49 protein-coding genes and 1 tRNA gene (2 of these 50 running past the window's edge) are annotated in these 57538 nt (G+C 66.6%); 23 read left to right on the plus strand and 27 right to left on the minus strand.

Annotated elements, in window-relative coordinates; genetic code table 11:
• The 5 genes in view from EYS42_RS00525 to EYS42_RS00545 are tightly spaced (at most 46 nt apart) and all read right to left on the minus strand, a layout consistent with a single transcriptional unit that may run on beyond the window.
• On the minus strand, positions 1-1379 hold the 5' portion of the coding sequence (locus EYS42_RS00525; RefSeq protein ID WP_130965925.1) for an ABC transporter ATP-binding protein. It extends 520 nt beyond the left edge of the window; 1379 of the gene's 1899 nt are visible here — the first part of the coding sequence; its start codon is at positions 1377-1379; the stop codon falls past the left edge of the window.
• Positions 1372-2847 (minus strand): ABC transporter permease, encoded by a 1476-nt coding sequence (locus EYS42_RS00530; RefSeq protein ID WP_425358849.1) that lies wholly within the window; start codon positions 2845-2847, stop codon positions 1372-1374. Before EYS42_RS00530 ends, EYS42_RS00525 begins: the two co-directional genes overlap by 8 nt.
• A 5-nt stretch (positions 2848-2852) precedes the next feature.
• Positions 2853-3836: an ABC transporter permease gene (locus EYS42_RS00535; protein WP_130965927.1), complete on the minus strand. Its 984-nt coding sequence runs from the start codon at positions 3834-3836 to the stop codon at positions 2853-2855.
• A 27-nt stretch (positions 3837-3863) separates the two neighbouring features.
• Entirely contained in the window at positions 3864-6101 is a 2238-nt protein-coding gene (locus tag EYS42_RS00540) for an ABC transporter substrate-binding protein (RefSeq protein ID WP_130965928.1), read from the minus strand.
• Positions 6102-6147: 46 nt separating this feature from the next.
• Entirely contained in the window at positions 6148-7134 is a 987-nt protein-coding gene (locus EYS42_RS00545; RefSeq protein ID WP_425358856.1) for an LD-carboxypeptidase, read from the minus strand.
• Between the two features lie 162 nt (positions 7135-7296).
• Here EYS42_RS00545 and EYS42_RS00550 point away from each other — a divergent pair, with 162 nt between their 5' ends.
• Positions 7297-8241, plus strand: coding sequence for a CysB family HTH-type transcriptional regulator (locus EYS42_RS00550; RefSeq protein ID WP_130965930.1), 945 nt, complete (start codon positions 7297-7299; stop codon positions 8239-8241).
• Positions 8242-8243: 2 nt separating this feature from the next.
• On the opposite strand, the gene EYS42_RS00555 is transcribed toward EYS42_RS00550, so the two are convergent.
• The 5 genes from EYS42_RS00555 to EYS42_RS00575 all read right to left on the minus strand — a co-directional run bounded on the left by EYS42_RS00555 (position 8244) and on the right by EYS42_RS00575 (position 12964).
• Positions 8244-8969 (minus strand): TetR/AcrR family transcriptional regulator, encoded by a 726-nt coding sequence (locus EYS42_RS00555; protein ID WP_130965931.1) that lies wholly within the window; start codon positions 8967-8969, stop codon positions 8244-8246.
• Positions 8970-9104: 135 nt separating this feature from the next.
• A complete protein-coding gene (locus EYS42_RS00560) occupies positions 9105-10151 on the minus strand; it encodes a sulfate/molybdate ABC transporter ATP-binding protein (RefSeq protein WP_130965932.1) in 1047 nt (348 codons plus the stop codon).
• Positions 10152-10183: 32 nt separating this feature from the next.
• Positions 10184-11062 (minus strand): sulfate ABC transporter permease subunit CysW, encoded by an 879-nt coding sequence (gene cysW, locus EYS42_RS00565; protein ID WP_130965933.1) that lies wholly within the window; start codon positions 11060-11062, stop codon positions 10184-10186.
• A 26-nt stretch (positions 11063-11088) separates the two neighbouring features.
• Positions 11089-11931 (minus strand): sulfate ABC transporter permease subunit CysT, encoded by an 843-nt coding sequence (gene cysT / locus EYS42_RS00570; RefSeq protein ID WP_130965934.1) that lies wholly within the window; start codon positions 11929-11931, stop codon positions 11089-11091.
• A 13-nt stretch (positions 11932-11944) separates the two neighbouring features.
• Entirely contained in the window at positions 11945-12964 is a 1020-nt protein-coding gene (locus EYS42_RS00575) for a sulfate ABC transporter substrate-binding protein (RefSeq protein WP_130965935.1), read from the minus strand.
• A 299-nt stretch (positions 12965-13263) separates the two neighbouring features.
• On the opposite strand from EYS42_RS00575, the gene EYS42_RS00580 reads away from it, so the two are divergent.
• The gene (locus EYS42_RS00580; RefSeq protein WP_207301078.1) at positions 13264-16389 is read left to right on the plus strand and encodes a YncE family protein; all 3126 of its coding nucleotides are present in this window, start codon (positions 13264-13266) and stop codon (positions 16387-16389) included.
• A gap of 184 nt (positions 16390-16573) precedes the next feature.
• On the opposite strand, the gene EYS42_RS00585 is transcribed toward EYS42_RS00580, so the two are convergent.
• The gene (locus EYS42_RS00585) at positions 16574-17647 is read right to left on the minus strand and encodes a helix-turn-helix domain-containing protein (RefSeq protein ID WP_130965936.1); all 1074 of its coding nucleotides are present in this window, start codon (positions 17645-17647) and stop codon (positions 16574-16576) included.
• A 223-nt stretch (positions 17648-17870) separates the two neighbouring features.
• On the opposite strand from EYS42_RS00585, the gene EYS42_RS00590 reads away from it, so the two are divergent.
• From EYS42_RS00590 to EYS42_RS00610, 5 genes are all read left to right on the plus strand, one after another.
• Positions 17871-18191, plus strand: a complete 321-nt coding sequence (locus EYS42_RS00590; RefSeq protein WP_130965937.1) for a metal-sensitive transcriptional regulator — start codon at positions 17871-17873, stop codon at positions 18189-18191.
• Positions 18192-18281: 90 nt separating this feature from the next.
• Positions 18282-19616 (plus strand): DUF3422 family protein, encoded by a 1335-nt coding sequence (locus EYS42_RS00595; RefSeq protein ID WP_130965938.1) that lies wholly within the window; start codon positions 18282-18284, stop codon positions 19614-19616.
• 91 nt (positions 19617-19707) lie between these two features.
• Entirely contained in the window at positions 19708-20745 is a 1038-nt protein-coding gene (locus EYS42_RS00600) for an RNA methyltransferase (RefSeq protein ID WP_130965939.1), read from the plus strand.
• Between the two features lie 36 nt (positions 20746-20781).
• Positions 20782-21831, plus strand: coding sequence for an NADP(H)-dependent aldo-keto reductase (locus EYS42_RS00605; protein ID WP_130965940.1), 1050 nt, complete (start codon positions 20782-20784; stop codon positions 21829-21831).
• On the plus strand, positions 21828-22637 hold the full coding sequence (locus EYS42_RS00610; protein WP_130965941.1) for a dienelactone hydrolase family protein: 810 nt from the start codon (positions 21828-21830) through the stop codon (positions 22635-22637). The genes EYS42_RS00605 and EYS42_RS00610 overlap by 4 nt, the downstream gene beginning before the upstream one ends.
• On the opposite strand, the gene EYS42_RS00615 is transcribed toward EYS42_RS00610, so the two are convergent.
• Together EYS42_RS00615 and EYS42_RS17405 are read right to left on the minus strand one after the other, a co-directional pair.
• Positions 22616-23377, minus strand: coding sequence for a class II glutamine amidotransferase (locus EYS42_RS00615; RefSeq protein ID WP_130965942.1), 762 nt, complete (start codon positions 23375-23377; stop codon positions 22616-22618). The two genes, EYS42_RS00610 and EYS42_RS00615, sit on opposite strands and share 22 nt — an antisense overlap.
• Positions 23378-23441: 64 nt before the next feature.
• Positions 23442-23564, minus strand: coding sequence for a hypothetical protein (locus tag EYS42_RS17405; protein ID WP_280960169.1), 123 nt, complete (start codon positions 23562-23564; stop codon positions 23442-23444).
• Positions 23565-23728: 164 nt separating this feature from the next.
• On the opposite strand from EYS42_RS17405, the gene EYS42_RS00620 reads away from it, so the two are divergent.
• A complete protein-coding gene (locus tag EYS42_RS00620) occupies positions 23729-24751 on the plus strand; it encodes a M14 family zinc carboxypeptidase (RefSeq protein ID WP_245503446.1) in 1023 nt (340 codons plus the stop codon).
• A gap of 19 nt (positions 24752-24770) precedes the next feature.
• On the plus strand, positions 24771-25601 hold the full coding sequence (locus EYS42_RS00625) for an alpha/beta fold hydrolase (RefSeq protein ID WP_130965944.1): 831 nt from the start codon (positions 24771-24773) through the stop codon (positions 25599-25601).
• Here the strand turns inward: EYS42_RS00625 and EYS42_RS00630 are convergent.
• Complete coding sequence (locus EYS42_RS00630; protein WP_130965945.1) at positions 25510-26469, minus strand: LysR family transcriptional regulator; 960 nt, start codon at positions 26467-26469, stop codon at positions 25510-25512. The two genes, EYS42_RS00625 and EYS42_RS00630, sit on opposite strands and share 92 nt — an antisense overlap.
• Before the next feature lie 85 nt (positions 26470-26554).
• Between EYS42_RS00630 and EYS42_RS00635 the strand changes: the two genes are divergently transcribed.
• On the plus strand, positions 26555-27367 hold the full coding sequence (locus EYS42_RS00635; protein WP_245503447.1) for a sulfite exporter TauE/SafE family protein: 813 nt from the start codon (positions 26555-26557) through the stop codon (positions 27365-27367).
• 51 nt (positions 27368-27418) lie between these two features.
• A complete protein-coding gene (locus EYS42_RS00640) occupies positions 27419-28093 on the plus strand; it encodes an alpha/beta hydrolase (protein WP_130965946.1) in 675 nt (224 codons plus the stop codon).
• 14 nt (positions 28094-28107) lie between these two features.
• On the opposite strand, the gene EYS42_RS00645 is transcribed toward EYS42_RS00640, so the two are convergent.
• The 4 genes from EYS42_RS00645 to hrpA all read right to left on the minus strand — a co-directional run bounded on the left by EYS42_RS00645 (position 28108) and on the right by hrpA (position 33952).
• Positions 28108-29142 carry a recombination-associated protein RdgC gene (locus EYS42_RS00645; protein WP_130965947.1) on the minus strand — a complete coding sequence of 345 codons (1035 nt, stop codon included), beginning with the start codon at positions 29140-29142 and terminating at the stop codon, positions 28108-28110.
• 34 nt (positions 29143-29176) lie between these two features.
• Entirely contained in the window at positions 29177-29794 is a 618-nt protein-coding gene (gene yfbR, locus EYS42_RS00650; protein ID WP_130965948.1) for a 5'-deoxynucleotidase, read from the minus strand.
• A gap of 97 nt (positions 29795-29891) precedes the next feature.
• Positions 29892-29968, minus strand: a tRNA-Pro gene (locus EYS42_RS00655).
• A 51-nt stretch (positions 29969-30019) separates the two neighbouring features.
• Complete coding sequence (gene hrpA, locus EYS42_RS00660) at positions 30020-33952, minus strand: ATP-dependent RNA helicase HrpA (protein WP_130965949.1); 3933 nt, start codon at positions 33950-33952, stop codon at positions 30020-30022.
• 124 nt (positions 33953-34076) lie between these two features.
• Between hrpA and EYS42_RS00665 the strand changes: the two genes are divergently transcribed.
• On the plus strand, positions 34077-35195 hold the full coding sequence (locus EYS42_RS00665) for a GGDEF domain-containing protein (protein WP_165456590.1): 1119 nt from the start codon (positions 34077-34079) through the stop codon (positions 35193-35195).
• A gap of 48 nt (positions 35196-35243) precedes the next feature.
• Positions 35244-36728, plus strand: coding sequence for an amidase (locus EYS42_RS00670; RefSeq protein ID WP_130965951.1), 1485 nt, complete (start codon positions 35244-35246; stop codon positions 36726-36728).
• Here the strand turns inward: EYS42_RS00670 and EYS42_RS00675 are convergent.
• On the minus strand, positions 36706-37728 hold the full coding sequence (locus tag EYS42_RS00675; protein ID WP_130965952.1) for a hypothetical protein: 1023 nt from the start codon (positions 37726-37728) through the stop codon (positions 36706-36708). The genes EYS42_RS00670 and EYS42_RS00675 overlap by 23 nt on opposite strands.
• Between EYS42_RS00675 and EYS42_RS17015 the strand changes: the two genes are divergently transcribed.
• The 4 genes from EYS42_RS17015 (at position 37727) to EYS42_RS00685 (ending at position 39966) form a co-directional block, all read left to right on the plus strand.
• A complete protein-coding gene (locus EYS42_RS17015; RefSeq protein ID WP_165456591.1) occupies positions 37727-37888 on the plus strand; it encodes a hypothetical protein in 162 nt (53 codons plus the stop codon). The two genes, EYS42_RS00675 and EYS42_RS17015, sit on opposite strands and share 2 nt — an antisense overlap.
• A 2-nt stretch (positions 37889-37890) precedes the next feature.
• Entirely contained in the window at positions 37891-38055 is a 165-nt protein-coding gene (locus EYS42_RS17020; protein WP_165456592.1) for a hypothetical protein, read from the plus strand.
• A 203-nt stretch (positions 38056-38258) separates the two neighbouring features.
• Positions 38259-39641 (plus strand): amino-acid N-acetyltransferase, encoded by a 1383-nt coding sequence (gene argA / locus EYS42_RS00680; RefSeq protein WP_130965953.1) that lies wholly within the window; start codon positions 38259-38261, stop codon positions 39639-39641.
• Between the two features lie 49 nt (positions 39642-39690).
• Complete coding sequence (locus tag EYS42_RS00685) at positions 39691-39966, plus strand: oxidative damage protection protein (RefSeq protein WP_130965954.1); 276 nt, start codon at positions 39691-39693, stop codon at positions 39964-39966.
• A gap of 90 nt (positions 39967-40056) precedes the next feature.
• Here EYS42_RS00685 and EYS42_RS00690 read toward each other — a convergent pair whose 3' ends face one another.
• Complete coding sequence (locus EYS42_RS00690; RefSeq protein WP_130965955.1) at positions 40057-40506, minus strand: OsmC family protein; 450 nt, start codon at positions 40504-40506, stop codon at positions 40057-40059.
• Positions 40507-40600: 94 nt separating this feature from the next.
• Between EYS42_RS00690 and EYS42_RS00695 the strand changes: the two genes are divergently transcribed.
• From EYS42_RS00695 to EYS42_RS00705, 3 genes are read left to right on the plus strand one after another with little or no spacing between them, the layout of a single operon-like run.
• Positions 40601-40918, plus strand: a complete 318-nt coding sequence (locus tag EYS42_RS00695) for an ArsR/SmtB family transcription factor (RefSeq protein ID WP_130965956.1) — start codon at positions 40601-40603, stop codon at positions 40916-40918.
• 3 nt (positions 40919-40921) lie between these two features.
• Positions 40922-41359 (plus strand): YeeE/YedE family protein, encoded by a 438-nt coding sequence (locus tag EYS42_RS00700; RefSeq protein ID WP_130965957.1) that lies wholly within the window; start codon positions 40922-40924, stop codon positions 41357-41359.
• 32 nt (positions 41360-41391) lie between these two features.
• Positions 41392-41862: a YeeE/YedE family protein gene (locus EYS42_RS00705; RefSeq protein WP_130965958.1), complete on the plus strand. Its 471-nt coding sequence runs from the start codon at positions 41392-41394 to the stop codon at positions 41860-41862.
• Here the strand turns inward: EYS42_RS00705 and EYS42_RS00710 are convergent.
• The 7 genes from EYS42_RS00710 to EYS42_RS00740 all read right to left on the minus strand — a co-directional run bounded on the left by EYS42_RS00710 (position 41850) and on the right by EYS42_RS00740 (position 55919).
• Positions 41850-43001 (minus strand): hypothetical protein, encoded by a 1152-nt coding sequence (locus EYS42_RS00710; protein WP_130965959.1) that lies wholly within the window; start codon positions 42999-43001, stop codon positions 41850-41852. The genes EYS42_RS00705 and EYS42_RS00710 overlap by 13 nt on opposite strands.
• A 118-nt stretch (positions 43002-43119) precedes the next feature.
• Complete coding sequence (locus EYS42_RS00715) at positions 43120-44076, minus strand: alpha-E domain-containing protein (protein ID WP_130965960.1); 957 nt, start codon at positions 44074-44076, stop codon at positions 43120-43122.
• 154 nt (positions 44077-44230) lie between these two features.
• Entirely contained in the window at positions 44231-45664 is a 1434-nt protein-coding gene (locus EYS42_RS00720; RefSeq protein WP_130965961.1) for a circularly permuted type 2 ATP-grasp protein, read from the minus strand.
• A gap of 213 nt (positions 45665-45877) precedes the next feature.
• A complete protein-coding gene (locus EYS42_RS00725; RefSeq protein ID WP_130965962.1) occupies positions 45878-46837 on the minus strand; it encodes a transglutaminase family protein in 960 nt (319 codons plus the stop codon).
• Between the two features lie 23 nt (positions 46838-46860).
• Positions 46861-49461, minus strand: coding sequence for a circularly permuted type 2 ATP-grasp protein (locus tag EYS42_RS00730; RefSeq protein ID WP_130965963.1), 2601 nt, complete (start codon positions 49459-49461; stop codon positions 46861-46863).
• Positions 49462-49576: 115 nt separating this feature from the next.
• Positions 49577-53119 carry a transglutaminase family protein gene (locus EYS42_RS00735; RefSeq protein WP_130965964.1) on the minus strand — a complete coding sequence of 1181 codons (3543 nt, stop codon included), beginning with the start codon at positions 53117-53119 and terminating at the stop codon, positions 49577-49579.
• Between the two features lie 91 nt (positions 53120-53210).
• A complete protein-coding gene (locus tag EYS42_RS00740) occupies positions 53211-55919 on the minus strand; it encodes a DNA internalization-related competence protein ComEC/Rec2 (RefSeq protein WP_165456593.1) in 2709 nt (902 codons plus the stop codon).
• Between the two features lie 191 nt (positions 55920-56110).
• Here EYS42_RS00740 and EYS42_RS00750 point away from each other — a divergent pair, with 191 nt between their 5' ends.
• The 3 genes in view from EYS42_RS00750 to EYS42_RS00760 are tightly spaced (at most 8 nt apart) and all read left to right on the plus strand, a layout consistent with a single transcriptional unit that may run on beyond the window.
• Positions 56111-56566: a RidA family protein gene (locus tag EYS42_RS00750; protein ID WP_130965966.1), complete on the plus strand. Its 456-nt coding sequence runs from the start codon at positions 56111-56113 to the stop codon at positions 56564-56566.
• 8 nt (positions 56567-56574) lie between these two features.
• Positions 56575-57060, plus strand: coding sequence for a disulfide bond formation protein B (locus EYS42_RS00755; RefSeq protein ID WP_130965967.1), 486 nt, complete (start codon positions 56575-56577; stop codon positions 57058-57060).
• A 5-nt stretch (positions 57061-57065) separates the two neighbouring features.
• Positions 57066-57538, plus strand: partial view of a chorismate-binding protein gene (locus tag EYS42_RS00760; RefSeq protein WP_130965968.1) — the beginning only. It continues 1492 nt past the right edge of the window; only the first 473 of its 1965 coding nucleotides appear in the window; it begins with the start codon at positions 57066-57068; its stop codon lies beyond the right edge, outside the window.

The following is a 57538-nucleotide window of genomic DNA, read 5'->3' on the forward strand; positions in this document are numbered from 1 at the left end:
TGTCGGGCGCGGTGCAAGGCAGGCCCCTGGAGGCTGAACAGGTCTTGCCGCTGGCCCGCATGGTGCCACCAGGCCTGGCCCGACACCTCGATCTGGGGCTGCCCTCGCAGCAACTGCATGATGGCGCGGCCCGTGGTGGTCTTGCCGCAGCCCGACTCGCCCACCAGGGCCAGGGTCTCGCCCGCATGCAAGGCAAAGCCCACGTCGCGCACGGCCTGCATGCGGTGCGGCGGCCTGAACCAGGCACCACCCGACAAAAAGGTGACACTCAGCGCTTCGACCTGCAGCACGGGTGTGCGCTCGGGCGAAGCGGGGTCGCGCACCACGGGCTGATGCACGGGCTGATGCACGGGCTGATGCACGAGCTGATGCACAGGCTGGGCCGGCTGGCCTTCCAGCCGAAAGCCCGTGTCGGCCGTGAGCGGGTGGAAACAACGCACCTTGTGACCGCTGCCCTGCAGCTGCGGCACCTGCTGGTGGCACCCGGGTTGGGCCTGTGCACAGCGAGGCGCAAAGCGACAGCCGTCAAAGCGCTGCCACAAGGGCGGCACCGTACCGCCGATGGCCACCAGCGGCTGCCCTTTGCGGGCTGCATCGGGCAATGCCTGCAGCAGCAGGCTGGCGTAGGGGTGGCGCGGCGCGGCGAAGAACGCGTCGGCCGGGGCCTCTTCCACGATCTGCCCGGCGTACATCAGGGCCACGCGGTGCGCCATGTGGGCCACCACGCCCAGGTCGTGGGTGATGAGCAGCAGGCCCAGCTGACGCTCCTGCTGCAGCGCGCGCAACAGATCGAGCACCTGCTTCTGGATGGTCACGTCCAGCGCGGTGGTGGGTTCGTCGGCAATGAGGTAGTCGGGCTCGGCCGCCAAGGTCATGGCGATCATGACGCGCTGCTTCTGCCCCCCGCTCATTTCAAAAGGGTAGCTGTCGATGCGGCGCTCAGGCTCGGGGATGCCCACGCGCTGCAACCATTCGATGGCTTTTCGACGGGCGGCTTCGCCGCGCAGTGCCGTGTGCGTTTCGATGGCCTCGACGATCTGGTCGCCCACCCGCATGACCGGGTTCAGGCTGGTGGCCGGCTCCTGGAAGATGATGCCCACCCGCCCGCCACGCACGCGGCGCATGCCGGACTCGGGCAGGTCGAGCAGCGACTCGGCCGAGCCACCGGGCGCCTGCAAGGTGACGCGCCCCGCCACCACGGCACCGTTGTCGGGCAGCAGGCGCATCAGGGCCAGGGCCGTCATGCTCTTGCCGCAACCTGATTCGCCCACCAGGGCATAGGTTTCGCCCCGCGCAAGCGTCAGGCTGAGGCCATCGAGGGCGCGCACCACCCCGGCATCGGCGTCGAGCGCCACTCGCACATCGTCAAGCTCAAGCATGTTGCCTCCGGCTGGAACGGACACGGTAGGTGCGGTGCACGCGGGCACGGGGGTCGAAGGCATCGCGCACGGCATCGGCCAGCAGGTTGGCGGCCAGGACGATGGCCACCATGAACACGAAAGCTGCCGCGAACGACCACCACACCACCGGGTCGCGCGACATCTCGCCCCGGGCCTGGTTGATCAGGCCACCAAAGCTGTTCATGGACGGGTCAACGCCCACGCCCACATACGACAGCACCGCCTCGTAGAGAATGAGGCTGGAGAACTCGAGCACGGTGGTGATGAGCACCAAGTGCATCACATTGGGCAAGATGTGCTGGCGCATGATGCGCCACGGCCCTGCCCCGAAGGCACGCGCCGCCTGCACATAGTCCAGCTCGCGCAGCTTCAGGGTTTCGGCGCGCAGCAGACGGCACAGGCCGGCCCAGCCGGTCACGCCCAGGATCACGCACAGCATGAAGATCTTGAGGTCGGCGCGCTCCAACCCGGTCTCGAACAGCTCGGGGTGCTTGTCCAGGAACACCTGCATCATCAGCACGCAGGCAGCGATCAGCAGGATGTTGGGCACCGAACTCAGCGCGGTGTAGACGTACTGGATCACGTCATCGACCCAGCCCTTGAAGTAGCCGGCGGCAATGCCGAAGACCAGGGCCAGCGGCAGGGTGGCCACGGTGGCCAGCGAGCCGATCACGAAGGCGGTGCGGATGCTCTTGAGCACCTGGTAAAGCACGTCATTGCCGGTGCGGTCGGTGCCCAGCACGTGGTAGCCGGCCGACAGGCTGATGCCTGCGCCCACCAGCACGCCCAGGGCCAGCACCGTCCACGCGGCCGCTCGCCAGGCAGGCGGGTTCGGGTGTGCGGCCGCTTCAGGCAGTGTGGCCAGGGCCTGTCGGTGGGCCTGGGCGCGGCGCAGCAACCAGGCGGCCATCAGGCCGGCCGGCAAGGCCCCGAGCAAGGCGCCCACAGCCAGGCGCTTGAGCACGTCAGGACCCCATTGCGCGGCCGGGTCGGCCAGGTGCGCACCGCCATGCTTGAGCCGCGGGAACTCGCGCGGGGGCAGCATGGGCACGCCGTGCGCGTCCAACCGGGGCTTCTCGCCAGCCTTGGGCGGGATGGTCTCCTTCACGAAACCATGCGTGGCCAGCGGCGCCGAGTAGCTCTTTTCGCGGCTGTCGATCAAAGGCTTGAGGGCCACGTCGAGCAGCGATTCGGTCCGGGTGTCGTAGGCCACGCCCGTGTCGCCCGGCGTGGGCGGCAAGGCCCGCCTGAAGTGGAGGCTGTCAACCAGCGTGATGAGCAGAAAGGCCACCAGCAGCACGCTGGACGCCATGGCCGCCGGGCTGGCAAACACCTTGGCCCAGGTGGCGCGCAAGGCGGTGTCACGGCGCACATGGCGCACGTACCAGGCCAGGCTGAGCAGCATCAGCCACATGACCACATCGGTCCACAAGATGACAGGTTTCATGGCGATCATTGCAGGCGCACCCGTGGGTCGGCCCAGGTGTAGGCCACGTCGATCAGGATGTTCGACAGGATGTAGAGCACCGAGCCCAGGAAGACCATGGTGCGCACGATGGCGAAATCCTGGCTGCCGATGGCCTCGATCATGTAGGCCCCCAGCCCCGGGATGCCGAAGAAGCTTTCGGTGATCAGGCCGCCCATGAACAGATACGGCAGCGTGCCGCCCGCGCTGGTGATGATGGGCAGCATGGCGTTGCGCAGCACATGCCGGCCGAGTACCACCGATTCACTCAGGCCTTTGGCACGGGCCGTGCGCACGTAGTCCTTGCCGGCTTCTTCCAGGAACAGGGTGCGGTAAAAGCGCGCCTGCCCGGCCAGGCTGGCCACCAGCATCAGGCCGACGGGCAGCACCAGAAAACGCAGGGCATCGAAGCCCGGCGCATAACCCGAGATGGGCGCCAGGTGCGCCTGCCGCGAGAACAGGAACTGCCCCACGATGATGTAGAACAGGCTGCTGATCGACATCATGACCACGCACACCACCACGCCCCAGAAGTCCATGGGGGTGCCTCTGAACATGACCAGCCACAGCGCCAGCGTGACGCTGGCCAGCAGCCCCAGCAGGAAGATGGGCACCGTCAGCTGCAGGCTGATGCCCATGCGGCGCTTGACCTGGTGACCGATGTCGCCCCCGCTGTCATTGTCGGCCCGACCGAAATCGAAGGCGAACAGCGAGACCGAGCGGTCCCAGAAGACGGTGTCGGTGAGCTTGTCGGTGCCCGGCGCCTCGGCGTTGTAAAGCAGAGGCTTGTCGTAGCCCCGCTCGACCTTCCACTTCTCGATCTGCTCGGGCGTGACGCGTTTGCCGCCAATGTTCAGGCGGGCCATGTCGTCGGGCGTGTTCACGGCGAAGAACAGCACGAAGGTGATGAGGTTGACGCCCAGCAGGATCAGGAATCCGTAGCCCAGGCGCCGCAGGATGTAGGCAAACATGGTGTGTGAACCCTTCGGCGGTGCGCGTCAGTCGGCCAGGCCCCGCTGGCGGGCCTGGTCTCGGGCGGTGTGCTGCTCGCGGCCGCGGAACACCTTGCGGGCGCCCCAGGCCATGGCCAGCAGCACCACGGCCAGCACGGCCAGCGGCCAGTACACGGGGCGGTTCCAATCGGCCAGGCTGCGCACGCGGTCGGCGGTGTCGAGGCGGTAATACTGGGCCTGGTCACGCACCATGATGCTGGGCTTGCCGTTGTGCACCCAGCGGTGGTAGGCCCCCGAGGCATACGGGAAGTAGCCCCAGGACCAGGGTGCGTCTTCCTGCAGGATGGCCACCATGCGGTCGATCACGGCCTGCTTCTCGGGGCCATCGCCCATGAAGCGCAACTGGCTGTACAGGCGGTCGTATTCGGCGTTCTGGTAGTTGGCCGCGTTTTCGCCGTCGTGCACCGACTTGGCCCCGGGGCCGTACAGCAGGAACAGGAAGTTCTCGGCATCGGGGTAGTCGGCCAGCCAGCCCCAGGTGAAGATCTGGTGCTTGCCGCGCCGCACCTTGTCCTGGAACTGGTTGTAGTCGGTGGCCCGAATCTCAAGCTGGATGCCCAGCTTGGCGAACTGCTTGGTCATCCAGTCGAGGTTGGCCTTCGATTCGGGCGTGGCCGGGCTGCCCACGTCGTAGTTCAGCACCAGGGGCTTGCCGCTGCGGGCATCACGCCCATTGGGGTAGCCCGCCTCGGCCAGCAGGCGTTGGGCATCGTCGATGGGTCGGCGCTGGGCGCGGCCATCGACCCAGCGGTGCGTGGTGGGGTTCAAGCCTTCTTTGGTGCCGTGGCGCGAGCCGAACACGCCGCCCGGCAGAGGGCCCTGAGCGACTTCACCCGCGGCCTTGGGGAAGATGCGGTTGAACTCGTCCCAGTCGATGGCAATGGACAAGGCCTGGCGCAGCTTGCGGTTGCGCACCCGCTGCTCGGGCGTGTCGCCCTTGCCAACCACCGGGTCCAGCCAGTTGAAGCCCATGTAGCTGCTGGACAGATCGACCGTGCGGGGCAGCAGGATGCCCTTGCGGGTGAACTCGGCGTTCACGCGGGCCGAGTCTTCCATCTGGATGCGGTAGGCATTGCCGTAGCTCATCTGGTCGAACTCGGGCACATCGAGGTAGCCCTGGCGGAACTTGGCGTCCTGCGGCACGGCTTCCTTCTCGATGTTGAACACCAGCTGGTCTATGAACGGTGTGGGCTTGCCGCAATCGGCGAGACGACCTTCGGCCTTGTCCTGCGGCATGCCTTCACAGGGGTAAGGCTCGCCACGGTAGTTCGGGTTGCGACTGAGCACATGACGGCGGTCCTGAACGTACTCGGTCATCATGTAGGGGCCCGTGCCGACCGGCCAGGTGTTGAGCGACAGCCCGTTGGCGGCCATGCCGGGTTGGGCATAGAAGGCATCGGCCTCCCAGGGCACCGGGGCCAGGAAGGTCATGGCCATCCAGTACGACCACTGCGGGTACTTGCCCTTGATGCGCAGCTTCAGGGTGTATTTGCCTTCGGCCTGCGCCCCTGCCAAGGGCCAGCGGCGGAAATCGAGGAAGGGCTTGTCGCGCACGGTAGGCGGCAGGCCCTCGCGCAGCTTCTTGTCTTCGGCCCGAACGAGCTTGCCATAGTCGGCCAGGCCCACCACGTATTCGGCAAACAGGCCGAACACCGGGGCGGCCGTGCGGGTGGTGGCCTGGCGCTTGATGGCGTACACGTAGTCGTCGGCCACCAGTTCGCGCGTGCCGGTGTGCTCGAACTGCCAGGGTGAGCGGCGCTCTCCCAGCTCACCCGGCTTCATGGCGTGGTAGAGGTACTGCCCCAGGTCATTGCGCGCAAACGCCGGGTGCGGGGCATACCGGATGCCCGGCTTGAGCTGCAGCACGTAATGGCTTTCGGCGATCTGATCGGCCGGCGCGTCAGGCGGCAGCGGGCGCCCGGCCTTGTCCACGTACTGCGGCTGCACCACGGCCTGGGCCGTTTTGGGCACCAGGGTGTAGGGGCGCTTGAGGTAGTGGTAGCCATACAGCGGCTCGTACACCTGGTAGGTGTACGGCGTTTCATTGCTGCTGTACGACGAGGTCGGGTCGAGGTAACGCGGCGAACGACTGTTGAAGGCCGTGTACAGCGTGTTCTCGGCGGCGGCGCCGTCCGGGTAGGGGCTGTTGTTGCAGGCGCTCAGCAGCAGGCTGGCCACTGACACCAGGGCCAGCAGAAGGAGGCGAGGAAGCGTGGCGTGCATGCCCTGATTGTGGGGGCGAAGCAGGCCGACTTCTGCAAGCCCTTGCTCACCAGAGGACCAAGGCGTCGCGTCCTTGCACCACCAGCTGGGCGCGGCGGCCCACGGGCAGGCACACCTTGGTGGGCACGTGCCCGAACGGCAGGCCAGTCAGGATGGGCACAGGGCACACCGAGCGCAGGTGCTCGATGGCGGCTTTCAGGGTGTACCCACGGTCCAGTGGTGATTTCTTGTAAGCCGTGAAGGCGCCCAGCACGACAGCCTTCTGCTGAGCCAGCACGCCGGCCTGATGCAACTGCAGCAAGGTGCGTTCGATGCGGTAGGGGTGCTCGTTGACATCTTCCAGGTACAGGATGCCGCCCTTGACCTTGGGGAAATGCGGCGTGCCCAGCAGGGCCTGCACCACGGCCAGGTTGCCACCCCACAGGCGGCCCTGAACTTCCAGACCATCGAAAGCCGCTTCGGTGCGAAAGCCCACGGCTTCCAGCAGGCCGGTCATGGCCTCCACGAAGATCTCCTGGGTGACATCGTCACCGCCTTCGGGGCTGTCGTCTCGGCCGAAATCGTCACAGGCCATGGGGCCAGCCCAGAAGCCGGCACGCACACCCTCGCCCACCTTGTCGGGGCCTGCGGCCTTGTGCGCCAGCGCGCCCAGATGCAGCGCCGTCACGTCGCTGTAGCCCACCCAGGCGGTGCCCTGCTCGACGCTGCGGGCCATCACGGGCCAGTCGATGCGGTCGAGCAGGCGGCTCAGGCCGTAGCCTCCCCGGGTGGCCAGGGCCACACCAGGCGCCAGCTGCGCAACGCGATGCAGAGCGGCCAGGCGGGTGTCGTCGTCACCGGCAAAACGCTGGTGCTTGGCCAGGGCCGATTCGTCAATGGCGACATCGGCAAAACCCAGGGCCTTCAGGCGCCTGGCCGCCCGCCGGACCGGGGCAGCCTTCAACACCACCCCCGCAGGGCTGTGAATCAGCAGGCTGGGCATGGTCGGATGATCGCTCGGCGCGATGGAGAGAGCGTCGGGTGTGTGTGGCATGTTCTTGGCGGGCATGGGCGTGATTCTGGCCGATGCAGTGCCCCACCTCGGTCCGTTTGACCACTGCCCTCACGCGATTTCCTCAGAAGCTCATCTCAATAAATTTGTTTATCAAATAAAGAGTCGCATTCAAAATGCAGCAATAACATAAAGAGACCTGCCATGAACTTCCAGCAATTGCGCTCTGTGCGAGAGGCCGTGCGCCGCGGCTTCAACCTGACCGAGGTGGCCAACGCCCTCCACACCTCACAACCCGGGGTGAGCCGCCAGATCAGAGAGCTGGAAGACGAACTGGGCATCGAACTGTTTGTGCGGGCCGGCAAACGGCTGACCGGCATGACCGAGCCCGGAGTGCAGGTATTGCCCATCATCGAACGGTTGCTGGCCGACGCCGACAACCTGCGCAATGCAGCCAAGGATTTCTCGGAACATGGCGCGGGCCCCCTGTCGATCGCTGCCACCCACTCGCAAGCCCGGTACGCGCTGCCTTCGGCCGTGCGCGACTTCCGGCAGTTGTACCCCCAGGTCACGCTGAGCCTGCACCAGGGCTCGCCACGGCAGGTGGCCGACATGCTGCTCAAGGGCGAAGCCGATGTGGGCATTGCCACCGAGGCCCTGGCGCAGTACGACCAGCTGGTCACCCTGCCCTGCTACCGCTGGACCCACTCGGTGGTGGTGCCGTCCGACCACCCGCTGCTCGACGGTGAACCGCTGACCCTGCAGCGCCTGGCACGCTTCCCGCTGATCACCTATGAAACCGGCTACACCGGTCGCTCGCACATCGACGAAGCGTTCGCGCGCGAAGGTCTGGCGCCGTCCATCGTGCTCAGCGCCATGGACGCCGACGTGATCAAGACCTATGTGGAACTGGGAATGGGTGTGGGCATCGTGGCGTCGATCGCTTACGACGAAGACCGAGACCGCCACCTGCGCGCGCTCGACGCCGGCCACCTGTTCGAGGTGAACATGACCCGTCTGGCCTTCCGCCGTGGCGCCTTCCTGCGCAGCTATGTGTACGCGTTCATCGAAACCTTCGCGCCACCGCTGACCCGCAAAGTGGTCGAAATGGCTGCCAATTCGGACCCGGGCGACCACTTCGACATCTGACCTCAGGCTGGCAGCGCCGCCAGGCTGGCCGCCGCACCCGGCGCTCCCTCCGGCCGGATCAGACCCACGCGGTCGTACATGTCGTGGACGATCCAGGCGGTGCTTTCTGCCACCTCCTGTGCCTGCAGGCTGCTGTCGTCGAACAGCATTTCGATCATGGCGTAAACCAGTTCGGTCGACATGCGCACCATGGTGCGCACTGCCTCCGACTGCGCGTCGGGGTAGAGGTGCATGAGCGCCTGGTGCACCTCCCGCGTGACGGTGGCATGCGAATCGATGCGCACCGACTGCAACGTGGGCACGGCGCGCAAAGCGCGCATGATCCACACCCCGCCGGGCATCTTCCGGGTCACATCGAAGGTGGCCATGAACAACTTGACCATGGCCGGCTGCAAGTGCTGCGCAGGTTGCGTGAAGGCTTCAGGGGGCAAGCATTCCTCCACCAGCACGTTCTGAGCGTTCATCAGGCGAATGCCCAGTTCATGCAACAAGGCGTACTTGTTGGGGAAATAGCGGTAGAGCGCCGTGGGCGCAAGCCCGGCTTTCTGGCACACCAGGTTGGTGGACAGCCGCTCCACCCCTTCGTCGGCGAGTACCTGCGCGGTCACGCGCAAGATGCGCTCATAGGTCTCCTGCGACCGCTTCTGCTCAGGCGCTCGCTTGATGCCCAGATCCGGCACACGCAGGGAGTTCGGATCCAACAACCGATCGGAACGTGAAAAAGTCATGAAATTCAGTCTAGCAGGCGCCCCCGCCGAGACTGAGAAAGTCGGACACCGGGCTTACCCAGTGCCCCCCTTGGTCGATGGGTGCTGAAAATACCACCCTCGCCATGAAAGGTGCGCGAAGCGCACCACCCAGCGTCAAGCCGGGTTGCTGCCAGCCGCGAAACTGCGGACGCGTCGGGGTTTGAGGTGCACCTGTGCACCGTGCGCCAGAACGCCACTGTCCCGCAGGGCGGCGTATTCGGCGCGTGGCAACTCGACGTCGATTTCACCCTGGCCATCGGTGCGCTTGAATTCCAGGCGCGTGTTGGGCCCAACGGTGAGCACCTGCACCAGCTGCACGGGCAAGCTGCCCGCTTCGCCATGCGCGAGCACCTGGATCTCGTGCGGCCGCACATAACTGACAGCCGCATCACCGCCTGAACCCACCGAGCCCGGCGCGTGGTCACGGCCGTGGAAAAGGTTCACATCGCCCAGAAACTGCAAAACGAAAGGCGTGGCCGGATGGTCGTAAACCTCGTCGGGCGTACCCTCCTGCTCGATGCGCCCCTGGTTCATCACCACGATGCGGTCGGCCACTTCCATGGCTTCTTCCTGGTCATGGGTCACGAACACGCTGGTGATGTGCATCTCGTCATGCAGGCGGCGCAGCCAGCGACGCAGCTCCTTGCGCACCTTGGCGTCGAGGGCGCCAAAAGGTTCGTCGAGCAGCAACACCTTGGGCTCGACCGCCAGGGCGCGGGCCAGGGCGATCCGCTGACGCTGCCCCCCGGAGAGCTGGTGGGGGTAGCGGTCTGCAATCCAGTCCAGCTGCACCAGCTTGAGCAGCTCGGTCACCTTGGCCTTGATCTCGGCCTCGGAGGGGCGCGTCTCTTTGGGTCGCACGCGCAAGCCAAAGGCCACGTTCTCGAAGATGGTCATGTGCCCGAACAGTGCGTAATGCTGGAACACGAAGCCCACGTTGCGCTCGCGCACAGCCACATGGGTGGTGTCTTCGCCGTTGAACAGCACGGTGCCACTGTCGGGCTGCTCCAGCCCTGCAATGATGCGCAGCAAACTGGTTTTGCCCGAACCGGAGGGGCCCAGCAAGGCCACCAGCTCCCCCGAGGGAATGTCGAGGTTGAGGTGGTCACAGACGGTGGTCTGGCCGAAGCGTTTGACGAGGTTTCTGACTTCAATGCTCATGGTTCTGATCTCAAACAGACTTCAGACGGGGTTCATGCCGATGTCGCAGCAGAGGCCTGGGCCAGTTGTTGCTGCACGCGGCGCTCGACGATGTATTTCAGGACCAGGGTGACCAGGGCCAGGCTGGCCAGCAGCGAGGCCACGGCAAAGGACGCCGCAAACTGGTACTCGTTGTACAGGATCTCGATGTGCAGCGGCAGAGTGTTGGTCTGCCCGCGGATGTGCCCGGACACCACCGACACGGCGCCAAACTCACCCATGGCGCGAGCGTTGCAGAGGATCACACCGTACAACAGGGCCCACTTGACATTGGGCAGCGTGACCTTGAAGAACACCTGCCAGCCCGACGCGCCCAGCACGCGAGCGGCCTCCTCCTGCTCGGTGCCCTGAGCCTGCATCAGCGGGATCAACTCGCGGGCCACGAAAGGAAAGGTCACGAAGATGGTGGCCAGCACAATGCCGGGCACCGCAAAGATCACCTTCAGGTCGTGGTCGCGCAGCCATTCGCCGAACCAGCCCTGCAGGCCGAACACCAGCACATAGATCAGGCCTGCGATCACGGGGGAGACAGAAAACGGCAGGTCGATCAACGTGAGCAGGACGCTCTTGCCACGGAAGTCGAACTTGGCAATGGCCCACGCTGCAGCCACGCCGAACACCAGATTCAGGGGTACCGCAATGGCGGCCGCTGTCAACGTGAGGATGACCGCTGACAACGCATCAGGCTCGGTCACCGCAGCCAGGTACACGTCCCAGCCCTTCTTGAAAGCCTCGATGAACACCGTCAACAGAGGCACGAACAAAAACAGCGAAAGGAAAGTCAGGGCCACGCCGATCAGCGTGTAACGCACCCAGGCCGGCTCTTGCGTGGCCTGGCTTTGGTTGGGGGGGGCAATGCCGGAAGCACTCATGGTGTCATCGCACAGTCAAAAAGGGTTCACTTGCCCTGGCGCTTGCGCGTCCAGGCCTGCAAGGCGTTGATGGCCAGCAACAAAACGAATGACATCACCAGCATCACCACGGCAATGGCGGTGGCACCTGCGTAGTCGTATTGCTCCAGCTTGGTGATGATCAGCAAAGGCGTGATCTCGGAGATCATGGGCATGTTGCCGGCGATGAAGATGATCGAACCGTATTCACCCAGTGCACGGGCGAAGGCCAGCGCGAAGCCTGTCAGCAAAGCGGGCGTGACGATGGGCAAGATCACCTTCCAGAAGGTCTGCCAGCGGCTGGCACCCAGGGTGGCGGAGGCTTCTTCGAGTTCACTGGCCAGGTCTTCGAGCACCGGCTGCACCGTGCGCACCACAAAGGGCAGACCGATGAAGGTCATGGCAACGAAGACACCCGGTGGCGCGAATGCCACCTTCAGGCCCAGAGGCTCCAGAAACTGGCCGTACCAGCCGTTGCCGGCATACAGACCCGTGAGCGTGATGCCAGCCACCGCGGTGGGCAAGGCAAAAGGCAGATCGACCAGGGCATCGACCACACGACGACCGAAAAAGTCATAGCGCACGAGCACCCAGGCCACCAGGAGACCGAACACTGCGTTGACCGCAGCGGCCAGCAAGGACGAGCCGAAGGTCAGCTTGTAGGACGCCACCACGCGCGGAGAAGTGACCGTGTCCACAAAGGCGGGCCAGGTCATGGTGGCTGTTTTCATGAGCGTGGCGCTCAAGGGAATGAGCACGATCAGGGACAGGTACAGCAGCGTCAGGCCCAAGGCCAGATCGAAGCCGGGCAGCACGGTGTGCTGCCGCAGCAGGGTGCGAGAGAAAATCATGGGCACCTTCAGGTCAACGGCGGGTGTAGATCTGGTCGAACACGCCCCCGTCTGCAAAGTGCGTTTTCTGCGCCTGCGCCCAGCTCCCGAACACGTCATTGAGCCTGAACAGGCTCAGCTTGGGGAACTGTGCCGCATGCCTGGCAGCCACCTGAGGGTCGCTGGGACGGTAGTGGTTCTGCGCTGCAATGTCTTGCCCAACGGGTGAGTACAGATACTGCAGATAAGCCTGCGCCACATCACGCGTGCCGCGCTTGTCCACCACTTTGTCGACCACCGACACCGGCGGTTCGGCCACGATGCTGACCGAAGGCGCCACGATGTCGAACTTGTCCGGGCCCAGTTCCTTGACCGCCAGCAAGGCTTCGTTTTCCCAGGCCAGCAGCACATCGCCGATGCCGCGCTCGACAAATGTGGTGGTGGCCCCGCGGGCCCCGGAATCGAGCACCGGCACATTGGCCAGAAGCTTGCCGACGAACTCCTTGGCTTTGACAGGCGAGCCACTTCGTTTGAGCTCATAACCCCAGGCCGCCAGGTAGTTCCACCGCGCACCGCCGGAAGTCTTGGGGTTCGGCGTGATCACCTGCACACCGGCACGTACCAGATCAGGCCAGTCTTTGATGCCCTTGGGATTGCCCTTGCGCACCAGGAACACGATGGTCGAGGTGTACGGTGACGCGTTGTTCGGCAAGCGCTTCTGCCAGTCGGCCGGCAGCAGCCCGGCCTTGTGGCCGATCTCGTCGATGTCGTAGGCCAGCGCCAGGGTCACCACATCGGCTTCCAGGCCATCGATCACCGAACGGGCCTGCTTGCCCGAGCCCCCATGTGAGGTGCGGATCGTCACGTTGTCACCCGTCTTGCCCTTCCAGTGCTGGGCAAAGGCCTTGTTGAAGTCCTGGTAGAGCTCACGGGTTGGGTCATAGGACACATTGAGCAAGGTGATGTCTCTGGCGTGGGCGGCCACAGGCGCCAGAAGCAGCACGGAAGAGATCAGCGTGAACAGTTGACGGCGAGCGATCGGATGCAGGTTCATGATCGGATGAGGTACAGAAGGAAGATGGGCTCATCGTAGGAAGCCCGCCGTGCGCCGTGAACGAAGCATCTCGCCTGTGCTCATGCGGGAGGCGCATGTACACCGCGTCTGGCGTTAACCCTCGGCTCATCTGTCATGCAAGCACTGCAGATAACCCTGAGTTGTCGGCAAATGACAGACCGCTGTCCAGAACGCACCTCGCCACTTGAACACGCACTTTCCATACTTGGGACAGAACGTGAAAAAGCGTGAAGAACACTTCGCGCGCGATCTCATTTTTTGAACCGAGGAGACATGCAATGACCCCGAGACTTCGAGCGGCTGTGCCGCTGGTCGCCTTGGCGTGCTGGATGACCGTGACCGGTGCCAGCGCCCAAAGCGCCATCTTCCAGCAGAGCTTCAACACCGGCCTGGGCAGCTTCACCGCCACGGGCCCGGTCAAGACTGGCAGCACCGGTGCGGTGCTGACGGCCGCTGCCTTTTCAGCCGACGGTGCCGTGCGTTCGAAAGCCATCAGCACGGCGGGTTACAGCAACATCGCCGTGTCGTACGACCGCGTGACCGCCGGCCTGTACACCAACGTCGGTGACTCGGGCGTGTTCGAGTACTCGACCAATGGCGGCACCACCTTCACCCGCCTGGAAGCCACCTCCAACACCACCAGCAGCCGCGCCAGCTTCAACCTGCCGGCAGCCGCGGCCAACAGCAGCGTGGTGCTGCGCTTTCGCATCATCGGCATCAGCAGCAAGGAAACCTACACGGTCAACAACGTGACCGTGACCGGCACACCCACCTCGGGCGGCGGCACAGGTGGTGGCACCGGCGGCACCACGGGCCAGGCCCCGGCCATGGGCGAGTACGTGACCTTCGAATCGGGCCATGTGCGCCCCATGGCCCTCTCGGCCGATGGCACGCGCCTGTACGTGGCCAACACGCCCGACGCCCGCGTGGAGGTCTATGACGTGACCGGCGCCACCCCGGTGCTCAAGGATTCGATCGCCGTGGGCCTGGAGCCTGTGGCCATGGCCTTTGCGCCCAACGGCCAGTTGTGGGTGGTCAACCATCTGTCTGACAGCGTGAGCGTGATCGACGTCAGCACCTCGCCCGGCAAGGTCGTCAACACGCTGTACGTGGGCGACGAGCCCCGCGACATCGTGTTCGGTGGCCCGGGCAACAAGTGGGCCTTCATCACCGCCGCCCACCGCGGCCAGAACGCCAAGCTCGACCCGCAGTTCGCCACACCCGGCGTTGGCCGGGCCGACGTGTGGGTGTTCGATGCGGCCAACCCTGGCACGGTGGCGGGCGGCAAGCCCAGCACCGTGCTGAACATGTTCGGTGACACCCTGCGCGCCCTGGCCCGCAGCGCCGATGGCAGCAAGGTGTACGCGGCGGTGTTCAACTCGGGCAACCGCACCACCATTGCGCAAGGTGGCCCTGGTGGCGAACTGGCCAAGACCGGCCCCACGGCCAATGTGTCGGGCGTCAAGCAACCGGCCACCGGCCTGATCGTGCAGAAGAATCCGGCCACCGGCAACTGGGAAGACGGCGGCGACCCGGCTCGCGGCATCGCCCCCAAGACCTGGAACGCCAACATCAAGCTGGACCTGCCCGACTACGACGTGTTCACCATTGACACCAGCGGCAGCGTGCCGGTGGTCGTCAAGGACAAGACCGCCCGCTATGTGGGCACCACCTTGTTCAACATGACCGTCAACCCGGTCAACGGCAAGGTGTACGTGAGCAACCAGGAGGCGCGCAACGTGGTGCGCTTTGAAGGCTCGGGCAAGACCAGCACCACGGTCAACGGCCGCTTTGTCGATGCACGCATCACGGTGGTCGATGGCGCCGATGCCCAGCCTCGCCAGCTGAACAAGCACATCACCAGCTACGGCAGTGGCCTGGGCACAGCGGCCGAGAAAGCCGCTGCGGTGTCGACCCCGCTGGAAATGGCGATCACGCCCGACGGCAAGACCCTGTACATGGCCTCGATGGGCACCAACGAACTGGTGCGCTACAACACCGCCGCCCTGGAGGCCAACACCTTCACGCCCAACACGGGTGACCAGCTGCAGCTGACCGGTGGCCTGCCCACCGGCGTGGTGCTGGACGCCAACCGCGGCCGCGCCTACGTCACCACCCGCAACGACAACGGCGTGTCGGTGGTCGACACGGCGCAGTTCCGCGAAGTGGCCCACGTGAAGATGCCCAACCCGGAACCGGCCGACGTGGTCAACGGCCGCAAGTTCCTGTACGACTCGACCTTCTCGTCGAGCCGCGGTGACATGTCGTGTGCGGGCTGCCACATCTTCGGTGACATGGACCACCTGTCGTGGGACCTGGGCAACCCGGACGAAGAGGAAACGCGCAACACCAACCCGTACAACCGGAACGTGCCCGCGATCCTGCGCACCACCACCAACTTCCACCCGATGAAGGGGCCCATGAACACCCAGACCCTGCGTGGCATGGCCGGCAACGGCCCGCTGCACTGGCGTGGTGACAAGATGGGTGCTTCCAGCGGTGCCAGCCTGGAAGAGCGTGCGTTCAAGGACTTCAATGGCGCCTTCGTCAGCCTGCTGGGCCGCGATGGGCAACTGTCGGACGCCGAGATGACCTCGTTCGCCCGCTTCGCCCTGAAGCTGTGGATGCCGCCCAACCCGGTGAAGAACCTGGACAACACGTACACCGCTGCCCAGCAGGCCGGCTTCGACTTCTACATGAACAAGAACGCCGACACGCTGACCACCTGCAACGGTTGCCATGCGCTCGACCCGGCCAAGAACCAGTACGGCACCGACGGCACCATGTCGTTCGAAGGCCCGACCATTGCGGAAGACTTCAAGATCCCGCAACTGCGCAACATGTACCAGAAGGTGGGCAGCTTCGCGCGCAACAGCACGCGCAACACCCCGCCGGCACCCTACCTGGGTGAGCAGGTGCGCGGCTACGGCTACTCGGTCGATGGCGGCCTGGGCAGCGTCAACGAGTTCCTCAATGCCCTGGTGTTCAACGCCCAGGTGAGCGCCGACACCCGCGCCAAGCTGCAGGAGTTCGTGCTGGCCTTCCCGTCGAACCTCGACCCCGTCGTGGGCCAGCAAATCACCGTGACCCCCACGAATGCCACCCAGGCAGACGTGACCGATCGGCTGAACCTGCTGGTGTCGCGCGCCAAGGTGACCACGCCGCGCCCCGAATGCGAACTCGTGGTCAAGGGCGTGATCGGTGGGGCCGCACGTGGCTGGGTGCATGCCCGCGGCAGCGACAGCTTCGTGTCCGACCGCGGCGACAGCAGCAGCCTGACCTCGCTGCTGTCACAGGCTCGCTCGGCCAACGCGCCCCTGACCTTCACCTGCGCGCCTCCCGGCAACGGCACCCGCATGGGCATCGACCGCAACGCCGACGGCAAGCCCGACGGGGCCGTCTGACCCCAGGGGCCCACTCGTCCCTCCGACAAGGCCGGTGCCATGCACCGGCCTTTTTCTTGGGCGTTCGGAACATGCGAGGCGCAGCACCCGCCAGGCAAAAAAAGAGCGCCCACGGCGCTCAAAACGAGAATCAGGAATCGAGGAGCACCGGCCTGCCTGGCAACAGCCAGGTCACACCCGGGGTTCAGCGCAGCATCTCTCGCTGCTGCTGGCGGTAGATGGACGGCGCACAGCCAGCCCAGCGGCGGAAGGCGCGCGTGAAGTTCGCCGGGTCGTTGTAGCCCAGGCGGGCAGCCACCTCGTCGACGGGCAACAGTGTGGTCTTGAGCAGGTTGCACGCTTCCTGGAATCGATGCTGATCCAGCACCTGACGGAAGGTCAGGCCGTGGCGCTCCAGGTGGCGCGCCAGGGTGCGCGGTGTGATCGAAAGACGCCGAGCCACTTCGGCCATGGTGGGGTAACCCTCGGAAGACAAGGCCAGGGCGTCACCCACCTGCTGGATGAAGTCGGCGCGCCGATCGGCCAATCGGTCTTGTTCGGCATCGCAGGCAGCGCGGGCCTGCCGGGCGGCCTCAGGGTGCCCGAGCGGCAGAGAGTGATCCAGATCGCGCAGTTGAATGATGATCTGGTTGGCCGAACACCCGAATCGTGCCGCCGGCAAGCGCGGTGCATAACGTTCGAAAGCTGGCAGGTAGGGCGCCGTGAAGCAAAGCACCGTGCCAGAACGCCGTTGCTGCCCACCGATCAGCTGTCGGGCTGAATGAACCCATCCCGCCATCATGCTGTCGAACGCAAAGCGCTGCAGAGGCCCAAGGGGTACGCGCTCGCGCACCGTGATGACCGCTTCGGCCTCGGTCTGGCGCATCTGCAGGTCCATGAAGCGGCCCATCAGGCCCCAGTAGGTGACCGCCAGCTCCAGCGCATCGGCCAGGCTGCCGGCCGTGAGCAAGGCTTGCCCCAAGGCCCCGTGCATGGTGGTGGGCATGTTCAGGCCCATCTCGAGGCCCAGGCATGGGTCACGCGTGAGCTGCAAGGCTGCGTGGGTGAGCGCCGCGTATTCGGTGGCATACACCTCTCCCTGCTCACGGTCCACCAGTTGGGGCGACAGACCCGCCAAGGCCAGCAAGCGCTCGGGCTCCACCCCACGCTGTTGACACACGTGCATCAGCAACCGTGCGTGGCCCAGCGGCACTGTGGGCACAGCCAGGACACCGCTCAGACCGCGGGAGGCAAGTGAGGGGCGAACAGGCGTCGACATGGTGGCGTTTTCAAGGTACTCGCGATGTTAAATGCCCCCCACCCACCCCGCCTCAGGCAAAACGCTGATGGCGGAAATCGGACAAATGCCACAGTTTCCTGACGCGAAGCTGAACAAAGTGGGCATGTCTGCTCGGTCACGGGGGCGTCTTCTTTGAGCCAGCTCAGAAACTGCCTCGCCTGTTTCTGGCAGCCTCGGCCTCACACCACGCCCTCACTCAGCCATGCCACCACCGCTCGAAAAGGCCCGAAAACCAGCCGCGGCCGACGCACCTCAGAACCCTGCACGCCAACAGATCCTCAATCGACTCAAACGTGCGGAAGGGCAATTGCGAGGCTTGCAGCGCATGGTGGAAGAAGGCGCAGACTGTCTGGCCATCGTCACCCAGCTGGCGGCAGTGCGCCGCGCACTGGAAAGCACCCAGCTGCGCATGACACGATGCCACTTGCACGAGCGCATGCGCGACGACTCCATGGCCGCGCCCCCCGAAGCCATCGACCGCATACTCGACGAGATGGAAACCCTGCTGGGCAGGGTGCGCTGACACCCCGAGGCGACACCGCATCAAAACGTGACAATGCGACGCCACACGGTTGCGGCATGATGTGCACTCAGCATTTGCCCCGCCTGCCTCGTGTCTGCCTCTCTCCCGCCCCGCTTCGCCCTGCCCCCTGACGACGACCTGCGCGAGGTGCTGCACAACGAAGTGCATGCCCGGCCCTCGGCCCGCATCCGTCTGCCGGCGCTGGTGGTGTTCATCGCCGTGATGAACGATGGTGTGAGCCGCGCTGATGAGTGCGCCCACCTGCAGCAACTGCCAGGGCAATCGGCCCTTCGCCCTGACGACCTCAAGGACAACTTCGTGCGCCTGCGTCTGGAGGGCTGCACGCTGAAGTGGGAGCGCCACAGTGAGTTCACCCGCTATGTGCTGGTGCAGCCCTTGCCCGAGGGCATGGGCCTTGGCGCCGCCGAGCCCGACCTGCTGCGTGGCCTGAAAGTGCCTGCCGAGTGGCTCGCGGGCATCCCGGGCCGCACGGTGGCTGGCGTGCTGCTGGCCATGGTGCACCACGACCTCCAGGACACCACCGAAGCCCTGGCCCAGGCCCAGCGCTGGATGGGGGGCCGCAATGTGGTGGCCTCGCTGCTGGGACATGGGCACTCGCTGGCCGTGACCAACTTCCGGCTCAAGCCCGATGGCTTCGAGCGCATGCTGGTGCTGGCGCCGGAACACACCAGCGAAACCCGGGCCGGCCGGATCTCGCAGCGTCTGCTGGAACTGGAGACCTACCGCCTGATGGCGCTGAGGGGCTTGCCCGTGGCCAAGCAACTGGGCGCCCTGCTGGCCGAGTCCGAGCGCGACCTGGCCGAAGTGACGGCGCAGCTGGAGGCCAAGCTGGTGTCCGAGGGCGACCTGCTCGACCGCCTGGTGCATGTGGCAGCCCGTGTGGAGAAGGCCACGGCCCAGCACATGTACCGCTTCTCGGCCACACAAGCCTATGACGCCATCGTGCGCCAGCGCATCATCGAGCTGCGCGAAAAGGCCGTGCCCGGCACCCAGACCTTGGGCGAGTTCATGCAGCGCCGCCTGTCGCCGGCCATTGCCACAGTGGCAGCCACCTCGCAGCGCCTGAGTTCGCTGTCACAGCGCATCGAGCGGGCCAGTGCCCTGCTGCGCACCCGGGTCGACATCACCACCGAAACACAAAACCAGCAGCTGCTGGCCAAACTCACCCAAGGCCAGGACCTGCAGCTCACCCTGCAGAGCACCGTGGAAGGCCTGTCGATCGCGGGCATCTCGTACTACATGATCAGCCTGCTGCTGTATGGCGCCAAGGCCTTGAAGGCCATGGGCCTGCCCGTGCACCCTGAACTGGCGGCCGGGGCGGTCACTCCCCTGGTGCTGCTGGGCGTGTGGATGTTCACCCGCCGCATTCACAAGCACCTGGCGCAGCATCAGTCGGCGGCCTGAGCCCCGGCGCCCGCCCCGGCAGAACCTCAGGCAGAACCGTCGGCCATTACACTGCGCGCTTTCTGCCTGAGCACCGCACGCCGCTTTCACCATGCGCATCGCCGAACTTCGCGACCAGCTTCGCCAGTTGGGCGCCAACCCTGCCCACGAAGACCGCGTGCTGCGCCACTGGGTGCAGGCCAAGCCGCAGGACGCCACCAAGCGCAAGCCGGTCGACTTCCTGCCCAGGCCCCTGTACGAGGCCCTGCCGCGAATCAGCGAGGCGCTGGCTGGCCTGGTGAGCCTGCGCTCGGTGCACCCGGCCGACGATGGCTCCGAGCGCCTGCTGCTGGCCCTGCGCGACGGTCAGACCGTGGAAAGCGTGCTGCTGCCGCGTGACGGCGTGTGCGTGTCGAGCCAGGTGGGTTGCGCGGTGGGCTGCGTGTTCTGCATGACCGGTCAGGCTGGCTTGCTGCGCCAGGTCAGCAGCGCCGAGATCGTGGCGCAGGTGGCCTTCGCGCGCACCCGCCGGCCGGTCAAGAAGGTCGTGTTCATGGGCATGGGCGAGCCCTCGCACAACCTGGACAACGTGCTCGAAGCCATCGACCTGCTGGGCACGCAGGGCAACATCGGGCACAAGAACCTGGTGTTCTCGACCGTGGGCGACGAGCGCGCCTTCGAGCAGCTGCCATTGGGTCGCGTCAAGCCCGCCCTGGCGCTGTCGCTGCACAGCACCCTGGCCGAGCGCCGCGCCGAACTGCTGCCCCGGGCGCCCCGCATCAGCCCGGAGGAACTGGTCGAGCGCGGCGAGGCCTATGCACGCCAGACGGGCTACCCCATCCAGTACCAGTGGACCCTGATCGAAGGCCTGAACGACAGCGAAGAAGAGCTGGAAGGCATCGTGCGGCTGCTCAAGGGCAAGTACGCACTGATGAACATGATCCCGTACAACACGGTCGACGCCCTGCCCTACCAGCGCCCGACCTGGGAGCGTGCCGCCGAGATCGCCCGCTGGCTGCACCGTCGCGGCGTGCTGACCAAGCTGCGCCAGTCGGCGGGGCAAGAGGTTGATGGCGGCTGCGGCCAGTTGCGCGCGCGCACGCTGGAAGGCGAAAAGGTGGTGCGGGTGACGAGGGCTTCGGCCCGGTGATAGGCTGGGGGCTTGTTGGATGACACGACACCCCCGATGCAACGACGTCCCCTGGGCCAGACCGGCCTGAACGTGAGCGTGATCGCCCTGGGCACCATGACCTGGGGGGAACAGAACACCGAAGCCGAAGCACACGACCAGCTGGATGCGGCACTGGCCGCCGGCATCAACCTGATCGACACGGCCGAGATGTACCCGGTGCCACCCAAGGCCGACACGGCCGGCCTGACCGAACAGTACATCGGCACCTGGCTGAAAAAGAGCGGGCGCCGCGATGACATCGTGCTGGCCACCAAGGCCGCAGGGCCCACGCGGCAAGCCGGGCGGCCCTCGCACATTCGCGGTGGGCGCCTGAACTTCAACCTCACCAACCTGCGCGAAGCCCTGCACGACAGCCTGCGCCGCCTGCAGACCGACCATGTCGACCTGTACCAGCTGCACTGGCCCGACCGCAGCGTGAACATCTTCGGCCAACGCGATTACGTGCACGTGGCCGACGAAGACACCGTGGCCATCGAAGACACCCTTCGCGCCCTGCAAACCCTGCAGCGCGAAGGCAAGATCCGGCACATTGGCGTGTCGAACGAAACGCCCTGGGGCCTGTGCCAGTTCACCAGCCTGGCGCAGTACAAGGGCCTGCCGCGGGTGGCCAGCATCCAGAACGCCTACAGCCTGGTCAACCGCAGCTTCGAAAGCGGCCTGTCAGAAGCGAGCCTGCGCGAGAACGTGGGTCTGCTGGCCTACTCGCCCCTGGCCTTCGGCATGCTGAGTGGCAAGTACCTCGACGGTGCCCTGCCCGCTGGCGCGCGCCTGACCCTGTTCGAGCGCTTCACCCGCTACAAGAGCGAGAACACCCTGCTGGCCGTGAGAGCCTATGTCGAGCTGTTCCGCGCGCATGGGCTGGACCCGGCCCAAGCCGCCCTGGCCTTCGTGAACACGCGGCCCTTCGTGACCAGCAACATCATCGGGGCCACCAGCCTGGCGCAACTGCACAGCAACATCGCCTCGGCGCAGCTCACGCTGTCGCCCGAGGTGCTGGCCGGCATCGACGCCATCCACCAACGCTTTCCCAACCCCGCGCCATGAGCTTTGCCGCCGCCTCGGCACCGGTGGCCGACACCGTGATCCACACACCGGCCTCCGGTCTGCAAGCAGGCTGGGTGCAGTGGCAGGCCCACGACGCCTGCCGCCTCCGGGCCTACAGCGCCCGTCCCGAGGGCCCTGCGCCTGAAGGCGGCTGGCCGGTGGTGCTGGTCGTGCAGGAGATCTTCGGGGTGCACGAACACATCCAGGATGTGGCCCGGCGCCTGGCGCATGCCGGCTTCCTGGCCGTGGTACCCGACCTGTTCGGCCGGCTGGGTGACCCGGCGGCCTGTCAGAGCTACGAAGAGATCCGCAACGGTTTCATCTGGCCCACACCCGACACCCAGGTGATGGCCGACCTGGACGACGCGATGCAATGGGCCGTGGCCGAGGGCGGCAACGCACAACGCGTGCACCTGACCGGCTTTTGCTGGGGCGGGCGCATGGCCTGGCTGTATGCGGCACACCAGCCTGCACTGGCCTCGGCCGTGGCCTGGTACGGGCGCCTGCAAGGCCCGACCTCCGACCTGCAGCCCGAGCACCCGGCGCAGGTGGTGCAACGGCTCCAGGCCCCGGTGCTGGGCCTGTACGGTGCCTGTGACGAGGGCATCCCCCTGGCACACGTGCAGACCTTTCAGGCGGCACTGGCCGATGCAGGCAGCCCTTCACGCGTGGAGGTGTTCGACGGTGCGCCGCATGCCTTCCTGGCCGACTACCGTGCCAGTTACCGTGCCGCCGATGCAGCGCGTGGCTGGCAGATGATGTTGTCGTGGATGGCCGCAGCCGATCAGGCCACTTCGACCACCTGACCGTCGACGAACAGCTTGAGCTCGCCGCACTGGAACGGTGTCCAGTGCTCATTGGCCGTGAGGGGCTCGGTGGCGATCAGGGCCACGCGGTCACCGGTCTGCGTGAGCTGCGCGAAATCCAGCGTCATGTCGGCGTCTTGCAAACGGGCATGGCTGAAGGGGTGCTGCCGCACCAGGTACTGCAGCTTGGTCGTGGCATGGGCCCACAGGGCCTCGCCATTGCTGAGCAGGAAATTGAAGGTGCCGAAACGGGCCACCTGAGGCACCAGCTCGCGCAGGGTGCGGGTCAGCTCGTCGGGGCTGGGCAGCGAGGCGTGGCTCTTGGCCAGCTCCTGCATCAGCCAGCAGAAGGCCCGTTCGCTGTCGGTGTCGCCCACAGGGCGAAAGTGGCTGTGCAGGCGCGGGCGGTAATCCTTCAGATCACCGTTGTGGGCAAACACCCAGTAGCGCCCCCACAGCTCACGTGTGAAGGGGTGGCAGTTTTCCAGCGCCACCTGCCCCACCGTTGCTTTGCGGATGTGTGCGATCACGTCCGTGCTTCGGATGGGATAGGTCTTGATCAGGTCTGCCACGGGCGAGACGTTGGCGGCCTGGGCGTCCACAAAACAGCGAACACCTCGCCCTTCAAAAAATGCGATGCCGAAGCCGTCGGCATGTTCCGACGCACGGCAGGCAAAACCGGAGAAGCTGAACACCACGTCGGTGGGGACGTTGGCGTTCATGCCGAGCAATTGGCACATCGGGATTTTTGAAGAGACAAGGCGAGGAAGGATTATCTCCTCCCTGCGCCTGCCTCCCTCCCTGTCAGCCTCTTGCCCAGCGTGCGCGGGCCAGGGCCCACGCTTCGCTGGCACCCACCAGGGCCGCCAGCATCAGGGCCACCCAGCGGTGCCACCGAAGAGACCGTGACCGAAGCGGTGTGTGCATGTCAACTCCGTTCTGCAATGGCCGGCAGTTTGGCAAGAGGCCGTGACAGCTTCATGACAGCGCACTGTCATCGCCGCGACACATGGCCCACGCAATCTGGTGGTTTGGCCATGGCCCCGCGGCCGGGAGCCTCGGACACCATCCCATCACACACCCGCCCTCGCGTGCCACGACCACCGCTGCCTGAAATCGATGAACTGCCCCGCTTGCTGGAAGAAGGGCAGCCCCACCTGCAGGCACGCACCCTGTGCGAAGTGCAGGCTGGTGATCAATGCTTCCCGGTGCAGGTGTTCACCCTGGGCACCGCAGATCCACAAGCCCCTGCTGTGGGCTTTTTCGGGGGGGTGCACGGGCTGGAGCGCATTGGTGCCGAGGTGGTCATGGCCTACCTGACCAGCCTGATTCAGCGCCTGCGGTGGGACCGACTGCTGCACCAGCAACTCGAAGGCCTGCGCATGGTGTTCATGCCCTTGGTGAACCCGGGCGGCCTGTGGCTGGGCACCCGAGCCAACCCGCAAGGCATCGACCTGATGCGCAATGCCCCCGTGGATGCCACCGAGCCCGTGCCCTGGCTGATCGGGGGGCAGCGCATCAGCCCTGCAATGCCGTGGTACCGCGGCCGCGAAGGGCACGCCATGGCACCGGAGGCCCAGGCGCTGACCCAGGTGGTGCAGCAGGAACTGTTGGGCAGACCGTTCAGCCTGGCGCTGGACTGCCATTCAGGCTTCGGTAGCCTGGACCGGATCTGGTTCCCCTACGCCCACACCCGCCGGCCCCTGGAGCACCTGGCCCAGGTGCACGCGCTGCACCGTGTGTTTGCGCAGACCCATGCGCACCACCGCTATGTATTCGAACCCCAGAGCCTTCAGTACCTGGCCCATGGTGACCTGTGGGACCACCTGTACCTGCAATCGCTGCACGCCCCTGAACGCATGTTCCTGCCCCTGACGCTGGAGATGGGCTCATGGCTGTGGGTGCGCAAGAACCCCCGTCAACTGTTCAGCCGACACGGCATCTTCAACCCCTTGATCGAACACCGGCGACAACGGGTGTTGCGCAGGCACGTGGCCCTGCTCGATTTCATGGCCCGCGCCGCCTGCAGTCACCTGAACTGGTTACCGTCTGCGCAACACTTGCCTGCAGAACATGCCGCTGCTTTGGCACACTGGCAAATTCAGACACGTTAAACGCAGGGGAGTCAAACCCATGACCACCGACATTCCGTGGGTGCTGATCCGCGGCCTGACCCGGGAAGCGGGGCATTGGGGCCACTTCGTGAACGAACTCAGGCAACGCCTGCCCGAAGGCACCCGCGTGTTCACCCCGGATCTGGCCGGCAATGGGACCCGGTTTCGGGAAGCCAGCCACACGACGGTGCCCGCCATGGCCGAAGACCTGCGGCAGCAACTGCATGCACAAGGCCTGCAAGGCCCCTGCCGTGTGCTGGCCATGAGCCTGGGGGCCATGGTGGCCACGGCCTGGGCCCACGCCCACCCCGCCGAGATCGACCGCATGGTGCTGATGAACACCAGCCTCAAGCCCTACAGCCGGCCATGGGAGCGCATGCGTCCGGCGCAATGGGTGCGCATCTTGCGGATGAGCCTGATGTACCCCGACGTTCGCGCCATCGAACGCACCACCATGCGCATGACCGCCCGCCACCCGGCCCGCCCTGACAGCACGCTGGAGCACTGGATGAACCTGCGCACGGCGCACCCTGTCACGGCCACCAATGCGCTGCGCCAGTTGTGGGCGGCCTTGCGCTACCGGGCGCCTCTGGTGCCGCCGCCGGTACCGGTGCTGCTGCTTCAGGGGCTGGGCGACGAGCTGGTGTCACCGCGCTGCACACAGGCCCTGCTGGCCCGCTGGCAATGTGCCCATGCCGCTCACCCCACGGCAGGCCATGACCTCCCGCTCGATGCGGGCCCCTGGGTGGCCGAGCAGGTCATGCACTGGGTGACGAACAGCTCGGGCCAGGCGACAGCCGAGCAGCGGTTGACCCGTTCGGAGACGGCGTCGTGGGGTCGAACCAACTGACCAGGAACTCGATGAAAGACCGCACCGTGGCCGACAGATGATGCCGCTGCGGGTACACCGCGTGGATGTCTGCGGCGGTGTCGCTCCACTCGGGGAGCACCTGCACCAGGCGCCCATCCTGCAGCAGGCCCTGCACGTCCCATTCCGAGCGCAAGAGCAGGCCATGCCCGTCCAGGGCCCAATCGACTGCCACCTCCCCGTGGTTGGTGCTCAGGGCGCCTTGCACCTTCACCAGCCGGCTCTCCTGGCCCCGACTCAAGGTCCAGTGGTTCCAGGCCCGGTTGTTTTCGCGGATCACGATGCATGGCAGGCGCGACAAGTCCATCGGGTCCAGCGGGGTGCCATGGAGGCTCAGAAAGGCCGGCGAGGCACACAGCAAGCGCCGGTTGGCAACGATGCGGCGCGCCAGCACCCGCGCGTCAGGCGGAGGACCAAAGCGAATGCCGAGGTCCATGGCGTGCGCTGTCAGGTCCAGTGGCTTGTCGGTGAGCTCCAGCATCACCTGCACCTTGGGGTGCCGTTGCGCGAAAGCGGAAATGGCAGGCGCCAGGTGGCGACGCCCGAACCCGAACGTGGCGTTCAGGCGCAGCAGGCCCTGCGGCTCGTCGCGGCTGGCCTGCAGCGAACGCTCCAGGCGCTCGATGTCTCGCAGGATGCGCTCACCATCGGCCAGGTACCGCTCGCCTTCGGGCGTGAGGCTCATGCGGCGCGTGGTGCGGTTGAGCAGGCGCACGGCCAGGCGATGCTCCAGCGCCGCCAGGCGACGGCTGACGGCGGGCGGGCTCAAGCCCAGCTCGGCACCCGCTGACGCCAGGCTGGGATGCCGGGCCAGGGTGGTGAAAAACGACAGGTCGGGCAGGTGCTGCATGCCGCCATCATTCATGCATTTAATGCACGAATCAAGTACTCAACAAGCCATTGATGCGCACAATCAGGCTTGCCATCATGCCCACATGTTCGCGGTTGATGTGTGGATGGCTTCGGCCTGGCATTGGATGGTGGCCCTGGGCACAGGGGCCGCCCTGGGCTTTTTTGGTGGCGTGTTCGGCATTGGCGGTGGCGTGATCGCCATCCCCCTGCTGGTGCTGGCCTACGGCATGGACCAGCCGCTGGCTCAAGGCACGGCCCTGGTGATGATGGTGCCCAACCTGCTGATTGCCTGGTGGCGCTACCACCGCATCACCCCTGCCCCCTGGCCACGCGTGCTGGGCATCGGTGCGCTGGGCACCCTCACCACCTGGTTCATGGCCCGCTGGGCCACCGCGCTGCCGCCCGACACCCTGCGGCTGATGTTCTGCGCGTTCCTGGCCTGGGTGGGCTGGAGCATGTGGAGGGCGCAGCGCCCCGTCACGCCGGCCCAGGGTGAGCCAATCGGCCGACTGAACCCCCGTTACATCCCGTTGGTGGGCGTGCTGGGTGGCAGCAGCATGGGCCTGATGGGCATTGGCGGCGGGCTGCTGGCCACGCCGTTGTTGACGGGCTGGTTTGGCCTGCGCCAGGCCATGGCCCAAAGCCTGGCCCTGGCCCTGGTGGCGCCCAGCGCCGTGATGGCATTGGGCACCTATGCCCAGGCCCACCGGGTGGACTGGCAGATGGGCTTGCCCATGGCCCTGGCCGGCACCTTGACCGTGTCCAGCGGCGTGGCGCTGGCCACCCGCCTGCCAGAGCGCACGCTGCGTCGGAATTTCGCCCTGATGCTGATGGGCACCAGCGTCTGGATGGCCGTCTGGCCCTGGCTGCAGCGGGCGCTGACACTCGGGCGCTGACAAAGGGCTCACGCACACGGCAACAGGGGCCATCGCGGCTACCATCGGTGCATGAACACCTCTGCGCTCGAACTGATCGAAATGGCCTCGGGCCCCGCCCCCACGGCCACCCTCATCGTGCTGCACGGCCTGGGTGCCGATGGCCACGACTTCGTGCCGGTGGTGCAGGCCATGGACCTGACCGGCATCGGCGACATGCGCTGCGTGCTGCCCAGTGCGCCGCACATGCCCGTGAGCATGAACGGTGGCTACGAAATGCGCAGCTGGTACGACATCCGTGTCACGCCCACAGGGCGTGTGGAAGACGAGGCCGGGCTGCGGGCCTCGCAGGCCGCCATCGATGCCCTGATCGAACGCGAGATCAGCCGAGGCATCGCGCCCGAGCGCATCGTGCTGATGGGCTTTTCACAAGGCTGCGCCATGACCTTGATGGTCGGCCTGCGTCAGTCCCATCGGCTGGCAGGCCTGATCGGGCTGTCGGGCTACCTGCCCCTGCCCGAAGCCACGGCCACCGAGCGGCACCCCGCCAACCAGCACACCCCCATCTTCCTGGCCCACGGCACCGAAGACCACGTGGTGGCGCCAGCACGCGGTCTGATGGCCCGCGAACGCCTGCAAGCGTGGGGCTACCCGGTGCAGTGGCACGCATACCCCATGGCCCACGAAGTGTGTGCCGAAGAGATCGAGCAGGTGGGGAGCTTCCTGCGGCAGGTGCTGGCAGCCTGATGCAGCCGCCCGGGTCAGTCCCAGGGCGCAGGTTCGGCGTCGCCCGATGCAGGGGCTTCGGCGCCGGCCGATGCAGCGCCAGGCGCGGTGTCTGAAGACGACGGCTTCGACCGCGACGCCACCTCGGCACTGAACCCGGCACCCAGCGGGGCTTCGCCCCCCAGGGCTTCGATCAGCTCAGGCAGCAGCTGGCACAGCTCGCCGGTGGCAATGGCCACGTCGGCATCAAAGGCTTCTTCCTTGGGCGGGCGGGCCGAGCCCTTGTGGCTTTCCATGACCACATCGAGCAGGGCCAGCTTCTTGATCTGCAGCGTGTCGGTCAGCGTGAACGAGACGCGGTCGCGCCAGGTCATGGCCAGGCGAGTGGGCATCTTGCCGGTCAGGATGTGCTGGCGCACCTCGTCGGTGTCGAGGCGGTGCCGGGCGTAGCGCACCACCGATTTCTGTTCGTCGCTCGACTTGAGTTCGCACTCGCGGTCGATGGTGAAGGCGTGCGGCGGCTCGCCGTCCTTCAGCCAGGCGGCCATGCAGGCGGAGGGCGATTCGGCCGTGTGCAGCTGCTGCATCTCGATCTCGCCATTGAGCGTCTTGACCAGGGTCGAAGCGATCTCATCGGCCTTCGACAGGCTGGACGCATCGATCAGCAGCAGGCGCTCGCGCGGGTCCAGCCAGATCAGGGTGTGCGACTGCCGCGTGAAGGCCATGGGCAGCAGCTCCAGCAGGGCCTGCTCTTTCAGCTCTTTCTGCAGCTTCTTGCCGGGCTTGCGGCCGGTCTGCTGTTCGACGGCGTCGGCCAGCTCTTCCACGCGGCGCTTGACCACCGAGCCGGGCACCACGCGCTGCTCGGTCACCAGCTTGAGCAGCCACTGGCCGCCCACCGATTCGACCATGGGGCCGTGGGCCTGGCCACGGGGCTCGACGAAACCGAACGACTTTTGCTGGGTGGCGCCGCATGGCACGAACTGGCAGGTGCGCAGCAGCTCGTCGGTGCGGGTGAGGTCAGCGGCCCATTGCGGGCCCACACGGTACAGGGTGAGGTTCTTGAACATGGGAAGGAAAGCGAAGGATGCCGATGCCGCAGGCTCAGTCGCCGCGCATCAGGGAATCCAGGGTGAGGTCGAATGCGGGGCCGAAGGTGTCCAGGAAGTAACGCACCTCGGGCCGCATGGTGTCGTGGATCTTGCGCTCGATCTGCTGCGCGGCCTGCTCGAACTCGCGGTTGCCATAGCGCAACTCGGCCTTGCACTTCAGCCAGGCCGTGAGGCGGTCGGCCGCCTTGATCAGGGCCGCCTCTTCGCTGGGCCACTCGTTGGTGTCCATCACGCTGCGCAGGGTGGCTTGCAGCGGGGCGGGCAGCAGCTCCAGCATTTCGCGGCACACCTGGTCTTCCAGATGGGCTGTGGCCTGGCGCATGGCGGGCGAATACTTCACCGGGGTGGGCAGGTCGCCCGTGATGGCTTCGGCCGCGTCGTGGAACAAGGCGCGCGTGGCCACGGCGTTCGGGTCAATGGCCAGCCCCAGCACATCACGCCGGATCACGGCCAGCGCATGGGCGATCACGGCCACCTCCCAGCTGTGCTGAGCCACGTCTTCTTCGACCGCGTTGCGCATCAGACCCCAGCGCTTGATGAAGCGCAGGCGCGACAGATGGGCGTAAAAAGGGCTGTGGGGGTGCGTGGGCTTGGGCGCCTTCTCGGACATGGGCCACCTTGGGACAGCAAGCGGGCTGGTGATGATAAGTCAGGCCCCCAACGAGAAAGGGCCAGCCCCGTTGAAAAGGCTGGCCCTTGGCATGGATTGGTCGGGGCGGTGGGATTCGAACTCACGACCCTCTGCTCCCAAAGCAGATGCGCTACCAGGCTGCGCTACGCCCCGAACAAGTCGAGAGTATAGCCCGGAATCAGCCAGGGTTGTTCGCAAAGGCCATCAAGCTTGCAGCTGCGTCCACACCTTTTCCAGCCGCTTCACGCTGACGGGCTGGGGCGTGCGCAGCTCTTGTGCGAACAGGCTCACACGCAGCTCTTCCAGCAACCAGCGGAATTCATCGAGGCGGGCGTCGTGCGTGCCTTTCAACTCGGCCAGGCGGCGGGTGTAGCGCTGGTCCAGCGGCTTGACCTCGACCATCTTCTGGGTGTCGCGGGCCGGGTCGGCGCGCAACTTGTCGAGGCGGCTGGTCACGGCTTTGAGGTAGCGCGCGAAGTGCTGCAACTGCGCGTAAGGCGTCTGCACCACAAAGCGCTTGGGACACAGGCGCTGCAGCTGGGCGTTGATGTCGTCGGCCACCTCCTTGGGCGGCTTGGCATCTTTCAGCTTGCGCGTGGCCGCGGCGTACTCCACCAGGATGCCGCCCACCAGACGGGCCACCTCCTGGGCGATCAGGTTCAGGCGCGTGCGCCCTTCTTCCACGCGGGCCTTGAAGCTGGCCGCGTCGGTGGGCAGCGGGTCGTTCAGGTAGGCGCGGTCCAGGGCCACTTCGATGATCTGGTCGCGCAGTTCGTCGGCCGTGCCCAGGCTCATGTAAGCCATGGCCATCTTCTGCAGGTCGGGGATGTTCTTTTCCAGGTACTTCAGCGGCTCCTTGAGCTGCAGGGCCACCAGGCGGCGCAGGCCTCCGCGGTGCTTGCCGGCAGCCACATCGGGCTCGTCGAACACCTCGATCTCGGCGTGCGTGCCCTTATCGACCAGGGCCGGGAATCCGATCAGGGTGTGCCCGCCGCGGCTGATCTCCATCAGTTCGGGCAGCTCGCCAAAAGTCCAGTCGGTCAGGGGCTGCACAGCCGTGGCACGGCCAGCCCCGGGGTCGGCCGGGCCCTTCACGCGCTGCGGGGCGTTCTGGCCACCGGCCTTGCCCGACGGACCAGACGCCGGAGCTGCGGCACCGGGCGCTTCCTGCGCGTCAGCCCCCAAGGCCGCAGGCTGGGCCACGGTCTGGGTTTTCAGGGCGGCCAGGGCCTGGAAGGCGCCGCGGGCCAGCGAGCCCAGCTCGGCTTTCAGCGCGGGCAGGTTGCGGCCCATGCCCAGCTGGCGGCCGTGCTCATCGACCACGCGGTAGTTCATGAACAGGTGCGGCGACAGCATGTCGAGCTTGAAGTCGGCCCGCTTGATGTCCAGCTGGGTCTTGTCGCGCACAGCCTTGAGCAGCTGGTCCATCAAACCGCCCTGCCCGAACTCGGCGGCCTGCACGAAGCTGTCCACGTAGTCGGGCAGCGGCACCAGGCGAGCACGGGGCTTCTGGTGCAGGCTCTTGACCAGGGCCATCACCTTGTCTTTCAGCATGCCGGGCACCAGCCATTCGCCGCGCTCTTCGCTGACCTGGTTGAGCGCGTAGATGGGCACCGTCACGGTCACGCCGTCGCGGGCGTCGCCGGGTTCGTGGAGGTAGGTGGTGGTGCAATCGACCCCGCCCAGGCGGATCACCTTGGGGAAGGCGTTGCTGGTGATGCCGGCAGCCTCGTGGCGCATCAGCTCTTCGCGGCTGAGGTACAGCAGCTTGGGGTTCTCGCGGCTGGCGGCCTTGTACCAGCGCTCGAAGCTGTGGCCGCTCATCACCTCGGGCGGCACCTGCGCGTCGTAGAAGGCATAGATCAGCTCATCGTCGACCAGCACATCTTGCCGGCGTGACTTGTGCTCCAGCTGTTCCACCTGGGCGATCAGCTTGCGGTTGTGCGCCAGGAAGGGCAAACGCGTTTCCCACTCCTGGCCCACCAGGGCTTCGCGGATGAAGATGTCGCGCGCCTCGCGCGGGTTCACCAGGCCGAAGTTGATGCGCTTGTTGTTGTAGACCACCAGGCCATACAGCGTGGCCCGCTCCAGCGCCACCACCTCACCGGCCTTCTTTTCCCAGTGCGGGTCGAGCAGCTGCTTTTTCAGCAGGTGCTGGCCCATGAACACCAGCCACTGCGCGTCGATGCCAGCCACGCCGCGGCCATACAGTTTGCTGGTCTCGACCAGCTCGGCCGCCAATATCCAGCGGCCCGGCTTTTTGCTGAGGTTGGCGCCCGGGTGCTTCCAGAACTTGATGCTGCGGGCCCCCAGGTACCACTCTTCGTCGTCGCTCTTGCAGCCCACATTGCCCAGCAGGCCCGACAGCAGCGACAGGTGCACCTGCTCGTAGGTGGCCGGGCTGCCATTGAGGCGCCACGACTGTTCGGCCACCACGGTGTGCAGCTGGCTGTACACGTCTTTCCACTCGCGCACACGGCGCGGGTTGATGAAGTTCTCGCGCAGCAGGGCTTCGTACTTGCGGTGGCTGAGCTTGTGCTTCTCGGCCTCGCCGGGCGCGTGGTGCCCGTGGCCGCCGCGGCTGTCGTCCAGCCATTGCCACAGCTTGAGCGTGCCCATGAACTCCGACTTCTCGTCGTCGAACTGCTTGTGCTTCAGGTCAGCCTGTTGCTGCTGCTCGATCGGGCGGTCGCGCACGTCCTGCACGCTCAAGGAGGCGGCGATCACCAGCACTTCGGCCAGGGCCTGGCGGTCTTTGGCCTCCAGGATCATGCGGCCCACGCGGGGGTCGAGCGGCAGGCGCGACAGGGTCTTGCCCAGCGGCGTGATCTCGTTGTTGTCGTCGACCGCGCCCAGCTCGTTGAGCAGCTGGTAGCCGTCGGCAATGGCCTTTCGCAGCGGGGGCTCGATGAAGGGGAAATCTTCCACGTGGCCCAAGTGCAGGGCCTTCATGCGCAAGATGACCCCGGCCAGCGAGCTGCGCAAGATTTCAGGGTCGGTGAAGCGCGGGCGGGCGTTGAAATCCTTTTCGTCGAACAGGCGGATGCAGATGCCGTTGGCCACGCGGCCGCATCGGCCCGCACGCTGGTTGGCCGCCGCCTGGCTGATGGGCTCGACCTGCAGCTGCTCGACCTTGTTGCGGAAGCTGTAGCGCTTCACGCGCGCACTGCCGCTGTCGATCACGTAGCGGATGCCCGGCACCGTCAGCGAGGTTTCGGCCACGTTGGTGGCCAGCACGATGCGCCGGCCATTGCCGGGGTTGAACACGCGGTCTTGCTCTTGCTGGCTCAGGCGGGCGAACAGGGGCAGCACTTCGGCGGCCTGGAAGCGGCTGTGGGCCAGGTGCTTGCGCAGGTGGTCGGCCGCTTCGCGGATCTCACGCTCGCCGGGCAGGAACACCAGGATGTCGCCGCTGCCCTCGCGCCAGAGTTCGTCAACCCCGTCGGCAATGGCCTCGTTCAGGCCGTACTCGCGGCTTTCTTCAAAGGGGCGGTAACGCTGCTCGACCGGGAACAGCCGGCCCGACACCATCACGATGGGCGCGGGGCCCTTGCTGCTGGCGAAGTGCTGCGCGAAGCGGTCGGCGTCGATCGTGGCCGAGGTGACGATGATCTTCAGGTCGGGCCGGCGCGGCAGCAGCTGGCGCAGGTAGCCCAGCAGGAAGTCGATGTTCAGGCTGCGCTCGTGGGCCTCGTCGATGATGATCGTGTCGTAGGCGCGCAGGTCGGGGTCGCCCTGGGTTTCGGCCAGCAAGATGCCGTCGGTCATCAGCTTGACGCTGGCGCCCGGCTGCAGCCGGTCCTGAAAGCGCACCTTGTAGCCCACCACCTCGCCCAGGGGCGTGTTCAGCTCTTCGGCGATGCGCTTGGCCACACTGGAGGCCGCGATGCGGCGCGGCTGCGTGTGGCCGATCAGCCTGGGGCGTTTGCCAGGCTCGGGCGCCTGCCCCCAACCACCCCGCCCCAGGTTCAGGGCGATCTTGGGCAGCTGCGTGGTCTTGCCGGAGCCGGTTTCACCACAGACGATGATGACCTGGTGCTCGGCCAGGGCGGCTTCGATCTCGTGGCGTTTGCCCGAGACGGGCAGCGATTCCGGAAATGTGATGGCGGGGCGCAAAACGGGGCAACTCAAGGGCAGAAACCCGAATTATCCTGTGCGATTGCCGGCAGGCATGATGCCGGTTCCCCGCTGCTCGGGACAGGGCAGCACTGTTTCGCTCACGTGCAGGCCAGTGAAGATTTCATCACTCAGGAAATGGCTGTTGGGCACGGCGTCCGAGCTGCATCGCCCCTTGCAGCTGGTGTTGCTGTCCCACCTCTTGTACGGCCTCAACGCCGCCTGCCTTGCGGTGGGCGCCCATCTGAATTTGTTCCACGAACGTTTCACCCATTGGCTGATACCGGCCATGCTGATCGGGCCATTGGTGTTCTTCGTGCTCATCCGAACCGGTTGTTCACGCCACCTGCATGACCGCGGGCTGGTGCTGGTGCAAGCACTGTACGGCGTGACGCTCACCGTGCTGGCCTACACAGGCGCCACCACCGAAAGCCGTGCCATGGTGCTGGTGATCCTGCCTCTGATCATGATGTTCGGGCAGTTCAATTTCCGGCCCCTGCACTTTGCGGTCATCACGGCCTACACCCTTCAACTCATGGTGGTTTGCACCCTGTGGCGCGACACCCAGCCCGAACTGCCACCGACACATGGCCAGTGGCTGCAGGTGGTGTATGCAGGCGGCATCCTCATGGCAGCAGCCTGGCTGGGCCAGATCGTGTCCAGCCTGCGGGCCAAGCTGTTCGCCTCTCGCAAGGAGCTGGCGCAGGCCATGGAGCGGCTGCAGGCCCTGGCCACCACCGACGAACTCACGCGCCTGCCCAACCGGCGCCGCATGCAGGACCTTCTTCAAGAAGAAGCACGCAGGCAAAAGCGCCTGGGCCACCAGGTGTGCCTGGCCCTGATCGACCTGGACCACTTCAAGCGCATCAACGACCAGCACGGCCACCCGGCGGGCGACCAGGTCCTGCAAACCTTTGCACGCGCGGCACGGCAGGTGTTCCGCGAGGTGGACACCATCGGGCGCTGGGGCGGCGAAGAGTTCCTGCTGGTACTGCCCGACAGCGAAACACACGAAGCGGTCCACGCCCTGGAGCGCCTGCGCCTGCAACTGGCTGGCATGGACGTGCTGCCCGGCGTGGCGAACCTGCGCATCACGTTTTCAGCGGGTGTGGCTGCGCACCCGGCACAACACACGGTAGAACACACGATCGACCTGGCCGACCGCGCGTTGTACGCTGCGAAGTCCGCCGGCCGCAACCAGACCCAAATCGGCGAGAACTCCGTCGGCGAAACCCAGATGGGATCCACGCCCCGCGGCGCCTGACCTGCGGTGCGAACCGGGCCCCGCCCCCCTGCAGTGAATGAACATCCCATGAAGCACAGTGAATACCTTCAGCACGATGCCGTTGGCTTGGCCGACCTGGTCCGACGGGGCGAAGTGTCGGCAGCCGAGTTGCTGACCGTGGCCACACAACGCGCCGACGAAATCCAGCCGCGGCTGAACGCGTTCACTCGCCGCATGGACGATGCCGCGCGCCAACGGTGCGCGCAAGGCTTCGCGGCCGACATGCCGCTGGCTGGGGTGCCCTTCCTGACAAAAGACCTGTTTCAGGACATGGCCGGGCTGCCCAGCACGGGCGGCAGCAAGGTGCTGCCGCGTCACGTGCCCACACAAGACAGCGACGTGGTGCGGCGCTGGAAAGACGCCGGGCTGGTGATCTTCGGCAAGACCAACGCACCCGAGTTCGGCGCGCGCAACGTGACCGAACCCAAAGCTTACGGGCCCACCCTGAACCCCTGGGACACCACACGAACCCCTGGGGGCTCGTCAGGCGGCTCGGCAGCGGCCGTGGCCGCCGGGGTGGTGCCTGTGGCCGGCGCCAACGATGGTGGGGGCTCGATCCGCATCCCGGCGTCGTGCACGGGTCTGTTCGGCCTGAAACCCGGGCGCGGTCGCATTTCCAGCGGCCCCGACATGGGCGAGCCCATGAACGGCGCCGCGGTGCAGGGCGTGGTGTCTCGCAGCGTGCGCGACACGGCCTGCATGCTCGACATCCTTCAGGGCCCAGAGCCCCATGCGCCCTACCACTTTGCCCGTCCAGCAGAGCCCTATCTGCAGGCCTTGCAGCGCCCCGTCAAGCGCCTGCGCATCGGCTACACCTGGCAGTCGCCGATCGACACGCCTGTGAGCCCGCAAGCGCGTGAAGCGGTGGAAGATGCGGCCCGCCTGCTGGCCTCGCTGGGGCATCACGTCGAAGAAGTGCCCCTGCCATTTGATGGCATGGCCCTGGCACAAGATTTCCTGCTCACCTGGTTCTGCGTGATGGCCGAACTGATGGACACGCTGAACGACGAATTGGGTGCGCGCCGCAGCGAGTACGAGCCCGACACCCAGGCCATGGCCGCCGTGGGACGCAGCGTTTCTGCGGTGGAGTTACTGCGCTGCAACTCACGCTGGCACCAGCACAACGTGCGCATCAGCCAGTTCCACCAGCGCTTTGACCTGTGGCTGAGCCCGACCATGGCCGCGCCCCCAGTGAAGATCGGCGAACTCGACACCCCGCCCCTGTTGCAAGCCAGCAGCCAGCTGGTCGATGCGCTGGGCCTGTCGGGCTGGTTGCGCAAAACCAGCCTGTTCCAGAACTCGGTGCTGCAGAACCTGGCATGGACGCCGTACACCCAGCTGGCCAACCTGACAGGCCGCCCGGCGATGTCGGTGCCGCTGCACTGGACAGCTCAGAACCTGCCCTTGGGCGTGCAGTTTGTGGCGCCGCTGGACGGCGAAGCCTTGTTGCTGCAGCTGGCCGCGGAACTGGAACAGGCCCGGCCCTGGTTCAACCGGCGACCGAACCTCTGACGGCTTGTCCCGCTCTTGCGCTTCGACGTTCGGAGGGCACCGTCTCTGGAGAGCGTGCTGCGACAGGTGCCAGCACCAGGGAAGCCAGCACCCAGAGGGCCCCGGCGCATTCCAGAACCTCTTCCAGCAGCTGCGCCTGCACCCCCAGCACGGCCTCGGCGGCTTGCGCGGCCAGCAGCAAAGCGCCGCCTGCAAGCCCAAGGCACGCGCTCGCATTCAGGCGACGTGGCAGACGCCAGGCTGCACGAACCACCTGCCAGACGGTGACCAGGCCTGAGATCAACATGCCCGATACCAGAGCGCCCTCTGCGAGTCGGCGGCTGAGCGCAATGGCTGGATCCATGTAGTGCGCCCAGGTGAGCAACGCCTTCCCACTGGGCACGAGAGTTTCCGGAATGCCCACTTCGCGCACCGCCAGTGCCAGGCACACCATGGCCCAAGCCAGCACAGAGCCACCCCAGACGGGCCAGCGCCACAGCAACCAGCCCACCGCCGTGCACCAGGCCATTGCCGAGAGTGTTTCGAGCAGGCCATGCTCGGCAGACCAATCTGCGGCCCATTCGGCGTTCCACCCACCGGCCACCACCAGGGCCAGCGACACGCAGCCCACCCCCCACACCGTGGCGCCCACCGGGTTCAACAAGCCCATGAAGCCACTTTTTTGCGGATGAAGCATCACACACGCCTCCGGTCGTTCAAACAAATACCAGCGAGTCACATTGTGACCATTTGATGACAACCCGTCTGAGCCGATCTGCAAAACCCGGATGGCATGCAGGGATGCCCGGAGATGCAACCGAGCCCGTGACACCTCCTGGCCTGCAAGGGCTAACCCGGAGTCACGCACGGCAATCAGGCTGTCATTCGCTGACAAAGCGAATTGATGCACAGCCATTACCCCCTTTTGGGGGGTAAAAACATGGCCAATGGCGCCTGAGACTTTCGACGGGCATTCAACAGCCCGCGTTTTACAACTCAATCCATCGAATGGAGTCAACATGCTCACTCTGACCAAAGAACAAGCTTCGCAAGTCTCTGGCGCCGGCCTGGTGAAGGTCCTCGTCGACGTGATCGCCGGCAAGACCGGTGGTTCGACCAATGTCGACGTCAAGGCGCCCTTCACCAGCGTGCTGGTGAACGTGATCTGGGGCAAGAAGTAAACATGCGCCCCTTGCAACACCGCGAAGTCACCCAGGTGGCCGGCGCAGGCGTTGAAGTCGGTGTCAACGTGCCCTCCAACAAGGTGGACGTGACCCTGACCGCACTGTTCGGCCTGATCAAGATCCCCGTGGTCAAGATCGACTGGAGCAAGTTCAAGCGCGGCTGACCCCGTCACTTGAACCGTTGGCCTTTCTCAGGGCCACAGGGGCGCACCTCCACCGGGGTGCGCCCCTTTTTCATGGTGGCTCGGTGCCGTCGCCCACAGGCAGTACCATCACGGGTGCGGCGCTTGCGTCCATGGCAGGGCTTCTCCACCTTGTCATGGCCTGCAGCCACTTCTGCCACTGCCCTGCCCCTGTTTCGTTCGTCATGGATCTGGTCTTTCCCCACACCTTCGTGCCCTGGTTCCGCTCGGTGGCACCTCACATCCATGCGCACCGGGGCAAGACCTTCGTGGTGGGCATCTGCGGGGAAGCCATCGCCGCCGGCAAGCTGGAAAGCCTGGTTCAAGACCTGGCCTTGATGCACGCCATGGGCATCAAGATCGTGCTGGCCCACGGTTTTCGCCCCCAACTGGAAGAGCAGCTGCGCGCCAAAGGGCAAGCATCGAAGTTCAGCCACGGCATGCGCATCACCGACACGGTGGCACTCGATTGCGCCCAGGAGGCTGCGGGCCAGCTGCGTTATGAAATCGAAGCGGCGTTCTCATTGGGCTTGCCCAACACGCCCATGGCGGGCGCCTCGATCAGCGTGATCTCGGGCAACTTCGTCACCGCACGCCCGGTGGGCATCGTCGACGGCGTGGATTTCATGCACACCGGGCTGGTCCGCAAGATCGACGCCCAGGCCGTTCGCCGCGCCATCGACACCGGCGCCCTGGTGATGCTGTCGCCGTTCGGTTTTTCGCACACGGGCGAGGCCTTCAATCTGAGCATGGAAGACGTGGCCACCAGCGCGGCCGTGGCCCTGCAGGCCGACAAGCTGGTGTTCGTGACCGAAGTGCGCGGCATTTTGCAGAGCATCGTGCAGGACCCGGCCAACGCCGTGGCCCTGGAGGCCCGCCAGAACGACCCCGACGAAGAGCTGGACCAGGAACTGGCCCTGCTGGATGCCAAGCGTCTGCTGGCGGCCCTGCCCAACCCGCTGCAACCCACCGACACGGCCTTCTACCTGGGCCATGCGGTCAAGGCCAGCGAAGGCGGAGTCGAGCGCGTGCACATCGTCTCGTACAAGGTGGATGGCGCCTTGCTGATGGAAGTGTTCACCCACGACGGCGTGGGCACCATGATCGTCGATGAAAAGCTCGAAAGCCTGCGCGAGGCCACGCCCGACGATGTGGGCGGCATCCTGCAACTGATCGAGCCTTTCGAGCAAGACGGCACCCTGGTCAAGCGCAGCCGCACCGAGATCGAACGTGACGTCACGCAGTACACCGTGATCGAGCACGACGGCGTGATCTTCGGCTGCGCGGCGCTCCACCCCTTTCCCGAGGCGGGCACCGCCGAAATGGCCGCCCTGACCGTGTCGCCCCATGTGCAGGGCCAGGGCGACGGCGAACGCATCCTCAAGCGCATCGAACAGCGCGCCAAGGCAATGGGCCTACAGACCCTGTTTGTTTTGACCACGCGTACCATGCACTGGTTCAACAAGCGTGGCTTTGCGCCGGTCGACCCCAGCTGGCTGCCCGAGGCCCGCAAGCGCAACTACAAGTGGGACCGCCGCTCACAGGTGCTGGTCAAGCACCTCAAGTGAGCCCCCAAGTTTTTCGTCGTCACACAAGACCCTGAATCGAGCTGAGAACATGGCACGCACCATCCAATGCAAGCACCTGAACAAAGAAGGCGAAGGCCTGGACTTCGCGCCCTACCCGGGCGAGCTGGGCAAGCGCATCTACAACGAGATCAGCAAGGAAGCCTGGGCGCTGTGGATGAAGCACCAGACCATGCTGGTCAATGAAAACCGCCTGAACCTGGCCGACGCCCGCGCCCGCCAGTACCTGGCCCGCCAGATGGAGCAGTTCTTCTTTGGCGCGGGCGCTGAACAAGTGCAGGGCTACGTGCCCCCCACCCAGGGCTGAACCCAAGGTTCAGAGACCATGGGCACCCCTGGTGCCTGCTGAAAGGCCACCTTCGGGTGGCCTTTTGTCTGGGTTCAATGGCTTGGGGGCTCAGCCCTTGAGCACAGCGCCGGTGCTGTCGCGCACCACCACCTGCACCGCGATGCCCTGCCCCACACTTTGCGTGACGGTGCAGAACGATTCAAACTGTTCCAGCACCCGCGGCAGGTGCGCCAGCTGCGCAGCGGGCACGCCCAGCGTGAGCGTGGCCTGAAGGCCCAGCACACGCATGCGCCCCTCGGCGTTGCGACCCACCTCGGCCAGCACATCGCATTGCAGCGGGTCGGGGGCCTGCTTGAATTTGCGCAAGGCAAACAGCAGCGAGTCGGCCAGGCAGTTGCCCACCGCACTGGCCAGCAGCTGCACGGGTGATGGCCCTTGCGCTTGCCCCAAGGGCAGCGGCTCATCGCCCAGCACTGTGGCATCGAGGCCGTTGTAGTGGTGGCGGAACTGGTAGTCCTGCACCTGCTGCAGGCGGACGTGGACGCGTGAATCGGACATGGGGCGCTCCTGGGAAGGTGACAAGGGTGGCAGCCATCCAAACATTATCAATATTGATATACTATCTGAAAGCAAAGTTTCCGCGACACAGACCATGGACACACCCACCCAGATCGACATGAGCGCCATGCGTGCCGCGGCCACCCGGGCTGTGGCCGCACTCAAGCCACTGGCCAACGAAGACAGGCTGCTGCTGCTGTGCCAGCTCACCCAGGGTGAGCAGTGTGTGAGCGACCTGGAAGAAAAGCTGGGCATCCGCCAGCCCACCTTGTCACAACAGCTGGGCGTCTTGCGCGACCAGGGCCTGGTGGCCACACGCCGCCAGGGCAAGAACATCTACTACCGCGTGGTCGACCCCGACGCACTGGCCATCTTGCAGGTGCTTTACAGCCTGTACTGCCCGAAGGACTGAACCATGACCATCGACTGGACCCATTTCACCCCCTGGGCCTCGCTGGCAGGCGGCGTGCTGATCGGCCTGTCGGCCGTGATGCTGGCGGCCTTCCATGGCCGCATTGCCGGCATCAGCGGCATCGTGGGCGGCTTGCTGACCCGTCAGCCCGGGCCTGTGGCCTGGCGACTGGCCTTCATCGGCGGTTTGCTGCTGGCCCCCTGGTTGTGGCGGGCAGGCCAGCCCTGGCCTGCCAGCACGCCGGTCGGGTCGTGGCCGCTGCTGGTGGCCGCAGGCCTGCTGGTGGGGATCGGCACGCGCTACGGCTCGGGCTGCACCAGCGGCCATGGCGTGTGTGGCCTGTCGCGGCTGTCGCCGCGTTCGCTGGTGGCCACCCTGAGCTTCATGGCCCTGGGTTTTGTCACGGTCTATGTGATGCGGCACCTGATGGCCGCCGCCTGATGCGCCGCACGCACCGTCTTCAAGGAGTTCCCATGTCTGCCACGAATGCACACCTCACCCGTCACCCGGCTCCGCCGGCCGCGCTGCAGCCGCTGCTGGCCCTGACCGCCGGTCTGGTGTTCGGCCTGGGCCTGCTGCTGTCGGGCATGGCCAACCCGGCCAAGGTACTGGCTTTTCTGGACCTGGCCGGCGCCTGGGACCCTTCGCTGGCCTTCGTGATGGGCGGCGCCATCGCTGTGGGCCTGGCGGGCTTTGGCTGGCTCAAGCAGCGTGAGACCACCCTGCTGGGTGAACCATTGGCTTTGCCCAGCAACCGCCAGATCGATCGCCGCCTGGTGCTGGGCAGCCTGGCCTTTGGCGCGGGCTGGGGCCTGGCCGGCTATTGCCCGGGGCCGGCTCTGGTGTCAGCCGCCATGGGCCAATGGCAAGCCTGGGTGTTCGTGGTCGCCATGCTGGCGGGCATGGGCCTGTTCGAGTGGCTGGAGCGACGTCAGGGTGCGTAAACCGCATCCTTGAACCGCAAAGCCCCATCGACCTTCCACTGGAAGTTCACCAGCAACTCGCCGCGCGGCCCCAGGCGGCTGGAACCGATGGTTTCGCCTGGCGCACTGTCGACCACCAGGTCGTTCAGGGGAACATGGTTCAGGCCATTCCACAGGAACGTGGTGCCGTTGTAGCCATACATGGTGTAGCCGTACAGGAGCACCTCCCCCCGGTCGTTGACGTCGTACACGCTCCAGAGCACCGGGGCTGGCAGCGGCGGATCGGGCAACCAGCGCCACTGTCCGGCCTGCCAAGTGAACCCGCGCGTGCCGCCACCCGGCATGTTGACGTAACCCGCCACAATGCCTGAGGGGCTCACGGCCATGGCCAGCACCTCCCCCCCCTCGGGCGAGACGATTTCGCTGAACACACCATTGGACCAGACATGCGCCTTGGTCCGGGAGACGCCGCCCTCGGTGCCAAACGTGCGGCACACCACCTGGCCCGCATCGGTGAGCCCCACGCAGAACAGGCTGTTGGCGCCCGGTGGCAAGGGCTTGAGCCACTTCAAGGTGGCCTTGTCTTTGCCCACGAAGAACTCGCCGTCGGACAGCACCGAGCTGGTCAGTGCCCGACGCCCCAGCACGAGACCGCTTTCGTTGATGTGCCTGGCCGACGATCGGGCGCCAGCCCCCAGGTCCACCACCTTGCCATCACGCCAGACCACCGCGACGCTGTTGGTGCGGTCCAGGTAGGTTTTCGACTCGCCCGCAGCCACCCCGCTGCTGTTCATGGACCACACGCGGGCGTCCACACCGCGCGCCAACGCCGGCAAGGTGATCGCCACGCCGTCGGCGCGCCAGATCGTGGCGTCAGAGCGACGCACCGCTTCTTTGGCCGCGACGATGCGCAACCCGTCGAAGTAGTACCGTGTGGTCTCACCCGTTTTGACCTGTGTGAGCCCCGCCACCTGGCCCTTGGCAAACACATCTGCAGGCACGATCTGAACCACGTCGGCCGGCGCTTGAAGCACCGCGACACGCCGGTACGGGTTGGCTTGCCCGTGCGCAGCACCCGCGTGAACGATCAAACCCAACACGGTCGCGCTGGCGCCAAGGAAGCGCCAGGCGCCGGATGCATGCGAAGACGGCATGGTCATGGGGAGGCTCCTGTTTTCATGAGGTGCCCAGCGCATGAAAAAGCCTCCGGGCACGGTGCCACGGAGGCTACAGGAGCCGGCGTGTGCTGCCAGCCCGCACAATCCCGAACGCGGCGCGTTAGTCGGGCATCAGGAAATCACGGCTGATGCCATAGCCCAGATCGCTGACACGGTCGAGGAACTGCGTGAGGTAAGCGTGCAGGCCGGTGGCCAGGATTTCGTCGATGCGAGCAAACTGCAGGTCAGCGCGCAGGCGGCCGGCGCGGCGCAGGGTTTCGTCGCTGTGGTCATTGGCCACGGCGCGCAGGTTGCTCACCACTTCGTCCACGCAGTACACCAGCGAGCGCGGCATTTCCGCGCGCAAGATCAGCAGCTCGGCCACCTTTTCGGGGCGGATCACGTTGCGGTACACCTTGCGGTAGATCTCGAAAGCCGACACCGAACGCAGCACGGCCGACCAGTGGTAGAAGTCGACCTCCTTGCCTTCGTTGCCCAGGCCCGAGCCGAAGAACTCGGTGTTGCGGGCGTGGAATTTCACGTCCACCAGACGGGCCGTGTTGTCGGCGCGCTCAAGGAACGTGCCGATGCGCTGGAAGTGGAAGGCCTCGTCCTGCAGCATGGTGCCCAGGGTCACGCCGCGCGACAGGTGCGAGCGGAACTTCACCCACTCGAACAGCTCGGCCGGGTCGCGCTGCAGCGCGCCTTCCTTGAGCAGGCGGTTGAACTCCAGCCAGGTCTGGTTGGTGGTCTCCCACACCTCCGTGGTGAGGGCGCCGCGCACGGCCCGGGCGTTTTCACGCGCAGCACGCAGGCAGTTCAGGATGCTCGACGGGTTGCTGGCGTCGCTCACCATGAAGGCCATGACATGTTTGGCCTTGACCTCGTCGTACTTGGACATGAAGTCGGGCGTGAGCTCGCTGATGCTGAGCATGCCCATCCAGCCTGCCAGTGCCGCTTCGTGCGACTGCGGCAGCAGAGAGGTCTGGTAGTTGACGTCCAGCAGGCGGGCGGTGTTTTCGGCGCGCTCCATGTAGCGGGCCATCCAGAACAGGTGGTCGGCGGTGCGGGACAGCATGGGTTTGGTCTCCGTCAGGGCACTGGTAAGGCCGTGGTGCCATGGTTCACGGGCGAGCACATGGCTCGGCAGTTTGTCTTCGATGCGTTCGTTCAGCATGCGTGGGGCCCTCCCTCAGGCTTGGTATCGCAATGAACGGTGGTGGCCGTGATCTTCAGCTTTCCAGCACCCAGGTGTCTTTGGTGCCACCGCCCTGTGAGCTGTTGACCACCAGCGACCCTTCTTTCAGCGCCACACGGGTCAGGCCGCCCGGCACCATCTGCACGTCCTTGCCCGACAGCACGAAGGGCCGCAGGTCGATGTGACGCGGCGCAATGCCGCTTTCCACGAAGGTGGGACAGGTCGACAGCGACAGCGTGGGCTGCGCGATGTAATTGGTCGGGTTGGCCACCAGCACCTGGCGGAACTCTTCGATCTGGGCCTTGGTGGAGGCCGGCCCCACCAGCATGCCGTAGCCGCCTGCCCCGTGCACTTCCTTGACCACCAGGTCGGCCAGGTTGTCCAGGGTGTACTTCAGGTCGTCCTTCTCGCGGCAGATGTAGGTGGGCACGTTCTGCAAGATGGGCGTTTCACCGAGGTAGAACTCGATCATCTTGGGCACGTAGGGGTAGATCGACTTGTCATCGGCAATGCCGGTGCCAAAGGCGTTGGCCAGGGTCACGTTGCCGGCGCGGTAGGCGCGCAGCAGGCCGGCCACGCCCAGGGTCGAGTCCTTGCGGAAGACCTCCGGGTCCATGAAGTCGTCGTCGACCCGGCGGTAGATCACGTCCACACGCTGCGGGCCCCGGGTGGTGCGCATGTAGACGAAGTCGTCCTTGACGAACAGGTCCTTGCCTTCGACCAGCTCGATGCCCATCTGCTGGGCCAGGAAGGCGTGCTCGAAATAGGCCGAGTTGTACATGCCGGGCGTGAGCACCACGGCCGTGGGCTCGTTCACGCCACCGGGGGCCATGCTGCGCAGGGTGTCGAGCAGCAGGTCGGGGTAATGCGCCACCGGGGCGACGCGGTGCTCGGCGAACAGTTCGGGGAAGAGCCGCATCATCATCTTGCGGTTCTCGAGCATGTAGCTCACGCCCGAGGGCACGCGCAGGTTGTCTTCCAGCACGTAGTAGGTGCCACTGCCGTCGGGGTTGCAGGCCCGCACGATGTCGATGCCGGCAATGATCGAATAGATGCCGCCCGGCACGTTCAAGCCCATCATTTCCTTGCGGAACTGGGCGTTGTTGAGGATGGGCTCGGCCGGGATGACGCCGGCCTTGAGGATGTCCTGGCCGTGGTAGATGTCGTCCAGGAAGCGGTTCAGGGCGGTGACACGCTGCTTCAGGCCCTTTTCCATCTCCTTCCACTCGTGGCTGGGGATGATGCGAGGGATCAGGTCGAAAGGGATCAGGCGTTCGGTGCCCGAGCCGTCTTCGTCCTTGTCGCCGTAGACCGCGAAGGTGATGCCCACGCGGCGGAAGATCATTTCGGCTTCGTCGCGACGCGACCGCATGATCTCACCAGGCTGCCGGGCCAGCCACTGTTCGTAGGTCTGGTAGTGCGAGCGCACCGTTGCGCCGCTCTCATGCATTTCGTCGAAAAATCGCATCGGCTGTTCCCTTCGCAGGGATGGCAGGAAAGACACCCTGTTCTTAGCAGGGACTGTGCCAGGGGCCGGCAAGGGCCAGCCCTGCGATTCGATCATGCACCGCCTTGGTGACAACTCATGCCAGGGCTGGGCAACACCTCACCATGCGCCAGCTTGGTTCAGTCTGGCAGAAAACGCGGGCAGCGATGCCCCAATGAAGTGCAAAACAGGGTTTCACTTGCCCTGTGGTTGACATTCTTCGACAGGTCGGGTGGTCACGCGCACCACCAAGGTGTGCTGCCCACCCCCACGGATCACGCCGCGCAGGGGGGTGACGTCGCCGAAGTCGCGGCCATGGGCCACGCGGATGTGGTCGAGCGCCGGGATGCAGTTGTTGGTGGGGTCGAGGTCGAGCCAGGGATCGGTGCCGGGCAGCCCCAGGCCGGGGCACCACACGCTCAGCCACGCGTGCGAGGCGTCCGCACCGATCAGGCGCGGCTGCCCTTTGGGCGGGTGCGTGAGCAGGTAGCCACTGACGTAACGGGCCGACAGGCCGCAGGCCCGCAGGCAACCGATCATGAGGTGCGCGAAATCCTGGCAGACGCCCTGGCGCTCGCGGAACACCTGAAGGATGGGCGTGGAGATGTCGGTGGTGAGCGGTGCGTATTTGAAGTCCTGGTGCACACGCTGCATGAGCTCGTGCACCGCCTCGGCCAGGGGACGGTCGGGCTGCAGGCTCTGCTGGGCATAGTCACGCAGCTCCTGATGCAGCGGCACATAGGCCGAGGCGTAGGCGAACTCGCTGGCGGGCTGGAAATCTGCGTGGGCGCGATAGCTCAGCTGGCCCTGCACCTCGGCCACGGTGGCCGATTGCGCCAGGTCGAGGCCTTCGTAGCGGGCGAACACATCCACCTCGCTGCGGGCCACCACCTGCAGGCTGCCGTGGGGCGCAGAAAGAGAAAAGTACCCCAGCGAGTTGCCGAACGAGTCGGTGCGCACGCTGTGCTGCAAGGGCTGAGGGCTGACGCTCATCTCGAACTGGCGCAGGCGCTGCCCGGCATCGCTCAGCGGTCGCAGGCAGGCCACGTGGTGGGCCATTTCCACCGGGAAGGCGTAGCGGTATTCGGTTTCATGCACCACGCTCAGGCGAACGAAAGGCGGCGCGGGCAGTGAGGGGGCAAGGTCGGGGCGCATGGCAGGAAAGCGCGGCGAGGGGGTCAGCTGCGCAGGGTCTGGTTGGCCGGCTCGGCGTGCGCGAAATAGCGCAGGCCCAGTTCGTCCGACAGGCGCCAGGCTCCTTCGCTGAGGCGGCGGCACAAGGCCAGCACGGCCACATCGCCGGTGCCAGGCTGGATCAGCTCTTCCAGGGGGGCCCCCACGCCTTGCTGGGGCAGCAAATCCAGCAGGCCGGTCAACGGGCCTGCGTGTTCGGGCAGTTTGCCCAGCTCGGTCCGCAGACGCCGCAGCACGCAGCCCAGCGCACGGGGGTTGGTTTCGTCGGCCACCAGCGTGGCCACCAGGGCCGGCCATTCGAGGCGGCGCTGGAAGCGTGCCCGGAAGGTGATCTTGCTGTCGAACAGGGCCATCAGCAGGTCAAAGCCCGCCGGGCTGCACCAGGCGCCATGCTCGGTGAAGGCCTGCAGGAAGTGGGCGTAGCCGCTCAGGCGTTCCAGCAAGCGCCCCACGGTCAGCAGGCGCCAGCCGGCATCGCGGGTCATGCGGTCAGACTGGGCCCCGGTGACAGCGGCCATCTGCATGGCCAGGTGGTCCAGCGCCTCGCGGGTGTCGGCCAGGTCAACCGCCAGCACACCGCCGCGGCGCAGGCGCACGTCGAATTCCACCCCCAGCGAACGCAGCAGTCTGTCGTGCTCGGGCGAGAGGCGGTCGCGCAGCACGCGCGCCGAGCGCTCCAGGGCCCCGAGGTTGAAGGCCAGGCTGTGGGCCCCCTGGGCCGCCGATGCATCGGCCAAGGCGTCGACCACGGCACGCTCGAACACCCGCGGCGACTGCTTGAGCGTGGGCGCTTCGGCCGGCAGCAGGCCGCAGCTGGCGGCCAGGGTGGACAAGGCCTCCAGCACCTGGGCGTCCAGGTCGTTGTCATCGCCCAGCAGGCTTTGCAGGGCCTGCACCAGGCGCAACTGCTGCTCGGTGCGTTCGGTGTAACGGCCCATCCAGAACAGGTTTTCGCCGGTGCGGCTGGCCACGGGGCGCTGGCGCTGCACGAGGTCGGCGGCCGTCATGGGTCGCGGCAGCATCGAGAAGGTGTCGACCGTGTCGTCGGTGGTGACCCAGGTGTCCAGGCTGGAGCCCCCCAGCTGCATGGACACCGGGCCCGCGTCACGCGTGGCAATGCGGGTCATGCCGCCGGGCAGCACCTGCCAGCCTCCCATGCCGTCGGCCAGGGCGTACACGCGCAAGGAGGCGCCGCGCATGGCCAACTGCCCCTGCTGCCACACCGGGGTCTGCGAATAGCGCACGAAATCCTGGGCTGTGTAGGCCGCAGGGTCGCGCTCGATGCGCTCGCGCCACTGCTTCTGGGCCGCGGGCGTGAGGCTGGGGCCGATCACGGCCTCGAAGCTCTGGCGCAGGCTGGGGCCGGCAAAGCCGGGCGTGGCCAGGTGCGGGTAGGTGGGCCGGATGACCTTGGTGTTGATCTCGGGGGCCAGCCCCTGCCAGGCGGCCGCCTCACCGCACCACCAGGTGGGCAGAGAAGGCATGGCCAGCGGCTGCCCCAGCAAGTGTTCGGACAGGGCCGGCAGGAAGCCGTGGATGGCCGGCGACTCCAGGAAGCCGGTGCCCAGGGCATTGGCCATCACGATGTGCCCCGCGCGCACGGCCTGCAGCAGGCCCGGCACCCCCAGGGTGGAATCGGCCCGCAGCTCCAGCGGGTCGCAAAAATCATCGTCGAGGCGGCGCAGCAGGCCATGCAAGGGCTCCAGACCCTGCACCGTCTTCATGTACACCCGCTCGTCGCGCACGATCAGGTCACCGCCTTCCACCAGTGGCAGGCCCAGGTAACGGGCCAGGTAGGCGTGCTCGAAATAGGTTTCGTTGTAGGGGCCGGGGGTCCAGAGTGCCAGGCGGGGTGGCTGGCCATCGGCACAGGCTGTGGCCAGGGCCTGGAGGTTGTCGACCAGGCGGCGGTAGCTGCTGGCCAGGTGCTGCACGTTCAGCGCACGGTAGGCCTCGGGGTACAGGCGCGAGACGATCAGGCGGTTCTGCATGACGTAGCCCAGGCCGGACGGGGCCTGGGTGCGCTGTGACACCACCCACCAGTGGCCATCGGGGCCACGCACCAGGTCAAAGGCCACCAGGTGCAGGTACACCCCACCGGGCGGCACCACGCCCTGCAGGCCGCGCAAGTAACCCGGATGCCCCAGCACCAGGGCCGAAGGCAGCATGGCCTCGTGCAGCAGCCGCTGATCGGTGTAGACGTCGGCCAGCACCGCGTTGAGCAGCTGGGCCCGCTGCGCGATGCCCTGCTCGATGCGCTGCCAGTCGGTGCTGCCGATCAGCATGGGCAGCACTTCCAGCGACCAGGGACGGCTGCTGCCCCCAGGCGCCGAGTAGATGTTGTACGTGACGCCGTCTTCGATGATCTGCTGGCCCAGGATGGCCTGGCGGCGTTGCAGGTCGCTCAGCGGGCCCCCCAGGTGGCGTGCGAAGTGCTGCCAGGGCTCGCGCAGCGCGCCGGCCTCGGTTCGCAGTTCATCGAAATGGCCGGCCTCGGCGGCACGGGCCAGCGACAGCATGTCGGACGCCACATCAGGGGCGGCCGGCAGGCTCTCAGGGTCGAACAGGGGCAAGGACGAGTTCATGGCAGGCGGGGTGTGTCGCCATTGTCCCGGCAAACCGGTCGCGCGCCCATCGGCGAGCACCCTGCCACCTGACATTTCTCCCTCATTCGTGGCGTCATCGAAGCCCTCGGGCACCTCAGGCCTGTTTCACTTTCCGCAAATCCAGCGTCAGCGGATGCTCCAGACCCGCCACCGGGTGCTTGACCTCCATGACGCCCGGGGTGTGCCCCAGGCGGAAGAAGCGGGCCAGACGCCGACTTTCCGCCTCGTAGCTGTTGATCGGGAAGGTGTCGTGGTTGCGGCCTCCGGGGTGGGCCACGTGGTACTGGCAGCCACCGATGGAGCGCTTGAGCCAGGTGTCCACCAGGTCGAAGGTGAGCGGTGCATCGACCCCGATCGTGGGGTGCAGGCACGAGGGCGGCTGCCAGGCCCGGTAGCGCACCCCGGCGACAAACTCACCCACACGCCCTGTCGGGTGCATGGGCAAGGCCTGACCGTTCACCGTGATCACGTGGCGATTGCCATTGAGGCCGGTGGCCTTGATCTCCAGACGCTCCAGCGAGGAATCGACGTAACGCACGGTGCCGCCCGCAGAGCCCTCTTCGCCCATCACGTGCCAGGGCTCGAGCGCGGTGCGCAGGGTCAGGTGGACACCGGCCACCTTCACGTCGCCCACATAGGGGAAGCGGAACTCGAAATGCGGCGCAAACCAGGCCGGGTCGAAGTGGAAGCCGGCATGGCCCAGCTCGGTGAGCACGTCGGCAAAGTCCATCTCGACAAAGCTGGGCAGCATGAAACGGTCGTGCAGGCCCGTGCCCCAGCGGGTCAGGCGGGTGGCGCCATGGCCGGTGTAGGGCTCGCGCCAGAACCACGCGATCAGCGCACGCAGCAGCAGCTGCTGCACCAGGCTCATCTTGGCGTGTGGCGGCATTTCAAAGGCACGCAACTCGAGCAAGCCCAGCCGGCCCGTGGGCCCGTCGGGCGAGTAGAGCTTGTCGATGCAGAACTCGCTGCGGTGGGTGTTGCCTGTGGCATCGATCAGCAGATTCCGCAAGGTGCGGTCGACCAGCCAGGGCGGGCACTGGCCCCACACCTGCATCTGCTTTTCGATCTCCTTCAGTGCAATCTCGACTTCATAGACCTGGTCCTGGCGGGCTTCGTCCAGGCGCGGCGCCTGGCTGGTGGGCCCGATGAACATGCCCGAGAACAGGTAAGACAGCGAGGGGTGGTTGTGCCAGAAGGTCAGCAGGCTGCTGAGCAAGGTGGGCTTGCGCAGGAAGGGGCTGTCGGCCGGCGTGGCCCCGCCCAGCACGAAGTGGTTGCCGCCGCCAGTGCCTGTGTGGCGCCCGTCGAGCATGAACTTCTCGGTCGACAAGCGGGTTTCGTGGGCGGCCTGGTACAGGAACTCGGTGTGGTCGACCAGTTGCTCCCAGTGGCCGGCCGGGTGGATGTTCACCTCGATCACGCCAGGGTCGGGCGTGACCTGCAGCAGGTTCAGGCGCGCATCGCGCGGGGGGCCATAGCCCTCCAGCACGATGGGCAGCTGCAGGTCGGATGCCGTGGCCTCGATGGCGCTGAGCAGGTCGAGGTAGTCGTCCAGGCTGCTCAGGGGCGGCATGAACACGTACAAGATGCCACCGCCCTGCCCGTTGGCCTCCACCTTGGGGCCATTGGAGCGATCTGGGTTGCGTGCCTCGACCACCAGGGCCGTGCGTGTGATCCAGTGCGCCGACTCGAACCGCGAGGGGCTGGTGCTCGGGTCGATGCCCGAAACATGCGCGGGGCCGTGGGGGCCGGGGCTCACCGAGCCATCGGCCATGCCGGTGCCGCCGGCAAACAGGGCCGCTTGTGCCCCAGAGGTCTCGCCAGCGGTCTCGCCGGCCAGTTCGGCGCCCTGGCCCTGCACGGCCACGGTGCCACCTTCGGCAAAGCCGCCGCCTGTGGCGTGGCTGCTGTACTGGGCACGCAGCGCCGCGGCCGTTGGCAAGGCAGGCTTGGGTGCAAAAGGGTCGTGCTCGTGCAGAACAGGGTGGTCGCCCTGGGTGGCCCAGGGCAGCGAATCGAGCGGCAGCCGGTAGCCCATGGGTGAGTCACCCGGGAACAGGTACATGCGCTCGTCGCGGAAGAACCAGGGGCCGGTCACCCAGCGCGGCCCCGACAAGCCCACGGGCCATTCGCGCTTGAGCGGCAAGGCATAGCCCACGGGGTGGTCCAGCCCCTGGTCGAACACGCGACGCAAACGCATGCGTTCCAGTTCGTCACTCAGGCGTGCGTCGTGCGGGTCCACGTTCACCGGCAGGCGGCGTTCGCGCCACAGGTAGTACCAGGTGTCTTCGAACCCCGTCTGGATGTGGTCGGTGCCCACGCCCAGCTTGGTGGCCAGGTGGCGGGTGAAACGCTCGGCGTCGGCACTGGTGTACACGCGCTCGCTGGCCTCGTCGGCGAACAGGCTGTCGTCGTGCCAGCAGGGCTGACCGTCTTTGCGCCAGCAGATCGACAGTGCCCAGCGCGGCAGCTGCTCGCCCGGGTACCACTTGCCCTGCCCGAAATGCAGGAAGCCTCCTGCGCCATACCGTGCCTTGAGCTTGTGCACCAGGGTGGTGGCCAGGCCCCGCTTGGTGGGGCCCAGGGCGTCGGTGTTCCACTCGGCACCGTCGCGGTCATCGACCGACACGAAGGTGGGCTCGCCTCCCATGGTCAGGCGCACGTCCTGCACCTTGAGTTCGTCATCGACCGCATGGCCCAGGGCATCGATGGCGGCCCACTGGTCGTCGGTGTAGGGCTTGGTCACCCGGGGCGATTCGTAGATGCGGGTGATGCCCATGTGGTGGGCGAACTCGACCTCGCATTCATCGACCGCACCCGACACCGGCGCAGCGCCCGTGGGCTCGGGCGTGCAGGCCACGGGGATGTGGCCCTCGCCAGCGAGCAGGCCCGAGGTGGGGTCCAGACCGATCCAGCCGGCCCCGGGCAGGAACACCTCGCACCAGGCGTGCAGGTCGGTGAAGTCGACCTCGGTGCCCGAAGGGCCGTCGAGCGCGGCCACGTCGGCCTTGAGTTGAATGAGGTAACCGGACACGAAGCGCGCGGCCAGCCCCATGTGACGCAGGGCCTGCACCAGCAGCCAGCCGGTGTCGCGGCACGAGCCGGTCTTGAGCGTGAGCGTTTCTTCCGGCGTCTGCACACCGGGCTCCATGCGGATGGTGTAAGCAATGTCGCGTTGCAGCCGCTGGTTCAGGCTGACCAGGAAGTCGATGGTGCGCACTTCGTCGCGCGGGATGCTCGCGACAAAGGCCTTGAAAGCTGGCGTGAGAGGGCCCTTGACCAGGTAGGGGGCCAGGTCATGTGCCGAGGCCTCGTCGTACGCGAAGGGGTAGTTCTCGGCGTGGGGCTCCAGAAAGAAGTCGAAGGGGTTGTAGACCGCCATTTCGGCGACCAGATCGACCGTGACCTTGAACTCCTGGGTTTTCTCGGGGAAGACCAGCCGGGCCAGGTGGTTGGCAAACGGGTCTTGCTGCCAGTTGATGAAGTGGGTGGCCGGCTCGATGCGCAGCGAGTACGACAGGATGCGCGTGCGGCAATGCGGCGCGGGGCGCAGGCGAACGATCTGGGGCGACAAGTTGACCAGGCGGTCGTACTTGTAATGGGTGACGTGATTCAGCGCGACGTGAATGGACACACGGGACTCCGGTGGACACTGGGGTTGCCAGGCGGCCTGGGAACGGCCACACCGAACCCCAGCAAGTTATGGGCCAACTTGGTGCACTGCATCATGAACCGCGGGCGTGAAGGATTGGTGAAGCGTGGGATGTCGCTTTTGTGAGCGGCAGAGCATCGGTCGCACCCGGATGCCAGTAACGCTGCCTCAGCAGCTTGAAGCAGACCGGCGGCTGCGGGTTGCCGCTGTGCCAGCGCCAGGCGCCACAGGCCGGCGAGGTCACCACGCGGGCACCATGGGCCTGCAAGCGCTGCAACACATCAGGGTGCGGGTGACCGTAGCGGTTGCGCTGCCCCACCTGCACCACCGCCCAGGTGGGGGCCACGGCCTGCAAGAAGGGCTCGGTGCTGGAGGTGCGGCTGCCGTGGTGGGCCACCAGCAGCACCTCGCTGCGCAAGGCCTGAGGCGGCATGGCGTCAACCAGGGCCTGCTCCTGATCGGCTTCGATGTCGCCGGTCAGCAGCACCTGGCGGCCCTGGGCGCGCACGGCCAGCACGCAGGAAGTGGCGTTGTCGGGGCGCTCGTCATGGGACGCCACCGCTTGTGCAGGATGCAGCACCTCGAACTGCACGCCGTCCCATTGCCAGTGCTGGCCGGCCACGCAAGGCAAAGCCGCGGGCACCTGCCCGGTGGCATCCGCCTGGGACCACAGCGCATGGTCGGGCGCCAGCGAGGCCCGCAAGCGCGCCACTGGCCAGCGGCGCATCAAAGACACAGCCCCGCCCACGTGGTCGCCATCGCCATGGCTGATCTGCAACTCGTCCAGGCCCGACACCCCCACGGCGCGCAACAAACCGTCGAGTGTGTCGCGCCCGGCGTCGTTGCCCCCGAACCTGACCGGGCCCGTGTCGAACAGCAAGGCGTGGCGGGCGGTTCGCACCAGCACGGCGGTGCCCTGCCCCACGTCGGCCGCCCACACTTCGGCCTCTCCCTGGGCGGGCACCGGCCAGCGCTGGCTGAGGCTGGTGGGGCACAACAAGGGCAGGCACAGCGGCAAGGCCAGCAGCCGCGTGCGGGTGGCCACCGGCGCAACACACCAGGCACCGCCGAGCAGGCCCAGCGCAGCAGCCCAGCCCCGCACCTCGGGCACCACCCACCAGGCCCAGCCCACGGAGTGATCGGCCACGGCCGCCAGGGCATCCAGCGTGAACTGCCCCAGCGGCTGCAGCAGCCACCAGGCGGGCTCGAAGGCCAGACCAAGCAACGCCAAGGGTGTGAGCGCCAGAGAAAACCACGGAATCGCACCCAGGTTGGCCACCAGCCCCACCAGCGAGGTGGCCTGAAAGAACACCAGCGACAAAGGTGCGAGGCCCACCGTGGCCACCCATTGCGTGCGCCACAGGCTGCGGGCCTGTTCGCGCACCGACTGCCATGCCCCTTGCTGCGCCGACAGGGCAAGCTGCGGCTCGTCACCACTCCACATCAGCACGGCCACGGCCACGAAAGACAGCCAGAAGCCTGCCGACATCAAGGCCCAGGGGTCCCAGGCCACCACACCCACGGCCGCCAGCAGGCACACCAGCGGCCAGGGCCACCGGTGGCCCGTGGCCTGCAGAGCGGCCACCACACCCACCATCCACACCGTGCGCTGGGCAGGCACGCCCCAACCGGACAGCAAGGCGTAACCCAAAGCCCCCAGGACCAGGGCCACGCGCTCCACCTGGGGCGCAGGTTGCCGGGCCATGGCCCGGGGCGAGCGTCGCCAGAGCCACCCCAGCACACGTGCGCACAGCCAGCCCATCATGGCCACATGCAGACCGGAAATGGCGGCCAGGTGGGCCGTGCCCGTCAGGCGCAAGGCGTCCCAGTCTGCCGGCTGAATGGCGCCTTGCTCACCCAAGGCCAAACCGCGCACCAGGCCCGCCACGCCAGGGCTCAGACAGGTGGCACCCCACGTGGCGGGGGCCTGCCCAGCCGGACAGGCATGGGCCAGCACACCGGCCCTCAGGTGGGCGCGCCAGCGCTCCACCCAGCCCGGTGCGCGCCAGGTGGCCGCCTGCCATCGCGTGGGCGGGGCGTGCCCCTTGGCCAGGCGCATCTGTCCGCGCTCGCCTCGTTCCCAGGCCAGCAAGGGCAGGTCGGGGCCTCCCGGGTTGGCCCGACCGTCGGCCACATCGAGCTGCACCACCCATTGCCACACCTCGCCGGGCAACGGCTCCTGGCCGGCCGGCGGCGCGGGCCAGAACAGCCCCACGCTTTCGGGCACCCGGGCCCTGGGCGGCAGGTCCGGGCGATGCCAGCGCATGCCGCCCTGCCATGCTTGCCCACCGGGCGGCTGGCCACGGGCCGTTTCGGTCGGGCCATCGCCGGGCAAGGGCTGCACTGTCAGCACGGCCAGGCGCAGCCCCAGCCCACCGGGGCGATGATCGGGCATGGCCATGACGCGTGCCGTCAGGCGCAGCACGGTGGGCTGCGCCTGCCCGAGGCCCCGCCACTGCGCAGGCCACTGCTGCATCAGCATGTCTTGCGCCTGCCACTGCGCCCAGCCCCATCCCGCAGCCAGCGCCGCAAGCGCCAGGGCACTGACACCCCAGGTCCATGCAGGTGGCTGAGTCGGCCGGGTGTTCAGGCGTGGCAAGCGCCCTGACGCTGTTGAACGCCCATGCAGCCGACGCCACCGAGCCAGCACCGACACACCGGCGCACAGCAGGACCATCAAGGCCGCCAGAGGCCACAGCCCGGCCTGCAGGTGCACCTGCTGCAACTGCAAACCCACGCCCAGCAGAAAGGCCAGCATCACCGCGGCCCAATGCAAGGCCATGGTCAACTCCCTGAAGTTGTACGAGATTTTCATGGGGCCCTGTGCGGGCCCGGCAGGCAGTGTAGGATCGGCCGCAACCCGCCAGGCGCGTGCCAGCACCCCCTGCAGCGGGCCCACCGAAGGGCGATGACACGCCCCACGTTTCCTCCGCATCTGCGCCGCAGGTGCTTCCAATCAGCGTCCATTCCGTCATGAGCATCGCCGACCGCCTGCAAGCCCTGGGCATCACCCTGCCCGCCGTGGCCACACCCGCCGCCTCTTACCTGCCCTACATGCGCACGGGCAATCTGGTCTTCCTGTCGGGTCACATCGCCAAGAAAGACGGTCAGGTGTGGGTGGGCCAGCTGGGCAAGACCATGGGCACCGCAGAAGGCCAGCAGGCCGCCCGCGCCGTGGCCATCGACCTGCTGGGCACGCTGAACGCGGCCGCCGGTGGCCTTGACAAGGTGGTGCGCATCGTCAAGGTCATGAGCCTGGTCAACAGCACGCCAGAGTTCACCGAGCAGCACCTGGTCACCAATGGCTGCTCCGAGCTGCTGGCCGAGGTGTTCGGCGAGGCCGGCCGGCATGCGCGCAGTGCCTTTGGCGTGGCGCAGATCCCGCTGGGCTCGTGCGTCGAGATCGAACTGATCGCCGAAGTGCAGTGAGGCCCACCATGGCGTTTCCCACCCGCACCAGCCAGGCCCTGATCGGGCTGGGCAGCTTCGCCGCTGTGGGCTTTGCGCTGTACAGCCAGCACCACCTGGGCATGCAGCCTTGCCCCTGGTGCATCTTGCAGCGCATCGTGTTCCTGGCCATTGGCGCCGTGGCGCTGCTCAGCGCACTGCAGCCGTCCGGCCTGCTGCGCCGGGTGCTGTCGCTGCCGGTGCTGGCCCTGGCCGGTGGTGGGGTGGCCGCAGCCTGGTGGCAGCACTTCGTGGCCGCCAAGACCCAGTCGTGTGCCCTCACCTTCGCCGACAAGGTGATCAGCTTCTTCGGCGCCGACACCCGCTTTCCCGAGGTGTTCGAGGTGCGCGCCTCGTGCGCCGATGCCGCGGTCAACCTCCTGGGGGTGCCTTACGAATTCTGGAGCATGGCCCTGCTGGCCGTGATCGGGTTGCTGGCCCTGATGGGGCTGCTCACCCGCGCTCCGCGTCGCTGACATCCATGCCCGCACACCGGCCGGCTCCCACGGCCCTGATCGACTTCCCGGCCGATCTGGCGAACGCGCAAAGCCGATTGCGCCTGCGCGCCCACCAACCCAGCCGCTGGCTGGTGGCCCATGACCCGAGCCAGGTGCAGCGCCTGCTCGACGACGTGCACGCCTGGACGCTCGACGAGGGCCCGGCCCACGCCGCTCACCCCGGCCGTTGGGCCGTGGGCTGGGTGGCCTACGAGGCGGCCCCGGCCTTCGACCCCAGCCTGCCGGTCAAGGCCCTGCCACCCGGCGCACCCTATGCCGTGTGGGCCCTGTACGAAAGCGATCAGGTGGAGGTGCTGTCGGCCAGTGGGTCTGAAGGGGGGCAGGCGTGCATGGCCTCGGCGCCCTCCGGCCACCGCTGGCACCTGGGCCCCTGGCAAGCCGACACCTCGGCCGAACGCGCCCAGCAGCAGGTGGAGCAGGTGCGCGAGCTGATCCG

Origin of the sequence: Aquabacterium lacunae, assembly GCF_004310865.1 — a bacterium.
GTDB classification, from domain to species: domain Bacteria; phylum Pseudomonadota; class Gammaproteobacteria; order Burkholderiales; family Burkholderiaceae_C; genus Aquabacterium; species Aquabacterium lacunae.

Coding starts and splice junctions, on each gene's coding strand:
- EYS42_RS00530 (WP_425358849.1), bottom strand. CDS start 2,847: ATGAAACCTGTCATCTTGTGGACCGATGTGGTCATGTGGCTGATGCTG.
- EYS42_RS00535 (WP_130965927.1), bottom strand. CDS start 3,836: ATGTTTGCCTACATCCTGCGGCGCCTGGGCTACGGATTCCTGATCCTG.
- EYS42_RS00540 (WP_130965928.1), bottom strand. CDS start 6,101: ATGCACGCCACGCTTCCTCGCCTCCTTCTGCTGGCCCTGGTGTCAGTG.
- EYS42_RS00545 (WP_425358856.1), bottom strand. CDS start 7,134: ATGCCACACACACCCGACGCTCTCTCCATCGCGCCGAGCGATCATCCG.
- EYS42_RS00550 (WP_130965930.1), top strand. CDS start 7,297: ATGAACTTCCAGCAATTGCGCTCTGTGCGAGAGGCCGTGCGCCGCGGC.
- EYS42_RS00555 (WP_130965931.1), bottom strand. CDS start 8,969: ATGACTTTTTCACGTTCCGATCGGTTGTTGGATCCGAACTCCCTGCGT.
- EYS42_RS00560 (WP_130965932.1), bottom strand. CDS start 10,151: ATGAGCATTGAAGTCAGAAACCTCGTCAAACGCTTCGGCCAGACCACC.
- cysW (WP_130965933.1), bottom strand. CDS start 11,062: ATGAGTGCTTCCGGCATTGCCCCCCCCAACCAAAGCCAGGCCACGCAA.
- cysT (WP_130965934.1), bottom strand. CDS start 11,931: ATGATTTTCTCTCGCACCCTGCTGCGGCAGCACACCGTGCTGCCCGGC.
- EYS42_RS00575 (WP_130965935.1), bottom strand. CDS start 12,964: ATGAACCTGCATCCGATCGCTCGCCGTCAACTGTTCACGCTGATCTCT.
- EYS42_RS00580 (WP_207301078.1), top strand. CDS start 13,264: ATGACCCCGAGACTTCGAGCGGCTGTGCCGCTGGTCGCCTTGGCGTGC.
- EYS42_RS00585 (WP_130965936.1), bottom strand. CDS start 17,647: ATGTCGACGCCTGTTCGCCCCTCACTTGCCTCCCGCGGTCTGAGCGGT.
- EYS42_RS00590 (WP_130965937.1), top strand. CDS start 17,871: ATGCCACCACCGCTCGAAAAGGCCCGAAAACCAGCCGCGGCCGACGCA.
- EYS42_RS00600 (WP_130965939.1), top strand. CDS start 19,708: ATGCGCATCGCCGAACTTCGCGACCAGCTTCGCCAGTTGGGCGCCAAC.
- EYS42_RS00605 (WP_130965940.1), top strand. CDS start 20,782: ATGCAACGACGTCCCCTGGGCCAGACCGGCCTGAACGTGAGCGTGATC.
- EYS42_RS00610 (WP_130965941.1), top strand. CDS start 21,828: ATGAGCTTTGCCGCCGCCTCGGCACCGGTGGCCGACACCGTGATCCAC.
- EYS42_RS00615 (WP_130965942.1), bottom strand. CDS start 23,377: ATGTGCCAATTGCTCGGCATGAACGCCAACGTCCCCACCGACGTGGTG.
- EYS42_RS17405 (WP_280960169.1), bottom strand. CDS start 23,564: ATGCACACACCGCTTCGGTCACGGTCTCTTCGGTGGCACCGCTGGGTG.
- EYS42_RS00625 (WP_130965944.1), top strand. CDS start 24,771: ATGACCACCGACATTCCGTGGGTGCTGATCCGCGGCCTGACCCGGGAA.
- EYS42_RS00630 (WP_130965945.1), bottom strand. CDS start 26,469: ATGCAGCACCTGCCCGACCTGTCGTTTTTCACCACCCTGGCCCGGCAT.
- EYS42_RS00635 (WP_245503447.1), top strand. CDS start 26,555: ATGTTCGCGGTTGATGTGTGGATGGCTTCGGCCTGGCATTGGATGGTG.
- EYS42_RS00640 (WP_130965946.1), top strand. CDS start 27,419: ATGAACACCTCTGCGCTCGAACTGATCGAAATGGCCTCGGGCCCCGCC.
- EYS42_RS00645 (WP_130965947.1), bottom strand. CDS start 29,142: ATGTTCAAGAACCTCACCCTGTACCGTGTGGGCCCGCAATGGGCCGCT.
- yfbR (WP_130965948.1), bottom strand. CDS start 29,794: ATGTCCGAGAAGGCGCCCAAGCCCACGCACCCCCACAGCCCTTTTTAC.
- EYS42_RS00670 (WP_130965951.1), top strand. CDS start 35,244: ATGAAGCACAGTGAATACCTTCAGCACGATGCCGTTGGCTTGGCCGAC.
- EYS42_RS17015 (WP_165456591.1), top strand. CDS start 37,727: ATGCTCACTCTGACCAAAGAACAAGCTTCGCAAGTCTCTGGCGCCGGC.
- EYS42_RS00675 (WP_130965952.1), bottom strand. CDS start 37,728: ATGTTGACTCCATTCGATGGATTGAGTTGTAAAACGCGGGCTGTTGAA.
- EYS42_RS17020 (WP_165456592.1), top strand. CDS start 37,891: ATGCGCCCCTTGCAACACCGCGAAGTCACCCAGGTGGCCGGCGCAGGC.
- argA (WP_130965953.1), top strand. CDS start 38,259: ATGGATCTGGTCTTTCCCCACACCTTCGTGCCCTGGTTCCGCTCGGTG.
- EYS42_RS00685 (WP_130965954.1), top strand. CDS start 39,691: ATGGCACGCACCATCCAATGCAAGCACCTGAACAAAGAAGGCGAAGGC.
- EYS42_RS00690 (WP_130965955.1), bottom strand. CDS start 40,506: ATGTCCGATTCACGCGTCCACGTCCGCCTGCAGCAGGTGCAGGACTAC.
- EYS42_RS00695 (WP_130965956.1), top strand. CDS start 40,601: ATGGACACACCCACCCAGATCGACATGAGCGCCATGCGTGCCGCGGCC.
- EYS42_RS00700 (WP_130965957.1), top strand. CDS start 40,922: ATGACCATCGACTGGACCCATTTCACCCCCTGGGCCTCGCTGGCAGGC.
- EYS42_RS00705 (WP_130965958.1), top strand. CDS start 41,392: ATGTCTGCCACGAATGCACACCTCACCCGTCACCCGGCTCCGCCGGCC.
- EYS42_RS00710 (WP_130965959.1), bottom strand. CDS start 43,001: ATGACCATGCCGTCTTCGCATGCATCCGGCGCCTGGCGCTTCCTTGGC.
- EYS42_RS00715 (WP_130965960.1), bottom strand. CDS start 44,076: ATGCTGTCCCGCACCGCCGACCACCTGTTCTGGATGGCCCGCTACATG.
- EYS42_RS00720 (WP_130965961.1), bottom strand. CDS start 45,664: ATGCGATTTTTCGACGAAATGCATGAGAGCGGCGCAACGGTGCGCTCG.
- EYS42_RS00725 (WP_130965962.1), bottom strand. CDS start 46,837: ATGCGCCCCGACCTTGCCCCCTCACTGCCCGCGCCGCCTTTCGTTCGC.
- EYS42_RS00730 (WP_130965963.1), bottom strand. CDS start 49,461: ATGAACTCGTCCTTGCCCCTGTTCGACCCTGAGAGCCTGCCGGCCGCC.
- EYS42_RS00740 (WP_165456593.1), bottom strand. CDS start 55,919: ATGGCCTTGCATTGGGCCGCGGTGATGCTGGCCTTTCTGCTGGGCGTG.
- EYS42_RS00750 (WP_130965966.1), top strand. CDS start 56,111: ATGAGCATCGCCGACCGCCTGCAAGCCCTGGGCATCACCCTGCCCGCC.
- EYS42_RS00755 (WP_130965967.1), top strand. CDS start 56,575: ATGGCGTTTCCCACCCGCACCAGCCAGGCCCTGATCGGGCTGGGCAGC.